Origin of the sequence: Okeania sp. SIO2B3 (genome assembly GCF_010672525.1) — a bacterium.
Lineage (GTDB): Bacteria > Cyanobacteriota > Cyanobacteriia > Cyanobacteriales > Microcoleaceae > Okeania.
In genome coordinates this window covers 1-40,918 of record NZ_JAAHGH010000009.1, presented here as the reverse complement: position 1 = coordinate 40,918, position 40,918 = coordinate 1, and the positions used below count along the sequence as shown (strand labels likewise).

Genomic DNA, 40,918 nt, shown 5'->3' with positions numbered 1-40,918 from the left:
ATCTCTGCTGTAGATGGTGCTACTTTCAATAACACTGGTACATTCGATATTCAAAACTCTGAGTCATTTTTTGGTGACTTTGATGGTTCTACCTCCTTCAATAATACTGGTACCCTAACTAAAACAGTAGGTACCGGCGAGACTGATTTTGAGGATAACGTCTTTAACAACACTGGTACTGTAGATGCTCAGATAGGTTCAATTACTATTGGTAATGGTGGTACTAGCACTGGTACATTCAATACTGCTGAAGGTTCCGTAGTAGAGTTTGACGGTGGCACTCATAACTTAAATCAAGGAGCAGCTTTTACAGGTAGTGGTACAACCAGAGTTTCAGGAGGCACATTCAGTGTAGGTGGTGCTACTACTGACACCATCAATGCAGTCAACTTCGAGCAGAGTGGTGGTACTGTTGATGGTCCTGGAAATCTGAATATAACAGGTACTGTTGACTGGAGTGGCGGTACTCAAGGCGGAGTTGGTCGTACAACTATTGGTGCCACAGGTACTCTGAATGTTAGTGGTGATTTTGGCAAAACTATCGACGAACGAACTATTGATAACAACGGTACTACTAACTGGTCGGGTACTGGAAATATTAATGCTAATAATGGAGCCATTTTTAACAATAATGGCACATTCAATATTTCCAATAACGCTACATACAATGGTGAGTTCATCTCTACTGCTGAACAATTCAACAATGCTGGTAGTGTTGTTAAAACCTCCACTGGTGCTACTCAATTTGATGATGTTGTTTTTACCAACTCTGGAACGATAGAGCTTCAAGAGGGAGAACTTTCCGTCGTTGGGGAGACCTTTGTTAGTGATGGTGGTACTATTACAGAGGTTAACGGTACTGTCGATCTAACTGAAACAGATGTTGTCGCTCCTAATACAGATCCAACACTTGATGTTAATGCGGGATTAACTATAGAGGATGGTGCAACTCTACCAATCTTAAATACTAACCTGCAAATTACTGATGTAGAACAAACCGCAGAGGAAATTACTTACACTGTTAATACTCTTCCCACTGTAGGTAATTTACTTTTAAGTGGTACTCCTCTAGCTGTTGGTGGGACTTTCACTCAAGCTAACATCAACGGTAGCCAGTTATTGTATCAAAATAACGATGGTGGTGGAGATGTTGGTGATAGTTTTGTCTTTACTGCAACTGACGGAGCAGGTGGTGTAATTGGGCAAACTACATTCAATATTACTGTAACTCCTGTACAAAACCAACCTCCAGTATTGTCAATTAATGGTGGAGTTAGCCTAGAGGATGGTGCTAATGTAGCCATTTCTAATGCTGTATTAACAGTCACAGATCCTGACAATACCGCAGCAGAAGTTACCTACACAGTCACTGCGTTACCAACAAACGGTCAGTTAATACTCGACGGTGCAGCAGTAGCAGTAAATGGTACATTCACTCAGGCAAATATTAATGCTGGTTTATTAACTTACCAAAACACTGCTGGTGGAGATGAAACCGCTGATAACTTCACTTTTACAGTCAGCGATGGAGCAGGTGGAGAAATTGCTGCCACACCATTCAATATTACAGTAAACCAGATAGTACCACCTCCAGTAAATATAGTTCCTGTATTAGCAACTAATGCCGGAGTCAGTCTAGACGATGGTGCTAACGCAGCCATTTCTAACGCTGTCTTAGCAGTCACAGATACTGATAACCCACCAAATGAAGTTACTTACAGCGTTACTGAGTTACCAACAAACGGTCAGTTAATACTTGACGGTGCAGCAGTAGCAGTAAATGGTACATTCACTCAGGCAAATATTAACGCTGGTTTATTAACTTACCAAAACACTGCTGGTGGAGATGAAACTAGCGATAACTTCACTTTTACAGTCAGCGACGGTGAAGGCGGAAATATTGAAGCTACTTCCTTTGACATTACAGTTAATCAACCAGCACCACCTCCACCACCACCTCCAGTAAATGAACCCCCAGTATTAGCAACTAATGCCGGAGTCAGTCTAGACGATGGTGCTAACGCAGCCATTTCTAACGCTGTCTTAGCAGTCACAGATACTGATAACCCACCAAATGAAGTTACTTACACCGTTACTGAGTTACCAACAAACGGTCAGTTAATACTTGACGGTGCAGCAGTAGCAGTAAATGGCACATTCACTCAAGCGGATATTAACGCCAGTTTATTAACTTACCAAAACACTGCTGGTGGAAATGAACAGAACGATAACTTTACCTTTACAGTCAGCGACGGTGAAGGTGGAAATATTGCTGCCACTTCCTTTGACATTACAGTTAATCAACCAGCACCACCTCCACCACCACCTCCTGGAGTAATAAATGGTACAGACGGTGATGATAACCTTGATGGAACTCCTGATGGCGATATTATTAACGGTTTAGAAGGCAATGATAATATCAGCGGTCTTGGAGGACGCGATATACTGCGGGGCAATGAGGGCAATGATCGAATCGAAGGCAACCGTGGTAACGATCGCCTCATTGGTGGTGATGATGATGATACCTTAATTGGTGGAATAGGTAACGATGACATCAGAGGACAGAATGGTGATGATAATTTAATAGGCGGTCGTGGTTCCGATATTATTATTGGTGGTAATGGTGCAGATATATTGGAGGGTCGTTTTGGTCGCGATCGTCTAAACGGAGGTCCTGGTTCTGATACTATGACTGGTGGCGCTAGTCGCGACTTGTTCATCTTCAACACCAATGCAGCATTTTCAACAGAAATAGGTGTCGATACTATCGTAGACTTTACTCCAGGGCAAGATTTAATTGTGCTTGACAGGAGAACATTTACTGCCCTGACTGCTATTGAAAATGGTATTACTGTCAGTGAGTTTGAAGTTGTGACTACTGATGCAGATGCTGCAACTAGCGATGCACTAATTACTTACAATTCTACTACTGGTGGATTATTCTATAATCAAAATGGCAGTGCAACTGGTTTTGGGAATGGTAGTCAATTCGCACTTCTAGAAAATACTCCTGCACTTGAAGTTGCCGACTTTAGAGTGCGTTAAATAATAGTGGGTTATATTATAGGGGGATGGGGAGATGGGGGGATCGAGAAATATTTGGTAATGGTTGAAGATGGAACATTTTTTTATACCGAATTATATCATGTCCGGATAATTAGTGATAAAAAACTTTCTCCTTCAACTCCAGTTCTTCTTCTTCCTTCCCTCTTTCCTCCTGACTCCTGACTTCCCCTCCCAGGAGGGGCGAGGGGTGGGTTGACTCCTGAGGACTCCGTAGTTATTTATTTATCACTGTTCAACCGGACATGATATAATTAGGGTTTGCTGAAAAAATTGGTTGGTGGGGGTAGGACACACCGGACGCACCAGACGCACCAGACGCGGAGAATGGGGGAACAGACAACGGTTCTGGTCATTTTATGTGAAGAAATTTTCTTGAATTTCAGCAAAAAATTTCAGTAAATTGATGCTAATAAGAGCCATAAACTTGGAGATAAATTGAATATAAAAAGCTCAATAGCCTTAGCTATCCTGACTTTTAGCTTTATGAGCGCAAACCCTAATTATCAATTATCAATTATCAATTATCAATTATTGAAACCTACAACCTACAATCTACCATCTACCACCTAAGAACTTTATTCTCACTAATTAAACGGACATGATATAACAGATATACTAGATTTTTGTCCAATACATATCAAAAAAACACATAGAATGTCCAATATTTACTTTGATTCTGAAAATAATTCCAAATCTTTTGAATTACCAGGTGCCAAACCCCATTATAACCCCGACCGTCCAGGCCAAGTAGAACATATTTTCCTCGATCTAGAACTTGACATTCCTCATCATAGTTTTCATGGCAATTGTATCATTAGTTTAAACCCTGTACGGAGTGGGATTGATAAATTAACTCTTGATGCAGTTGACTTAGAAATTCAATCTATAAAAATTAACGACGCTGAACAAACTTTTGACTACGATGGTAAAGAATTACAGATTTATTTGCAACCCGCTACTGAAGCAGGTCAACAAATAAAAGTAGCGATCGCCTACGCTGCAAACAACCCTCAACGAGGTATCTATTTCATTACTCCGGACAAACATTATCCAAATAAACCTACCCAAGTCTGGACCCAAGGTGAAGACGAAGACTCTCGCTACTGGTTTCCCTGTTTCGACTACCCCGGTCAACTATCAACATCAGAAATTCGCGTTAAAGTACCCCATAAATTTATTGCTATCTCCAATGGTGAACTTATTAACACCGAAGAAAGTGAAGAGCACAAAACTTATCATTGGATGCAAAAACAAGTTCATCCTACATATTTAATGACCTTAGCAGTGGGTAAATTTGCCGAAATTAAAGATGAATGGAATGGTATTCCCGTTACTTATTATGTAGAAAAAAAACGTCAAGATGATGCTCGACGAACTATGGGGAAAACTCCCCAAATGATTGAATTTTTTAGTCAAGAATTTGGCTATAAATATCCTTATCCTAAATATGCTCAAGTTTGCGTTAATGAATTTATTTTTGGAGGGATGGAAAATACTTCTACAACTTTACTAACAGATAGATGTTTACTAGATGAAAGAGCAGCCTTAGATAACCGTAATTCTGAAAGTTTAGTGGCTCACGAACTTGCCCATCAATGGTTCGGTGATTTAATTGTAATTAAACATTGGTCTCATGCCTGGATTAAAGAAGGAATGGCTTCTTACTCAGAAGTATTATGGACAGAGCATGAATATGGTCAAGATGATGCTGCTTATTATCTATTGAAAGAAGCTCGAAGTTATATTGCTGAGGATAAGTCTCGCTATCGTCGTCCGATTGTTACTAATATTTATCGGGAAGCAATAGAGCTTTATGACCGTCATCTTTATGAAAAAGGTGCTTGTGTTTATCACATGATTAAAACTGAATTAGGAGATGAATTATTTACAAAAGCTATTCATACTTTTGTGAAAAATAATGCTCATCAAACAGTGGAAACTATCGATTTATTAAGAGCAATTGAACAGGCAACAGGACGGAATTTACTATTCTTATTTGACCAATATGTTTTTCGGGGCGGTCATCCTGATTATCAGGTTAATTATGCTTGGGATGGTGATAGTAAATTAGCTAAAGTAACAGTAAAACAAACTCTAGTTAAAAACGATAAAAATGGGGATTCAAGTAAAGAATTATTTGACCTAAAAATTCCTATTGCTTTTGGTTATCTCAAAGAAGAAAAAACAGAATTGACAACTTTCACTGTACGAATACATGAGCAGGAACAAACCTTTTATTTTCCCCTTCCAGAAAAACCCAAATTTATCAGTTTTGATGTTGGTAATAACTATCTCAAAACAGTGAAACTGGTATATCCAATGGCGGAGCTAAAAGCACAATTAGAATTTGACCCAGACCCTATATCTCGTATCTATGCTGCCGAGGCGTTGGTGAAAAAAGGCGGTTTAGAAGTTGTGAAAGTATTATCAAAGGCGCTGATAGAGGAACCTTTTTGGGGTGTGCGCCTTGAAGTGGTGAAGCAACTAGCAAAAATTCAACTAGACCAGGTTTTTGATAGTTTGGTTACAGGTTTAAACGACGAAGATGCTCGCGTGCGTCGTGCTGTGGTGGAAGCACTAACACAAATAAAAACCAATAAAAGTTATCAGCAACTAAAATCTTTAGTGAAAAATGGCGATGCTAGTTATTATGTAGAAGCTGCTGCTGTGTCTGGAATTGGAGATATTGCTGCTGCCAATGCTAACTCCGATCAAAAGCCAACTGAGGAAAAGGTAATTAAATTGTTGAAGTGGGTATTAGCAGAAAAACAGGGTTGGAATGAGGTAGTGCGTTCTGGTGCTATATCGGCGTTGAGTAAGATGAAGACTTCTGAAACTGCTTTGAATCAGATTTTGAAATACACTGTTCTTGGTGTACCGCAGTCGTTACGTTTGAGTTCTATTCGTTCTCTAGGAACAATTTCTACTGCTCAGTCTCCTGTTAATTTGGAACGTATTTTGCAACGACTGACAGAGTTATCACGGGAAACATTTTTCTTGACTCAGATGTCTGTAGTAGCTGCATTGTCGCAAATGGAAACTGCTAAAGCAATTGCAATTTTGCAGAGTATAGCCGATCAAACTGCTGATGGTCGAGTACGTCGTCGAGCTGAGGAAGCGGTACAGAAAGTGCAGAAAAATATTGGTTCTGATCAGGCTTTGAAGCAATTACGTCAGGAATTTGATAAAATGAAAAAAGAAAATCAGGAATTGAAAAGTCGCTTGGAAAATTTGGAGGCTAAGGCTAAAGAATAAAGAAGGTTGTAGGTGGTAGGTCTTAAGTCTTAGGTCTTAGGTGGGCATTGTTCATTAATGGATAATTACCTCGGGTTTTAACCGTTACGGAATTGAATATAAGGAATATTGTCTTTTTTTTCCCCTTAAAAGGGTCGGCTTCAAAGCGCGAATAATTAATAATTATTAATTATTAATTATTCGGTAATTTGAGGTATGATATGATGTCGGGATCAGAGCGCGATGGAGATCCATGACCTTTACAGAATTATTAATTATTAATTATTAATTATTAAATAATTATGGTTTAAAACCTCCCCTTTTAAGGGGAAAAAAAAGAAATAATATCTCCTTATATTCAATCCTCTCGGTTAAAACCCGAGGTAATTATTAATTATCCATTATCAATTATCAATTAATGAAACTCCCCGAAAAACTTTCTCCTTCTATTCCTCTTTCTTCCTATTCCTCTTTCTTCTTCTTTATTCCCTCCTGACTCGGTCGTTCCCCTCCTGGGAGGGGTTAGGGGCAGGGCTAATTCTTTGTCGTAGCGAGAATATTCATCAGAAATACATTTAATTGTGCAAATATACAAATCTCCCCATCTCCCCTGGGCTAATTCTTTGTCGTAGCGAGAATATTTACAACCCTATATTTTTTTGAGTTCCTTAGAAATAAATTTTTCTTTATGCTCTCTGGAGTAGGTTACTGAAATTTTTCTACTTCTTTTCCCCTCAGAGTAAGACATGAAAAATCAACAGAAATATAAGTGGAGACTAGAAATAGGATAATGAGTAATTTTTCCTTATTATTTTTGGCGCTCTACTATTCCATTTATTTTAGATAGCGACCGAATTTATATTTTATTTAGTTGGAGTCCTTGAGATGGATAAAACTATCTGAACTTTGGCAAAATACTAATCATCTATTAGGGACGAGTTTAATAAATCAATTTTTCCTTATCCTCTCTAACAACATAATTCTGGGGTAAGTTACTGAAATTTTCCTACTTCTTTTCGCTGAGAGTAAGACATGAAAATCAACAGAAATATAAGTGGAGACTAGAAATAGTGATGATGAGTAATTTTTCCAAGTTATTTCTGGCGCTCTACTATTCCATTTACTAGAGAGAGTGACCGAATTTATATTTCATTTATTTTGGTAATAAACAGAGAAAGTCTCTCTCAGAATAAGTGCTTTCTGCCTTAGAAGCACAACCTCTGGACTCTATCTAAATTAAAACTTTGATAAGCTCAGGCGATCGCTTGACTTTCCTACTTCCTTTTAGTTCAGAGTCCTGATATACTCTTTTTTAGTTAAAATGGAGAAATTTTGTGGATTTATCGCTAATTCCAGCCCAACCAGAACCAGGACTAATAAATGTCCTGATAGAAATTCCCGCAGGAAGTAAAAATAAATACGAGTTTGATAAAGATTTACAAGCCTTTGCCCTTGACCGAGTACTTTATTCTTCCGTACAATATCCTTACGATTATGGTTTTGTCCCTAACACCCTAGCAGATGATGACGACCCCCTTGATGGAATGGTAATTATGGATGAACCAACATTTCCTGGATGCGTTATTGCAGCAAGACCCATCGGAATGTTAGAGATGATTGATGGAGGGGACAGAGATGAAAAAATTCTCTGTGTCCCGGACAAAGACCCGCGCTACACTGAGGTTAAATCTCTCCAAGATATAGCACCTCATCGATTAGAAGAAATAGCAGAATTTTTTAGAACCTACAAAAACTTACAGAAAAAGGTGACAGAAATACTTGGTTGGAAAGATGTTGACCATGTAATGCCATTAGTAGAAAAATTCGTTAAAGCAGCAAGCAATTAATATTAATTCTAGTATTTTCGGAATTACAAAAAATTTAGCGGTAGGTTTTCTAGAGATTTTATTCAAATGAAAACCTACCTCTATTTTTTAAAAAGAGTTGTTAACTTTTTAAAAATTCTGAATTTATGGCAAAGGAAGAAGGAAGAAGGAAGAAGTAAGAAGTAAGAAGTAAGAAGTAGGAAAGAAAGAAGGCTTTATTTATCAAAGAAGGCTTTAGTTATTTAGGAGAGAAGGCTTAAATTTCCTATAGACATTAATGCTCTTATTTACCGAATAATTAACTAATTAATAATTAAATAATTCTGGTTTAAAGCCTCCCCTTTTAAGGGAAAAAAAAAGAAATAATATTTCCTTATATTCAATCAAGAACGGTTTTAACCAGAGGTAATTATCAATTATCCATTATCAATTATCCATTAATGAAACGCTCCGCAAGGATACGATATGAGTGAGTTTTTTCTAGGTCAATGCTCCGCAAACAGGATTTACCAATTATCCTAACTAATTAACATAGTGCTATAAAAATAGAAAAACCTTCTGTACTCAGCAGAAGTGCGTTCTGCTACAAGGTATTAAAATCAGAAATTTGAGTTTACTAAAAATTAGTTAGTTCTATTTCAATTTTTCTAAATTTTGTAGAGTAGTCAAATCAATTTATTTGTTGGTTTGCAAAAAGAATGCCCAGCATACTCAATCTCTGTTGCATACTTATGTGCCACCATATCAACTAATTCAGAATCATAATATTTCCAATAATCTTCTCGATTTGATTTATTACGGACAGGGAGCTGAAAGTTTTCTAATTCTAATATTTGGAATACTTTTCTGAAGTCGTTCTCAAGAGATTCAAAATACATAACAAAATGAACTTCGGGTTTGCTTGACAGTAAACCACGAGTATTTAGATAGTAAAACATTGTTGGGACTTTTCGCAATAAATCAATAAACTCATCTCTATTCCACTTTTGAGTTTGACGATGTGGCGAAAAAAAGTAAGAAATCATTCTTTCCCAAGGGTTTCTAAGAACGGCAAATTTATAAAGAGAATGAAAAACATCAGGTGACAAAACTTGATAGTAGTCAAGTAAAGATGAGTGTTTATGTATGTTAGGAAAATTTTTATTTCTTACTTCAAATCTTTCTACACCATCTTGCAAAGAGTTAAGGCATACAATTTCCTCTTCAGAGTAATGCTTTAGAACATTCTAAATTGAATTACCTGCTGTTTTAGGAACGTGAATAAACAAAAACTTTTTTTGTATAGAAAGCATCTTTAAAACTGACTGGGTAAATATTTTTTCCTTGTTTCCTATCCATAAAAGAGGGAATAGGCAATAGGGAGAAGTAATTCGGATTTGCTGAAAAATTCTTTTAGTAGGGGGTAGAAAACAGGAGACAGGAGACAACCCACCCCTAACCCCTCCCTGGAGTGGAAGACAGGAGTTAGAGGAATTATAGAGGATGTAGTCGGAAAAATTGTCCCAAGATTATTGTGCCATAATTGTCCGAAAATACTAGCTTTTTTAGCTTTTTGAGCTGAAAAGCTGGTACTTTTTTAGAAAAAAAAATGCTTTAACCAATACCAGTCAATACTTTGATATTTAATCAGCAAGCTCTAATTCATAACTTATGGATCGGAATAAATTTTATTTTTAATTTTTGGAAATGCCTATAATAATCAACCTTTTTCCTCCTTCCTTTTTCCTTCAAATTTAAAATTTCATCAACCTTCTTCCTCCTTCCTTTTTCCTTTTTTCTTCTTCCTCCTTCCTTCTTCCTTCAAATTTAAAATTTCAGTAAATAAAGCTTCATAACTATTCAAAGCATTTTTAGACCCAAAATTTTCCTCTGCATATTTTCTCCCTTGCTGACCCAGTTGCTCAAGTTTCTCTGGATTTTCATATAATTCTAAAATTGCTTCTGCCAAAGCTTGAGAATCTTCTGGAGTAACTACTATTCCACCACCACTTTCAGAAACAACTCTTATTGCCGTACCTGTATCTGGGACAGAAGCTACTATTGGACGACCACTAGCAAGAATAACAGGAATTTTTGAAGGTAAATTAAAAGCAGTAACAGTCTTTTTCTGTATTACTAACCCAATATCAGCAGCAGATAACATTTCTGGTAATTTTTCTCGTGGTACTAAAGGGAGCAAAAGTACATTATCTGCTTGATATTTATCACAACACTCTTTTAATTGTTGACGTGCTTTTTCTTCCCCCAAAATTACGAAACAAATTTCCGATTTTTCCTTGAGACTAACAGCAGCTTTAACTACCGTTTCTAACCCTTGAGTTAGAGCAATATTCCCAGAATAAACAACGACAAATTTATCTTGAAGATTATGTTCCTCTCTAAATTGATTATTTTTATTCAGAGGTCTAATAAAATTCAGGTCTACCCAATTAGGAATACAAACAAGTCGGTCTGGAGAAACCCCTTGTTCAACTAAATTAGTGACAAAATCTTCAGCAATAACGCTAATTTTAGCAGCTTTTAGATAAGCTAATTTTTCTACAGCTTGAGCTATGCGTACTATCCAACTATCTTTTTTAACTAACCCAACTCTTACAGCAGCTTCAGAAACAATATCCTGAATATTTAAGACCACAGAAGAATTAGAAAATAATCCGTAAAAACTAACAGGTAAAGAAATTAATATAGGAGGAGTAGTGGCAAAAATCACATCGGGTTTCCAACCATTAAAAGCTTGCCAAAGACTAGAAACAATAAAACTACCATCTAACAATAATCGATCTAAAACCCCTGGTTTAGAACCTTTAATATAGATATAACTACGTTGGACTGTTACACCATTTAGTTCCTCAGTTAAAAAAAACTTTCCTTTATATTCATCATAAATTTTACGTTCAGGATAATTTGGCATACCAGTCACTACACGAACTTGATGACCACGCTTCACAAAACCTTCTGCCAATTCCGTCATTAAGGGAGCAATACCAATTGGTTCTGGGTAATAATTATAGGAATAAATAAGAATACGCATAGTTTAAGTAATTAGGGTTTGCTGAAAAAGTATTTTGGCAGGGTGAGGAGTCAACCCACCCGCGGGACCCGACCGTGGAGGGGAAGTCATACCATTTCTCTGTAACAATGCGCTTAATAATTCTTACCCAAACCTGAATTTTACTAATAGCTGTTATCTTTTATTAAGCGCAACTTCATGGAGAAATGGTATCAGGGGGACTAAGTGAGAAAAAACGAGGAATGATAGAGTAGGCAGGAGGGAGAATTGTAAGAGTGATTTTTCTGCTCCTGCCTAGAATACTGAGTTTTTGAGCTTTTTGGACTGAAAAGCCTGGCACTTTTTTCGACCTAAAAAGGCGAAAACCTTTATATGTCAGTGCTTTTAGATTTAATCAGCAAGCCATAATTCAGTTATATTTCGAGCATAACTAATAGATGTCTCCAGGGAGTAGGTTATAGGGACGTTACATACAACGTCCGTAGGGAGTAGGCAGAAATAATTAATGAATAAGAATACGATAATTAATTGGATTTTTTACTATTGGAGTTATCTAATAGAAGGTAAAAGCCTTATAAATTGCTATTTTAGAATTAGCTATAATAAAAAGGGATTGACCATATATGTTTCAATCAAAAGACTTGATTTTTAGTTGATTTATTTTCTCGTCTTTAGGTATTTCACAAAACTTCTTTAATAATCAGATGTTAAGCTTCTGTTGTCTATCTATGCAAAATATCTAATGTAATTAAATAGTTCGATTTTCTTAGTTTATTGATAATAAATATACTTGAAGCTAGTTAAGCTTAATAATTTAAGTTAGAATAATCAGATTTATCCAGAAAAAACTAAACACTAGAAATATATTCAGAATATGTAAGGCTAATACAGATAAAATAGTTAAAGGAAAGGTTAGGACAGATCGAGAGCTTAAAACTCAGGCAACGTAATATTTTTCCTTCTTTCTTCTTCCCTCTTCCTTCTTCCCTCTTCCTTCTTCCTTCTTCTATAAAACTTAAATCTATAATCATTTAAACATATAGAGATTTAAAGCTAATATCTTAGTGGAAAAAAGTTATAGCTCCAGAAAGATAAGGAGAAAGTATAGTATTTTCAATACCCTAATAAGCTCCACCACTTTTCTTAAATAAAATTCCCACAGTCTTAATAATTAACTTTATATCGTACATTAGACTCCAATTTTGTTGATACTTTAAGTCCAACCTAATAATATCTTCAAAATTTTTCACTTGAGAACGGCCATTAACTTGCCATTCTCCTGTCATACCAGGTTTAACATCTAAACGTTGCCATTGAGGTACTTCATAACGTTCCACTTCATCAGGAGTTGGGGGTCTAGTTCCAACTAAACTCATATCTCCCTTCAGTACATTCCAAAACTGAGGTAACTCATCCAAACTCTTTCGCCTCAAAAAGCTACCAACTTTAGTAATTCGTGGATCATTTTCATTTTTAAAGATTGCACCTTGAGCTTGATTTTTGATTTTACTCTTAAGTTGTTCTGCATTTACACACATAGAGCGAAATTTCCACATTCGGAAATTTTTTCCCATCCAACCACATCGTATTTGACCAAAAAATATCGGACCAGGACTATCAAGCTTAATAAAAATAGCGATGGGAATAAACAAAATACCTGTAATAAATAATCCTACTAAAGCACCGACAATATCAATCAGACGTTTTACCCAAGATTTGACAGAAGGATGAGTAACAGGAAGTTGATTTTCTTCTGGTTTACTATTGCTTTTGCTTTTAACTTCTGAATGTGGAGATTGTTCGATGATTAAAATTTTGTCTAGTCCAGTTAAACAAAATACTCCCATAACTAGAGAATTAACATCAGATAGTATAAATTCTATATTTTTTTCTCTTGCTATTTTTAAATTTGTGACTAGAGAACCAATTCCACAACTATCTATAAAATTAGTCTTACTAAAATCAATAATAATTTTGGTTATAGTATTTTCTGATTGGAAAAGTTTTTGGCAAGTTGATTTAAATAATTCTGCCTCTGAGACAGTAAAACGAAGAGGCAAATGAACCACGGGAGTTTTATCCCTAAAAGTGACTTGAATATCTGTTTCTGAGGTTTGGCTGACCATGAAATCTTGATTCCTATTTTTGATGATTATAGTTTTGTTTCTACAAAAGTGATTTCTGATATTTTTTTAGCATAATCAGCTTCAGAATTATGCTCAAACAATCGTATAGAAATTACCTTAATGGTTAGACCACCCTCTAGATTAATGATTAGCAATAGTTTAGATACTAATGTATGAACTTAAGTATACTAATCTCTGCCAACTACGTTCAAGAATAGAACATATTCAGATAGTATCAGCAGAAACCAAACTGCTTTTTCTGTTAATCTAGTTATATCGCCATAATAACACCAAAATAACTAGGGTTTGCTTATGGAAAGTCTTTTTGCTCTTTGTAGCAGACAGGAGACAGGAGACAGGAGACAGGAGAAATGGCTCGGGAGCGAGGAGGTAGGGGTAAGAATTGTCTCTCAATTTTTCTGGCATAATCGTCCCAAAATACTAGCATGCATGAGCTTTTTCCATTCCAAAGCTGGTACTTTTTTCAACTCTAAAACGCTAAAACCAATATCTGTCAATACTTTTATAATTAATCAGCAAGCCCTAACTAGAATCAATTTGAGTGGGTTGTTACTTATGAGTGATTCTAGTTTTGATGAATTTATTACTAACCCACTCAAGATTTCCTGTCTAATTATAGATATTTTCAGAGCGTGAAGTTTCACGACTTCCTTTAACTCTTGCCTTAGCTTTAGTAGCACTGCGCTTGAGAGCTTGAAGTCGTGCTTCATACTTGGCCCTTTGTCGTTTTTTGGGGGTTTGTTCGATTAAAGTTTTCAGAGCGCTGCCCAGACTTTTATAAGCATTAGGAAGTGAGTAACCGAAACGAGTTGCTAAGGCGATCGCCTTATCGTCTGCTTCTATTGCTTCTTTGAGATTACGTTCTCCATTATTCTTCTGATAGAGTCTATACCCAGATACACCACACAAGGCTAAAGCTAGAACTAAAAGTAGACCATCCTGTACCCATAGCTCACCCACAGCACCCCCTAAACCAATAGCAAGGGCAGCCATTTCCCAACCATCCCTGGGAATTGTATCGTTTTGAATTCTGGCCACTTCATGCCAAAATAATAGGTTACGTTGGTCTAATGCTAATTGCTCCCAAAGTGTGAGGTCAATGGATATTTCTATTTGGTCTTTGCCTATTTCTTCGCTGCGAATGAGTGGAGGATTAACTTCAATGGACTTTTCTACCATGACCCAACTTTGTAATTCTGGTGGTAGTAAGCCTTTTAGGCGCCTAATTTCACTCATTTCGGCTCTGGCAGTGGCAGTAGCATAAGATGTCATAGTTTGTTTGAGTCCTATAGATTTTTCAACACTTGACACTCTCACCGTTAAATCGGAGATTATAACGGGAGATTCTTGTATCACAGATTCTTAACTAGATAACAACTCAACCTGTTTGATTTGTACCCCCGTCAGACCATCTCCACAAGCTTTTTCTTTAACCGTGTGCCCCACGGCTATTAATCCTCTTTTTCTAATCACTTTTGCAGCAGCTACATCACGATCTATTTGATAGTTACAGTTGCTGCAATTATGTTTTCTATCAGACAATTTCTTCTTCTGAATATGACCACATAAAAGACATTCTTGAGATGTATAATTCTTGTCAACTTTGGCATAATACTTACCTCGTTTCCAGCAAACATAAGGCAATATTTCGTTGATAAACTGACCAACTCCAGAATCCAAAGATTGTTTTCTAACAATACCTCTAGACCAAGACTTAAAATTCAGATGTTCAACAAAAATATTGTCTGTAAAATCGCAAAGTTGATGAGCTAGTTTAAAATGCCAATCTCGTCTTGTATTAGCTATTTTTTCATGTAATCTAGCTATTTTATTCTGGAGTTTTAACCAGTTATTTGAACCTCTTGTTTTCTTCTTAAGTCTTCTTTGCAGCAAGCTCGCGCGTTCCCTCTCTTGGTCAGCATTCCCTTGCGCCTGGAGGCGACGCGGGGTCTGACCGCTTGCGCCTGGAGGCGACGCGGGGTCGCTCGCCAATTGTAGGGGCGAATGGCCATTCGCCCCTACCGCAGTGAACTCAATAAAAACTTAGGAGATTTGATTAATTTGCCAGTGGAAGTAGCTACAAAACTTTCTATACCTGCATCTATACCTAATGACCTTTCACCTATTAGATTTTCTGGGACAGACTCTGATGAAAAAAAGGTAATCATCAAATAATAACCAGTAGCTTTTCTAACTATTCTAGCTTGTTTAGCTTGAAAAACATCTGGATACGGCCTACTTTGTCTAATTTTTATCCAACCTAGTTGAGGTAGTTTAATCCTATTATTACCTAAACAATTTTTCAGCATGGCAGGAAAAACAAAGCTTCTCATCTTTTTCTTAAATCTAGGGAAGCCTTTACCCAGAGATTTCATTTCCGAAAATGCCCTCTCTAAAGTTTTTAAAGTTTGTTGTAGAACTTGAGCATTAACTGACTTTAATTTAAGGTTAGTCTTCTTCGCTATTGTTAGGTTTTTTGCTTGATGATTGTAATTAGGATAAGGTGCATCAGCAGGGATAATATATTCAGTTAGGATTGAGCAACTATTGATTGGTGACTTCCTTGAACTCAACCAATCTTTACACTCTCTTAAAGCGTAGTTATATACACTTTTACAAACATCAAGAATCTGGTTTATTTCTGCCTCTTGATGCTGAGTTGGTTTAAGCTTGTATTGGTAAGTTAAAGTAATCAACTTTGTTATTCAACTTCTAACTAAATACTATTTGATCTTAACACAAAATCTGTTGGGAGAACGTGCAATTAATTTACATTTTTGTAATTCATCTCACCGCTAAATTAAAAATTATAACGGGAGTCCTCTTTCAAGATTCTCTGATAGTTTACCTTAACTACTCCCCTGGCTCTCTGCCGAGGGTATTCTAAGTAGATACTACGCAACAGGATAAATCCGTGTTGCTCCGTCTGTTCTTAGCTGAAATACACTCTCTGGGGACAATTTCCGCGGTGCCCCTACACAGTTGGCTTAAGTTTAACCCTAGCTTTCTGCTTACTTTTGTGATTATATTTGCAGGGACCTGACAATCTGTATTAATTAACCAATTATTACTACTTCTATACAAACCACGCTTTATTCTTTTTCCTAATGGTTTCCAATCATCGGGTTTTTCACCATAAATAGGCAGATCGTCACCATCTAAAATGGATAATTTTTCTGAGTACCTCCTCTACAACTCCCTCCAACTATTGAGTTTTAGCTACTCCCTACCTTAGCAAAAAGACTTTTTCAGCAAGTCCTAACTACTATTTCTTTTTCATTAACAAATTCCCAATAAAAGCATCTATTTCTTGGTAAGATTCTCAGTTCTTTAATGGCAGAAAATGCTCTTATACTAGGCATTGGAATTAAAAAGCTATCTATTCCAAACCAGCTTTTACAGGTATTACCTAGTGGTTATCTAATTTGATTACCTTTAAGTTTTAATGCATGATTTGGGTAACTAAATGTAGCCATTCCACCTTTTTTCTGTAGTTAGGAATCTTTGGTTTGTCTGAGACTTTTCCTTACTCTGTAGGCAATAATAAGACCATAATAAGACCTAAATGATTCAGCTACGGTTCTCAATATTTGTTGTGCTGCAAGTGAGATATAAAACTTTATAGTGATTGTTCTTTTTGTAGAGCAATTCCTGCGTCATACTTGCCAATGCCTTTTTGAGACTTAAAATATACTTGCCTGGCATAATATATTCTCATGTTAGTAGGCTTGTGAGATTCTTCACACAAGAATTTTAAGATAGCAATTAATTCAGAATTTTTATTTACTAAAACTTGCTGACAAGAGTACATTGGAAACAGGCGGACCAAAAAGTTATTGTCGATCATAGTAACAGAGGAAAACTTTAGTTATTTAGTCCAAACAACTCCCTTGTTTTCATGGCCAGGTTCAAACACGAGGGAGCTTCAACGTCGCTTTTCGGTCAAATAAAATACGTAAGGATTAAAATCCGACGAGTTACCTTTCATCCATCGCTTAAAAGACGATGGCTTTCATGCTCCGGTGTTATTGAGGTAATAATTATATTTTGGATAGAGCAAGCTTTGATACTATTTGTGGCGTTTTGTCAATGTCTATAATTACTTAGGTATTTTGACTTATGCAAAATTTGTTTTTTTGAGCTTATTTTAGTTCACTGCAAATCGCAATATCTAGGATATTTTTAACGTAAATACTGGGTTATAGCTTGATTGAAAGGAGGTGATTTTTGTTTTAGATATAAAATTGGCATCATATCTTAATGTACAGAGTATGATACAAATCGCTGAAACAACGCAAGCTCGTGAAATATTTTGTAATAATTGAGAAAAAAAGGGATTTTTTTGATTTGCACAAACAATCTTAAAGCCTATTTAGATTAGTAAAAATTATCTTTATCCTCTTGGCCTCAAGTTTTGATTTAAAGGTAGTTTGCGATCGCTTAAACTTAAAACTAAATTCAAAAAAGGTATTAGATATTAATCTATGATTCCGGTGGCCTGTAGTCCAACATTTTATATCTCGTAGAAATTAGACTTCGCAGCAGTTGTCAGGGAATAGGGAATGATGAGAGGTAAGCATTTCCTGCGGAATGCTGCGCAAACAGCTATTAGCCATCAGCTAGCCTCCTCCGGAGGAACTGCGGACTTCAGCAATAAGACCTTGTGCTTAAGGACGAGGTTTAAATGAATATAGACTTTGGAGCTGACTTAATGCCAGATTTTTCTAGCTTAATTAAATATTGCTTTTATCACTCACTAAAAGCAATAGCTGATAGCTGACGGCTGAATGCTTATGATGAGAGATATTTGAGCGATCGCTTTGTTCAAAATCTACTAATAAATGTCAATTTGATTAAGTTATAGAATTGTTCGGTTTGAGAAAGGATATATTTTGTCAAACGATTCAAATATTTCCTTATATACTCGACCAGATTCTTGTTCAATACTGGCAGTAGAATTGAATGATTTTAGATAAAAAGTAGCTTTTCAACTTTCAACTTTTTACTCAGGCAAAACTATCTAATTTTTGGCTCTGAGAAAATCTGTGGATGAAATGAGAGCTACCTTATACTTCCTTCCTCGGAAAAAATTAGTAGAGTTGGAAAACTTTTACCGAGTATTTTTGTGAGTAGGTGGTAAATATTGGCAAATTATCAGAATTTTTGAGTTGAGAATATCTGTGGATTAAATGGGAGTAGGCTTTGAGCTTCCTTCCTGGGGAAAAAATTAGTAAAGTTGGAAAACTTTTACCGAGTATTTTTGTGAGTAGGTGGTAAATGTTGGCAAAACTATCTAATTTTTGTCTCTGAGAAAATTGATGGATGAAATGAGAATTTCCCCCTTCTAACTCCCCTCAATCAAAATTGCTAGAGTTGAAAAATTATCTCCTCAGTTGCGAGTCTCAGAAAATTAGTAAATTCACCAAACGAGCAACAACTATTTTTCTGAATAAGTGGTAAATTTTGCCCAAATTATCAAAATTTTTTCTGTGACAAAATTTGTGAATGAAATGAGAATTGTCTCCTACTCCCCCTCATGGAAAAAAAATTAGTAGAGCAAGCTAACCCCACCCTACTATTCTTATAACGAAAGTCTACAATTTAGGAATTTTTTCTACCCAAAAATTTGTCAATTAAACCTTAGCTTCTTCCTTAACTAACTTATCCCAACCTAAATCCTTCAAAGCATGATTTCTACGCAACGGACGAGTTACTAACTCCAAAATATCACGAGCATTTGTAAACCCATGAATTTGAGCAAAAGTAAACTCAACCGACCACTTAGTATTAATCCCTCTAGCTTCCAAAGGATTAGCATGAGCCATACCAGTAATTACCAAATCTGGCTTCAATTCATAAATCCTTTGAATCTGATTATAATTATCAGGTTTCTCAATAATCTTAGGCAAAGGCGCACCCATTTCGTTACAAGTTTTTTCTAACATTTCCAACTCAGCTTTTTGATATCTTTTATCCATATAAGGAATACCAATTTCTGAACAAGTCATGCCACAACAAATCAAAAAACGAGCCAAAGAAATCTCCAGCAAATTATCACCCATAAAGAAAACAGACTTACCACGAATTAACTGGATATAGTCTTCCAAATTCTCCCAAATTTGCTTTTCTCTTTCTGCTAACCCTTTGGGTTCAATACCAAAAACAGAACAAATCTTCTCAATCCAAGCCCTACTTCCATCCGGTCCGATGGGGAATGGCGCACCAATTAATTTACACTTCCGACGACGCATTAAAGTAGTAGCAGTCCGACTCAAGAAAGGATTTAAACCTGCCACATAATATCCCTCTTCAACTACTGGTAATTCTGTGTAACGTTTCGCAGGCAACCAACCAGAAACTTTAATCCCTTGCTTCTTCAATTCTAAAGTTAATTGAGTTACAACTGGGTCTGGTAAAGAGCCAAATAAAACTAAAGGTGGATGCTCAACATACTCAGATTCTTCCGCAGCAACCTCCTCTTTTTTCCTACCAAAACTTAATAGTTTTTGTATCCCACTTCTTTCTTCTTTTTCTGCTTCTAAAACTTGTTTCGGACAACGAGCTGCCATTGCTGCCAATACCGTATCTTCCCCTTGAGTAAAAGCATAATCCAAACCATTAGCACGAGCAACCACAATCGGAATGCCAATTTCTGACTCTAATTTAGGAGCCAAACCTTCCAAATCCATTTTAATAATTTCAGTGGTACAAGTACCAATCCAAACTATCACACTGGGGTTCCTATCACGCTTAATTTGTAAACATAAACGTTTCAATTCATCATAGTCATTTAACTTAGCTGAAATATCACCTTCTTCCAACTCAGCCATGGCATAACGAGGTTCAGCAAAAATCATTACTCCCATGGCATTTTGTAAGAAATAACCACAAGTCTTAGTACCAATTACTAAGAAGAAACTATCTTCAATTTTTTGATAAAGCCAAGACACACAACTAATCGGACAAAAAGTATGATAATTACCAGTTTCACATTCAAAAGTTAAAGCTTCAGGTGCAACAGTATTAGTCATCAAAAAATACTCCTATTTATCAATAATTTATTTTGGGAAAAATCAATGCTCATGCTAGTAAAAAATTAACTTTTATAGCAATACAAAAAAGTGTGAGGATAGTTATAAAAGTCTATAAGCTTACAGGTAGTAGTTTTGAGTTAAGCAAATAACTGATTGCTAATCGCTATGTATTGAACTAGCATTGATAAATTACATTTTTTTGAACTGTGTTTTTTTGACTAAAAGAAATCATGCTTGATACTAATACCATTTCAACTAGCACAGGCATAGAAAATCAATAGTTAATGTAACTTTTATATCTGCTAAAAATCAAAACATAGCAAATAAAACAAACCAGTCAATATCAATTTTCCTATTGTTTAACCCAACAACCCTTCAAGATCGTCATCATTAGAAGACTTTTTATCTCCTGCTAAAGAATCTAGATCGGCCTCATCCAAATCTAGGTCATCTCCATCCAGATCGAGGTCCAAATCTCCTAAATCATCAGAAGACAAATCATCAAATTGATTATCATCTCCCAAGTCGCTAAGATCCATATCACCTAGCTCATCCAGTCCAGACTCATCCAACTTCGCCGATGTATCTTCAAATGGATCGGGAATATCTTCTGCTACAAAGTCGGAGCTATCTTCTCCAAGATCGAGATCGTCAGAACTATCTCCATCTAGGTCGCTGAGGTCAAGGCTACCCAAGTCATCTTCTGCTTCTGCTGCTGACTCCATTCCCAAATCCAAATCATCATCCACTTCCGAGTCAGAATCCAGTCCCATATCCAAATCATCCGCTTCTGACTCCATTCCCAAGTCCAAATCATCATCCACTTCCGAGTCAGAATCCAGTCCCATATCCAAATCATCCGCTTCTGACTCCATTCCCAAGTCCAAATCATCATCCACTTCCGAGTCAGAATCCAGTCCCATATCCAACTCATCCGCTTCTGACTCCATTCCCAAGTCCAAATCATCATCCACTTCCGAGTCAGAATCCAGTCCCATATCCAACTCATCCGCTTCTGACTCCATTTCCAAGTCCAAATCATCATCCACTTCCGAGTCAGAATCCATTCCCATATCCAACTCATCCGCTTCTGACTCCAGGTCTAACTCACTCTGCTCATCATCAAGCAAATTATCAGAGTCCATACCCAATCCAGAAGCTAGTGCAGCAGCTCCACCGACAGCGACAGCTCCACCTACTACTGCAGCAGTACCCCAATTATTAGAATCTTCATTCTGGTCTGGCATAATTGGGGAATAAGATCCTGGTGACTCCTGAGCATCATCACCTGTGGAACTCAAAGATGATATTGATGTTGATTTATCTATAGAAGAATCTGGTTCTTTACCTATGGCAATGTCTGGGTCAAAATTTAACCCTAAAACTTCTATTAAACTATCTGCATCTGCCTTGAGTTTGGAGAAAGGCAACATTAATGCCTCTAACTCTGGTTCCAGGGCATTAAGAATTCCCAAGATAAGGTATGACAGAGGTCTCCTTCCTCCATCAGGAGTCTGGACCGTATTTTCATCTGTCATGTGCAGTACCAACCATGGGCGATTTTTTTGGTAGTAGTGCAGCCATTTTTGTTTGAGGGACGTTGATAATTGTTCAAAGAAAACCATGACTTCTATAATTCCTTATCCTGAGAAGAGCTAAATCTATTAAACCATCATCAGGTCAAGCTTCTCATCCTCTGACATAACTTCAGGCTTACTAGGATTTAAGTAGAAATCAGAGAGTAAGGAGAACAAATCGCGATCGAGAGATTCGTTAGGCACTACTCCCTCTGGCAATGCCAAAATTTGGTCGGCAATATTCAGGTAATAATTACAAACGTATTGGAGTGAAGGATCGTTTTCGGCCATCTCGAACAATGTTTTGCCTTTGACACGAGAAACCCGAATATCTTCAATTAGTGGTAGGACTTCTAGCACTGGCATTGGTACGGCTTCTATATATTTATTGATTAGGTCGCGCTTGGATGTACGATTACCTATTAGGCCAGCCAAACGTAGAGGATGGGTGCGAGCTTTTTCACGGACAGAGGCGGCAATGCGATTAGCTGCAAAGAGGGCATCGAAGCCATTATCTGTGACAATCATGCAGTAGTCTGAATAGTTTAGTGGAGCTGCAAAACCACCACAAACTACGTCACCGAGTACGTCAAATAGAATGACGTCGTATTCGTCAAAGGCATTTAATTCTTTGAGTAGTTTGACTGTTTCGCCGACAACGTAGCCACCACAACCTGCTCCAGCTGGAGGTCCACCTGCTTCTACACAGTCTACGCCACCGTAACCTTTATAAATTACGTCTTCTGGCCAGATATCTTCGTAATGGTAGTCCTTTTCTTGCAGGGTGTCAATAATTGTGGGGATGAGAAATCCTGTGAGGGTAAATGTACTGTCGTGTTTTGGGTCGCAACCAATTTGTAGAACTTTTTTACCACGTTTGGCTAAGGCTACTGAGATGTTGCAGCTTGTTGTAGATTTGCCGATGCCACCTTTTCCATATACTGAGAGTTTCACTTTTTTTCTCCTAGATAATTTTTTAATTTAGATGAGGCTTAAGAATTTTTAATAAGCTCAATTTTTGTCTATTTTTCAGCTTGTGTTTGATTAATGTTGCGTCGCAAAACGCCATCCTTCGACCGCTTTTTATCCCCTTAACAGGGGAGGCTATTGACCTTACTTTTTGGTCAACCTATTTTTTTGGGCTTCTCAAAAGAATTATTGTCTAACTTCACTACAAAAAAAAGGGGGGCAAGATTTATCAGATGCTGTAAACAGAATCATTTAGATTGAATATTTTTTAAATTTGATTTTTTATTGACATTAATTACTTTTAAGGGAAATTTATTACTCTATAATTTATTTGTGTAATTTTTTTTATACAAAGAGTAACAATATTAAAAAAAATAGGCATTGAATCATAAGAAGACAAATTTTATAGCTCAAATATAAGGCTTTAGCAGACTTTGAGATGATAAGGTTTCTCTGGTTTGCTCCAATAATTAGGCGATCGCCCAATAGTAAATTCAATTATTTAGGAACAAAATTGCCCAAGGTTAATTTTTATAACAAAAAATTTGATTAGTCCAAATATATTTCTGTAGGAAATTAGGTAGAAAGCAAAGGTCAGAAGATGAATACTAAAGAGGATTTACCAACTTTTGAGGGGTTTCAGTCAGTCCTCAGTCCTCAGTCCTCAGAATTAATGGCTTCAATTGACTAGGTTATTTATTAGGAGTCAGGAGTCAGTAGCATTTCAATGATTAATTAATTAACACTAGCCTGATCACCTTTTTGATAATTAGCACCCGAGGAGCACATTAATTATTATTATGTTTACTTCTCCCAGTAGGGACGCCCTTATGCAACGTCCCTACAAACTCCCCCCAGGACCAATTCATTGTCGTCAGAGAATATTTATATGGATATGAAATACAAAAAATTATGTATAGCGATGAGCGCTCAGGTATTTACAATGTCCAGCTTAAAATGCAGTAAGCGAAAAGGTGTACAAAAAATAATGTGTAAATATGCCAGCGCACATTGCTATAAATATGAAGAATCTCCCCCTAACCACACATTCCCCTCCAGGGAGTAGGGATGGGTCCCCATATCCCAATCTCCCCACACTCCCCACACTCCCCTAAAGTGGCCGGAAAATTACACTGAAATAAAATCCAGAGTCTTGAGCATTATTGCCGCGATCGTCCAGGTCTACCAAAGGGATACCATAGTCCAAACGCAAATCAACCTGTGGCAGTGGTTGCCAAATCAAACCTATGCCTGCCCCTGCTAAAAATCTTTGGTCTGGTAAAGAATCATTATTAGGATTACTACCATCATTCCAAACAGCTCCAATATCTATAAAAGGAGTAAATTGTATCGATGGTAAACCAGACTCATCCCTATAGACCGTAATCCGGTCTTCAATAGAAAACCGAAAACCATTATCCCCGGAACGTATATTCTGGCGATAGCCCCGTAACGACAAACCACCGCCAATAATAAATTGTTGATATGGCAATAGAGCAATTGAGGATAGTTGCAAATCTCCCTGGACAATCAATAAATGATTAGCAGTTAATCTTTGTACCCTTTGCACTTGGCCTAACCAACTGAAGAAACGTCCATCGGGTTGAGGGTCTTCCCTCTCTGTAGCATCAAATAAATTAGTGCCAATATTAAATTGCGATCGCAAAGCCCAAGCTCCTTGAGGGTCTCGGCGAATGTAGTCTTGTCCCAACCTAATCACAGTTGTACTGTTAATACCATCTTCTTCTGGAGTTTGAGGGTCATCAAAAAGTTGATCGTCCAAAAAAGTCTCTGTACGCTGATAGCTGAACCCCACAGAAAAAGCTAACTCTTCTCTAGGAGTTCGTACAAAAGGCTGACGGTAACTAAACTCATATACATCGGTTGTGCCACTAATCTCTATACCTTCAAAATCTTGACCAATTCTATTACTGTTGGGTGCTGCTCTAAACTGTAAAGTGCCATTCATAGAGTTGATGGGCAAATTGTAGATAAAGTCAAAAACATCTGATTCATCACTAAAAAGCCTGGTGGTATTATAAGATGCCACAAAAAAATCACCCCGCCCTGTCAAGTTGCGATGTAGTAAAGTCGAACCTACTCTTTCAGAGCCGACTGTGGGAGGTGAGTAGTTATCAGTATTTATACTAAATTCAAAAGGGTTTGCTTCTGTGACACGAACAATTAGAATACTCTCTCCTGGATTTTCGCTGGCTCGCAAACTAGCTTCAATATTTTCAAATAAGGGATTACCCCGAAGTAATCGTAGTTGATTTTCTAGTTGAGCAGTGTCCAATGGCTGGGCTGCTCCAAGTCGTATCCGATTTTCAATATAAGATTTATGTAATCTTTTTGTACCTTCTATTTGGACTTCTCCCAAAATTCCTTCTATAACTTGAATTCTCACTACGCCCTCGGTGATAGTTTGGGGTGGTAAAATCGCCCTTGAGGTGATATAGCCACGTTCTAGATAAATTTCGGTAATTTTATCTGCTATTTGCCGAAGTTCTAATAGGGTAACTAAACGTCCTTCTAACGGCCCAGTGAGGGAATTTATTTCTTCTGGGGTTAAGATTGTACTTCCTAATACTAAAATTCTCTGCACGGGAATTTTTTGAGTAGGCTCATCTGGCAGAGGTTGGGGTGGTGGTGATTTTTTTAGTTCTTCTTCTTTTGGCTCTTCTGGTTGAGTTGGTTGGGGAAGGGGTTGGAGAAAGCGATCGCGATTTGGATCTGGTCGGGGGTTATCGGGTAAATTTTGTCGTATTTCTTGATTTGTTGGAGTATTTTGGGCATAAATTGGTTGTTTTGAAGTTAAGGTATTAATAATTTGAGGGTGAGTGAGTTTTTGCTGAGTATGGGATAGGTTTTGAATTTGATGTTGTATTTGTGTAATGTTTTTTTGTTGAGGAGAAGTTTTTGAGTAGGCTATTAATTTTAGTCCTTTATTTTTTAGTAATTGAGAGCTTAAAGTTTTTCGTTTAAGGTTTTTATTTTGATATTTATAAATTAGTTTTGGGGTGAATTTTGATGTTAATTTAGAGTTTTTGGATGATAAATAATGCCATTTTTTGGCTTTCACTGAAGTTTTATCCCATAATTTATCCACATCTACCGTTTTGGATACAGCTTGATTAGCTAATAAGCAAATAATTATAAATGTAGTAGTAGGAATTAATGCGATCAATTTAAACATTGCAATAGTTATACTCTAGTTTAATTTTATTTCCCAAAAAAAGTGAATTATGGCTCCTATAGTGGCTTGATAACAGCCAAAAACCAAATTATTTATTTAGATATAAAATGTGTCTAATCAAGTAACAGTATTAAATTTTTCTACATTTATTTAATCGGGTATTTATTCGGCAAAATATAAGTTTTTTCTGAAGCATTAGTATAAACGATTTAATTTTATCAATAATTATATAGTAAGCTAATACTCATTTAGATTTTATGTTCTATGTTAAGGGTTTCCTTTGACACAGAAGTTATATAGTTTCAATACTTAAGTCGCTTAGTAAATGAATACTCAAAACCTACTGCGAAAATATTTATTCTGAATTTGAAGAAGGAATCAGGAGACAGCAATTCTGGAGACAGCAATCTTTATTTGTGGGGATAGTCTTCGATACGCCACTTCGTGTCTACAAAATCCCAAGCAATTGTGGACACCGCGGGTGACGGTGGGGATTTATACCTGTTCATTAATGGATAATGGATAATGGATAATGGATAATTACCTCGGGTTTTAACCGTTACGGAATTGAATATCAGGAAATATTATTTCTTCTCTTGGTCTCATGGATATGGTGCAGGTTTCGGAGCCATCCCACCCTACGGGAAGCCCCGAAGATCGACCGTTTTTTCCCCTTGTAGAGCGACAGCTCGTGGCGCAGCCAAGGGTCGGATCATCAAGCTGAATTATTTAATTAATAATTATTTGGTAAGGCTTCCAGCTAGGAGTCAGCTACTCTCATCTATCGCGCCCAAAAAAAATATACTGACTCCTGACTCCTGAGGAATGACTCCTGACTTGCAGCCGAAGGCTATTAACATGAATTTTGAATCACCTAACCTAAAAATATGCAAAAACAATCTTCTGGGCCAAGGACTATTAGACCAATTGGAGTTGCCTCACTACATAGTATTGCTTTTTCTAGAGAGATTCTCTACGCCATTGACAAAAATCGTGGTTTTCTGCTAAGAATTGACCCAAAAACAGATAATACAATAGTTATCAATCCCTTTCAAACTAATGAATTTATTGATGTTACAGGTATCGCGCTTTGGAAAGATACTCTTTGGTTGACAAGGGAAAATAAAGTTTATTTCTGTTCTAATGCAATTGGTAATTCATCGGAGGGACGCCTGAAATGGCAACATTTTTTCACTTTACCTTATGCTGCTGATGGAATTGCTGTTTGGGAATCAACTGTTTATGTCACTTGTCAAAAACTAGGTAGGATTTTTGTATTAGATAAAAATACTAGACAAAAAATTACTGGGTTTTATGCTCCAGGAATAGGTTTTGAAAATATTACGGTACAGAATGAAGAGTTGTGGCTTTGTGACCGCGAGGAGCAAACTGTTTATTGTTTAGAAAGGGCAACTGGTCAAGTTAAATTTAGTGTACTGACTCCTTTTGAAAATCCTACAGGATTAGCATTTTATCTGGATATAAATACGGGGGAAAAACAGCTTTATGTCGCTTATGCTGGTGATGAACTTTATATTAGGGATGACCCAAACTCAGAAAGACAGTATGAGCTGAGTAAGCGCGATCGCTCTTTTATACATCCTCTTTATTTTTATTACAATGAGCAGGAAAAATATGCTGTTTCTAATAGTTTTTTAATAGAGATGTCTTATGTTGAAGAATTAGAACCATTAGATGAAATATTTTTAGAAGATTTAGAATGGCGTATTGCTTTACCATCAGAAACTCATCGCCAAAAAGTTAGGGAAATTTCTCCTATAGGAATACCTTTTACTGAAGAGATTCAAAATGGTGAAAAAGTTGCTGTTTTTAGGTTTAAACCATTACGTCAAAGTGAAAGGCGTATATTTGGTTGGAAGGCGTTATTAGAAGTTAGGGCAATTAAGTACCAAATTCAACCTTTTAATGTAGAAAATCTTCCGGAATTGCCAGAAGGTTTTTACGAAAAATATCTGGTAGATAATGATAATTTGGCTATGGATAAAGAGATAGTTATCCAGGCAGCAAAAGATGCTGTTTTACAAGAAAAAAATATATTGCGTCAACTGCTGAATATTCGGAATTATGTCTACGATCAACTTTCTTATGGAGTAACAGCTAAGATTGATACTCCAGATATTGTGTTAGAAAGAGGTGTTGGATCTTGTGGAGAATATGTAGGGTTATTGTTAGCTTTGGCACGATTAAATGGTATTGCTTGTCGTACAGTAGGTCGCTATAAATGTCCGGCTTTTGCTGATAGAAAAGGTGTGCCTTTAGAGCCAGAATTTAATCATGTTTGGTTAGAATTTTATCTACCTGGTTTTGGTTGGGTGCCTATGGAATCAAACCCTGATGATTTACAAGAAGGAGGACCTTATCCATTAAGGTTTTTTATGGGTTTGGCTTGGTATCATGTGGAAATTGGTAAAGGAATTAAGTTTGAAACTCTGAAAAATAAGGGAATACCTGTTAATAAGGAAAAAGTTTCTATTGGTAATTTGGCAATTAATCATGTCAGGTTTACCATTTTAGAAGAGCTACTGAATAATGAATAATGAATAATGAATAATTAATAATGAGAGACTTTAAACCTTAATTATTCGGTACATCAGAATAATTAATTACGAACTGATACTAAATCCGGTTTACAAAGAACCTTTATTCTGAAGGTAAGGCAGAAGGGTTAGAGAGGAATTTTAAAAACGTGGTTTTGATAACCGAATTTGGTATGACTAATAGACATCTCCAAAAATTAAAAATAAAATCAATTATTCCTCCCTGCTCCCTGTTCCCTAAAACCAACCAATTTTGAACCTCACGCTTCTTGGAAATTGCTACATAAGAATCAATAAGAAAGAAGAGAAAGAACAATTATTTATTACACTCTGTATCTCGAAATAATTATTTTGGAGAATGTCTTGATGTAAATATAGTTTAGTTACTCTAAAGCATTTTTTTTGATAAAATCTAAAAGAAAAAATCTAAAATTTTAGGAGGAGTTGTGGAATTAACAGTTGTAAATATTATGGCAATAGTAGCATCAGGACTAATGTTAATTGTTACTTTAGGTGTGGTATATTTAACGGCGGCTGAGTGGCGCGATCGTAGACGTCAACAAAGGGATAAAACCACTCGTTGAAGACATTTTTTTTTCTAATGTCATTTTTAATCATGGCGATAATTTCATTATCGCCTTTTTTTGTGACATTTGATCTGCTATAGCGCTACGCGCAAGGCAATACAGCGGTTTTCATTTAGGTAGACCACAGTAGGGACGTTCCATGGAACGTCCCTACAAAGTTTTGCTTGTGAAGATGTGGTTCATCAATTTGAAAAGCACTGTAAGCAACAGCGGTGCGACTCCGCGACGACGACAGTCGCAAGCGGTCGGAACCCGGCGTTAGCGGAGCGGCTCTGTCAAGAACTGGTCTGCTCGCCATGGGAATGCCGACCAAGAGAGGGAAGGCGCACTCCTGTGAGGCAATAGGCAACAGGGGAATACATTGGGGATTGAGCTTCTATTCATGTCAAACACCTTAATGGGTAACGCTATAGTTGTAAGTAATATGATGTCCGGTAGCATCGGTCTTGTATAGAGAAGGTAAGGAAGACCGAAGTTGGAAGAAGGAAGAAGCTTTAAGAAAAGGAAAAATTTTACTTATATGGCGGTAGATATTTCCCCAACTTTTACACGGGACTATACCAACGGACATGATATAAGTAGGCACGAATAAATCTCACTATGTAACAAAATGATTGACATCTCCAGGGGTTGAAACACCCTGGATTCTGTGGTTAGTCCACCGCCAATGGGACGGGGCGTTTTAAGTGCGGAATTTACTTCCGCACGCAGCTCCTCATAAATCCACATTTGCTTCAAGCCTATCAATAGACTCCTATACCCCTCGGCATAGAACGAAATCTAGCTGTGAGTTTACTTTTTTTTTGAATAGTTTTCACGAGTGGTTTTACTCAAGTTGGAGCAATCTTCTCGCTGCTCTAGCTGCCTGCTTGCTTTTCGGTGCCGAATGCGGAGCTAACAGCCGTCGCAGGAAGCGTCGTCCCCGTCTCCTGTCCACCGGAATCTCACCGCAAAGCGCGGTCATGTCATAGCGACAAACCTTGTTCCTTATTCCGCTAGTATAGCAGATTTTTACTACGCTTTATTACCCGCGTGTCGTTATTCCACCAGCTATTAAAACGGGCGCTGCGTACTTCCTCCCGTCATTTTTTAGGTTTTTTTCGTACTGTGAATCAGTATAATTTTATTTATCAGCAATTATTATAACATGATATAATAAATATTATTGATGATGATTTATATATTTTTGTTAAAATTTATCGATTTAATTGAGCAATAAAATGATATATCTTTATTGCTTTTTTTTATTACTTCATCCAACGTAAATCTTTCCTTCTTCCTTACCGAATAATTAAGGTTTAAAGCCTCTCCTTTCAAGGAGAAACAAGCTGTCGATATTCGGAGCTTCCCGTAGGGTGGGATGGGGAGAAAACCTCGCCATATCCAATCGACCAAGAGAAGAAAAAATTTTCATGATTAGTCAATCCTATCCGTTTTCAAGGAGAGGTAATTATTAATTATTAATTATTAATTATTAATTATTGAACTACGTCATTTGTAATATTCTATTTTCAAAATGGTATAATACTACCTCACCATAGTTATCTGAAAAATCATGCTATGGAAGCTCTCTCCTAGTCCCCATTTTTTAGAGCCTAATATATCGTAAAAATTTTATTATTTCATATCAGGGCAAAATACTTTATTTGAAAGGTGACAGGGATAAATAACTTCAATATAGCCTTTTCAAATGCTTGATCAATCTAGATGGTCTTTTTTTAATCAAAAAAATTTTGTATTATTGACTCCTTGTTTACTTTTACCTGTTCTCTTTTATTATTGAGTGTTGACAATCCAGATAAGAATGCTATATATCACCTTGATAAAATTGGTATATAATTATCTTATAGTTAGAAAATATATACTCAATAAAAAATGCTGAAAATATCAAGTCGTAATTTGCAACTCAAATAATAAACATAGAAAAAATCTAATTATGAATAACGGTCAAATTACAATTCTCATAGTAGATAATCATCCCCATATTTTATCTTTTCTATCTGAGATAATCGGCTTAAAAGGGTATAAAATTGAACAGGCTAATTCTGGCAAATTAGCATTAAAATATGTAATGGAGAATAAGACCGATTTAATTTTAATGGATGTAAAAATGCCAGAAATGGATGGCTATCAAGTCTGTAAACAACTCAAAGCAAATCCTAATACTCAGAATATACCAGTAATTTTTCTGAGTGATTTATCTGATACTACCGAAAGAATAAAAGGATTTGAAGCCGGAGGAATAGATTATATTACCAAGCCCGTTCAGCGTGAAGAAGTATTAGCAAGAATAGAAGCTCAACTGACAATCAAAAAACTATATATCAAATTAGAAGAAAAAAATAAACAACTAGAAAAGGAAATAGAAATCAAGCGAAAAACCGAATATAATTTATCAGCAATTATTACTAATATATCAGAAGGTCTGATGATTATCAACAGAGAAGGCAAAATAGTTTTTGTTAATCCAGCTACAGAATTGTTATGGGAAAAATCAGCTCCAGAGTTGATCGGTGAAGAAATAGGTTTGCCTCTTGTACATGGTAATGAAACAGAAATATATATTCGACAAAAATCGGGAAAAGTTTTATTTATAGAAACACATATAAAAGAAATTATTTGGGAAGATAATAAAGCTTATCTTTTAACTCTTAAAGATGTCACAGAAAATCGTCGCGAACAAGAACGTTTAAAACTATTAGAAAGAGCAATATTTACAGCTCCTCAAGGAATTGTAATTAGCGATTTAAGTGTAGACGAATATCCAGTAATATATGCTAATTCAGGCTTTGAAAAAACTACAGGTTACTCAATTTCTGAAGTTATTGGTAGAAATTGTCGTTTTTTACAAGGTACTGATATAAATCAACCAGAAATTCAAGAAATGAGACGGGCGATCGCCGCTGGGGAAAAATGTTCGGTAGTCTTGCAAAATACTCGCAAAGATGGTAGCAAATTTTGGAATGAAGTAACAATTTCTCCAGTACATGATGATTTTGGAACTTTAACTCATTATGTAGGAGTGCAAGTAGATGTTACCAAGCGCGTAGTTGCACAACAGGCACTACAGGAAAGTGAAGTTCGTTTTCGTTCGATGGCAGATAGTATCGCCGTAATGATCCGTGTGGCAGACACTAACGGTAACAGTACATTTTTTAATCAAACATGGTTAGAATTTACCGGATACAATTTATCTGATGCTATAACAAATGAATGGTTAAAATTGGTTCATCCAGATTATAGAGAACACTGTAGGTTAATGTATACATACAGCCATAAAACTTTTGCTGCCTTTCAGATGGAATATCGTTTCCGTCGGTTTGATGGCAAGTATCGATGGGTAGTAGATACAGCCAAACCAAGATTTACTCCTAATGGCACTTTTGCAGGCTACATTAGTGCTGCGATTGACATTACAGAGCGTAAAGAGGCAGAAATAGAACTATCCACAGCAAAATGCTCTCTAGAAAGACAAATACAAAGAGCATTAGTCCTCAGAGAAATTACCCATCAAATTCGCTCTTGCCTAGAACCAGAACAAGTATACCAAACTGCAGCAAATCAAATAGCAAGAGTTTTGCATACAGACCGCTGCTTGATTCATACTTATTCAGAATTTCCCGTACCACGAATTCCCATAGTGGCTCAATATCAGAGCTACGGTCTAGAGTTACCCTCTAATTTAGAAATTCCCATATTAGGTAATTCTCATGCTGAGTTAATGTTGTCGCAAGACTTAGCAATTGCTACTGATAATGTCTATGTTGAACCTCTGCTACAGGAAGTTTCACCTCTCTGTAAGCAACTCAAGCTCAGGTCAATGATGGCAATTAGAACTTCTTATCAAGGAAAAACTAATGGGGCGATCGACGTACACCAATGTAATTATGTTCGTCATTGGAAAGCAGAAGAAATAGAATTGTTAGAAGCAGTGGCAGCTCAAGTAGGTATTGCCATCGCTCAAGTAAATCTTTTAGCACAAGAAAAACAACAACGACAAGAATTATCCGAACAGAATGAATTATTAGAGCAAGAAATTCAGATTCGCAGACAGGTAGAAGATTCACTCAAAAAAAGTGAAGAACGTTGGCAGTTAGTGTTAAAAGGCAATAATGAAGGGATTTACGACTGGAATATTACAACCAATGAAGCCTTTATGTCACCTCGACTAAAAGCAATATGGGGCTATGAAGACCATGAAATTCAACCCCATTCTCATGAATGGTATAGCCGCATACATCCAGATGACCTTGAAATGGTGATGGAACTGATGCAAAGTCACCTCAAGCAAGAAACTCTTAACTTTGTTGTTGAGCATCGTATACTTTGCAAAGATGGGAATTATAAGTGGGTTTTAGCCAGAGGACAAGCTCTTTGGGAGCAAAAAGGGATGCCAATTAGGATGGTAGGATCTCTGCAGGATATTAATGACCGCAAACAGATAGAAGAAGCATTAAGAGAAAGTGAACTTCGTTATCGGGAACTGGTAGAGTCACAGGACAGTGTACTGGTTTGTAGATGGCAACCAAATGGTGCGCTCACATTCGTTAACCAATACTATTGTCAATTTTTTGGCAAGTCTTCAACTGAATTATTGGGCAGTAACTTTTTACAATTAATGTCAGATGGAATAGCTCAAGAACAAGTACAGGAAAATATTCAATCAATTCAGAAAAAATTATCTCCAACAACTTCAGAATATCAAGTTATTTCTGCTTCTGGGGAACGGCGCTGGGTTAGTTGGACAAATCAACCAATAATGAATCTAGACCGACATTTAATTGAAATTCAATCTTTTGGTATTGATATAACAGAGAAAAGGGAACGGGAAGAAGCTTTACGTTTGATTGTTGAAGGTACTGCTTCTTATATAGGAGATGACTTTTTCGATGCTTGTGTTCGGAGTCTAGCTCAAGTACTACAACTTGATTATGCTTGCATTAATGAATTCAAGGAAGCAGAACAAAAACTCTATGTCAGAGCATTTTGGAGTGGCAATGAAGTGATCAAAGATATCAGTTACTTTATAGCAGGCAGTCCTTGTGAAAAAGTATTAGAGGGAAAAATTTGTTATTATCCACATTCTTTAAAACAACTTTTTCCCCAAGATGGCTGGTTAATTAAGTTAAATGTAGAAAGTTATTGGGGTATTCCTCTATATAATTCCCAAGGCAAAATTCTTGGTTTATTAACGGTTATGGATGCTGCACCAATAGATATTAATTCTTCCGATCAGTTGATTTTGAAAATTTTTGCTGCACGGGTGGGGGCAGAATTAGAACGTTTACAAGGAGAAATTGAACTCAAAAATGCTAAAGAAACTGCGGAAGCTGCTAACCATGCTAAGAGTAATTTTCTTGCTTCTATGACTCACGAATTGCGTACTCCTTTAAATGCAATTTTGGGTTTCAGCCAATTGTTGGTGCGGGATAACTCTTTAAATGAGGAACAGATTGAGCAGTTAAAAATTATTAATCGCAGTGGAGACCATTTACTGAATTTAATTAATGATATTTTATCCATGTCAAAAATTGAAGCAGGCAGAGTTACTTTAACAGAAAGTTGCTTTGATTTAGATGAACTGCTCCAATCTCTAAAAGATATGATGATGCTAAAAGCCAGTAAAAAAGGCTTACAACTAATCTTTGAAGTGGCAGATAATTTACCTATAATCATCAAAACTGATGAAGGAAAATTGCGTCAGGTTCTGATTAATATTTTAGGTAATGCAGTCAAGTTTACATCTGAAGGAACAGTTATATTGTCAGTATTTAATCATCACCAATTCGGGAAGCTTGAATTTACTATTACAGATACTGGTCCAGGAATTGAAGCATCAGAAATACATAGTTTATTTGAGCCTTTTGTGCAAACAAAAACTGGTCAAAAATCAATAGAAGGAACTGGCTTGGGTTTACCTATTAGTCGGGAATTTGTTAATTTAATGGGAGGAGATATATCTGTTAGTAGTCAAGTAGGAAAAGGTACAACTTTTACTTTTGATATTGTTGTCGAAGTTATAGAAACAGCAAAAACAACAGTATTATCTAATCAACCTAAAATTATCGGTTTAGAACCTGATCAACCTACTTATCGAATTTTAGTAGTGGAAGATGTGCCAGAAAACAGTCAGTTACTAATTCAGTTACTTCAGCCTTTAGGATTTCAAATTAAGAATGCCGAGAATGGCAAACAAGCGATATCTATTTGGCAAACTTGGCAACCTCATTTAATTCTTATGGATATTATAATGCCTGTTATGAATGGCTATGAAGCAACTAAATTTATTAAGCAAACATCTTTTGGTCAAGCAACTACAATTATTGCTTTAACTGCTAATGCTTTTGATGAAGATCGTGATGCTATTTTGGCAGCAGGTTGTGATGATTTTATTGCTAAACCTTTTTCAGAAGATGTATTGTTGGAAAAGTTGGCGAATTATTTGGGAGTACGTTATCTGTATCAAGAAATAACATCAAATTCTACTGCTATAGAACCTCAAATAAAACTTACAAAAGAATCTTTAAGTATTATGCCTCCTGAATGGTTGGAGCAATTACATTTTGCTGCATTATCTGTTAACGATCAAATGGTCAGTGAGCTAATTCAGCAAATTCCTGAAACAGAAATTGACTTAATTAATTATTTGATAAATTTAGTAGAAAATTTTCGCTTAGATATTATCCTTGAATTAATAGAAAGTGAGGAATAAATGGACCAAAAAAAATCTCAAAATTTACCAGCAAATATTTTAGTAGTTGATGATGCCCCGGAAAATTTGCGGTTATTAGCAAGTATGCTTGAGCATCATGGGTATTATGTGAGAAAAGCTATTAATGGTAGAATTGCAATTAATGGAGCACAGATTTCTAAGCCAGATTTGATATTACTTGATATTAATTTACCGGATATAGACGGCTATGAAGTATGCCAAAAATTAAAAACTTTTGAAAAAACCAAAGAAATACCAGTTATTTTCATTAGTTCTTATAATCAAGAAGTAGATAAAATCAGAGCATTTGAAGTAGGAGGTAGAGATTATATTACTAAGCCATTTCAAATCAGAGAAGTATTAGCACGAGTTGAAAATCAACTATCTACTTATAGACTACAAATGGAATTGAAAGAGCGGAACTCTAAGCTTGAGCAAGAAATTATTGAGCGTCAACGTACTGAGGAACAAATTCGTTTTTTGTTATTAACTAATCAGGCAATTAGTGCTACTTCAGATATTCATTCAGCACTTGAAGTGACTCTCAATTATATTTGTTCAAATATTAGATGGGACTTTGGTGAAGCTTGGCTTCTTAGTTCTGATAGTTCTAAAATTGTACATAGTCAAGCTTTTTATACTAATGAAGAAAATTTGTATGAATTCCGAGATTATAGTAAAAAATTAACTTTTACTTTTCATAAAAGCTTACCTGGTAGAGTTTGGCAATCTCAATATTCAGAATGGATAGAAGATATTTTTCAGACATCACCTGATTTTTTTCAACGTTATGATATAGCTGTCAAAGTAGGATTAAAATCTTGTTTTGCTGTACCAATTTTGTGGAGTAATCAGGTATTAGGAATTTTGGTGTTCTTCAAGAAAGAAGTTATCTCAAAAAATCAACAATTAATTGATTTAGTTAAAGCAGTAGCCAATCATTTAGGAGTAATGATTCAAAGCAGAAAAGCAGAATATACTCTGAAATTAGCGAATCAAAGATTGCATCTACTTGCTACCTTAGATGGTTTGACTCAAGTAGCTAATCGTCGTCATTTTGATGAATATTTAGACCAAGAATGGCAGAGAATGAAACGAGATGGTTTACCTTTTTCTCTGATTATTTGTGATGTCGATTATTTCAAATTATACAATGATAATTATGGACATCAAGCAGGAGATGATTGCCTAAAAAAAATTGCTAAAACTATTCAGGAAATGGTCGATCGCCCTGGAGATTTAGTGGCTCGTTATGGAGGAGAAGAATTTGCAATAATTCTTCCTAATACTGATGCTGAAGGCGCTTTTAGAATTGCTGAAACTATCCGTTTAGAAGTGCAAAATCTTCAAATTATTCATGCTAAATCTGAAATCAATGAATATGTGACAATTAGTCTTGGTATTTCAAGTATGATTCCTCAAGAAAATCAGTCACCCGCAGAGTTAATATCTCTGGCAGACCAAGCACTTTATCAGGCAAAAAATCAACAACGAAACTGTACTATTAGTAGATAAAGCTATATATTCAATCTATAAATAAAAAATGTAAATTTAAGTAATGAAAATAAAATTCATGCCAAATATCGCGCATTTTTGCTACATTTTTTTGATAGTAGGAAGTAGGTCAATAACGAATAAGATATATTTACTTCATAAAAATCTTGCTGAAGTTGATTTATTACTTAATAACTGAAGTGCTCAATAAGCATAGCATTATTTTTTGTATTTCAAATTAAATAATTTTTAGGTAAGCATTTCCTACGGAATGCTGCGCAAACAGCCGTCAGCCATCAGCTATTGCTTTTAGTTTACGATCAAAGCTTTATTAATTGTCTTACTACAAAAGTTGGTTATCTTGACCTTAAAGTCTATATTAATTTAAACACTTTTCTTAAAGAGAAAGTTTTTTTGCTGTTTGCGCAGCATTCCGCAGGAAATGCTTATATTTTTAGAGATGGAGAGATGGGGAGAATATATATAAGCTTGTTTTTTGATACTGTCGATCACGATAATTTTATCGGTCGGCAATTATCCGAATACGATCTTACAGATGATAAAATTTCAATAGGGCTGCTATACTAAGTTTTAATTAAATTATTACTTATATTACTTATAGAAAGTATGTCCCTAGAGTTAACTACTATTTCATCAAGCTATATACTTATAGTTGATGATCTGCCTATTAATTTACGACTTTTGTCAATCTTACTACAGCGTAATGGCTATCAAGTTAAGACAGAATTAAGTGGCAAAACTGCTCTAGAGACAATTAGAGCTAATCCTCCTGATTTAATATTACTAGATATAATGATGCCAGAAATGGATGGGTATGAAGTTTGTCAACAACTAAAAGCTTTAGATGAATTTTGTGATATTCCAGTAATTTTTATTAGTGCTTTAGATGACTCTTTAAATAAAGTTAAAGCTTTTGAAGCAGGAGCAGTTGATTATATTACTAAACCTTTTAAAAGTGAGGAGGTTTTAGCGCGAGTGAAAAATCAATTAATGATTAGTTCCTTACAAGCACAACTACATGAAAAAATCAAGAATTGACAGAACAGAATTTACAATTGCAAGCAGAAATAGCAGAAAAAGAAAGAGCTGAAACAAAAATTAGGTTTTTATTAGACACAACTCAATCTATTAATAATGCCGAGGATTTTAATTCTGCATTAGCCATTATTCTTCAATCTTGTTGCCAACTAATTAATTGGGATTTTGGTGAAGCATGGATTCCTAATAAAGTTACTAATGTACTTGAATATAGTCAAGTTTGGTATGCTAGAGAACCGCATCTAGACCGATTTGGAATTCATAGTTCAAAGCTGATTTTTAGCTATAATAATGGTTTGCCTGGAGAGATTTGGGCATCCAAAAAACCACAGTGGAAAGAAGATTTTGCAACCGAGTCAAAAGTAGCTGCAGAAGTTGGATTAAAAGCAGCTTTTGGAGTACCAATTATTGTAGAAAATCTGGTATTAGCAGTCTTGATTTTCTTTAAAAAAAAAGTTATTTATTTCCAACTTTATCCAATCGAATTAATTCAGGCAGTAGCTACCCAATTAGCTTCTTTAGTCCAACGTAAGCAAGCAGAAGAAGCTCTCCGAATTGCAGAACAACGATATCATGGTATGGTAGAAAATGCTGTTGATGGTATTTTTCAATCCACTCCTCATGGACGTTTTATTAGTGCAAATATGGCACTAGCAAGAATTTATGGTTATCATTCACCAGAAGAATTACTCAAAAATATTAAAGATATTTCTCGACAGCTTTATTACGATCCTAACCGTAGGCAAAAATTTGTAGCAGCAATGAAAGCAGATAATGCTGTATATAATTTTGAGTCCTTAGCATATCGCAAAGATGGTCAGACAATTTGGATTTCTGAAAATGCTCGTGCTGTACATGACTCTCAGGGCAAATTGTTGTATTACGAGGGTACTGTTTCTAATGTTACTGAGCGGAAAATGGCGCAGGAAGCTTTGAAGTTTCAGCGAAAACAAATGGAACAGTTGTTGCTCAATATTTTGCCAGCTCAAATTGCTCAACGTCTACAACAAGAACAAAGAGCGATCGCTGATAGTTTTGATGATGTGAGTGTGTTATTTGCTGACTTAGTAGGGTTTACTGAGTTTTGCTCAAATGTTTCTCCCATAGAACTTGTAAATTTTCTGAATTTGATTTTTTCTGAGTTTGACCAACTGACTCAAAAACATCATTTAGAGAAAATCAAAACTATTGGGGATGCTTATATGGTGGTTGGAGGTTTGCTAGTGCAGCAAGACAAGCATTTGGAGGCGATCGCTAATATGGCACTAGATATGCAGGTTAGTTTTGATCGTCTATGCAAGCGACTAGGAACAGCTTTGACTCTGCGAATTGGTATCCATGTTGGGCCGGTGGTTGCTGGAGTTATTGGTCAAACTAAATTTATCTATGATTTGTGGGGCGATACTGTAAATATTGCGTCTCGGATGGAGTCTAGTGGTATTGCTGGTGAAGTTCAAGTTACCAGTATTGTATATCAGCGACTCCAGAAAAAATTTGTATTTGAAGAACGTGGTCAGGTTTCAATCAAAGGAAAAGGAGATATGACTACTTATTTTCTTAAGGGCAAGACATCTCCAGAAAAGAGAGATTAGGGAGTAGGGAGTAGTGGGAAAGAACTGATAAATAAGAGTGCAATAGTGGATTTTATTTTTTATTATCACCAGATGTCTAATAGTAGATATTTGATTTTGACGACATCAGTTAATGATATACAGCAGATTTGGTGGTATAGCGCTGTGCGCAGGCAACAGCTCCGGAAAGCAACAGCTCCGGAAGGGGGAATAAATTGCTGATCATATAAGACTTTTAGCTATTTGGCCCCTCCTGCAATTTGTAAATATACCAGCGCTCATTGCTATATATGAACAGGAATTACGCAAATTAACTTTTAAAGCTCCGAATCGCGCCCCTACTGGACTGTTTCATCTAAAATGTTGCAATAGAAAATGGGGTGACGAAAAAAGCTAATGCACTATTTTAGGTGAAACAATCAACTACTGTGGTTTACTGAAATGAAAACCACAGTAGTTGATTGTAGTGCGGGCATCTTGCCCGCTTCGGGGTGTACCTCATTAGACTTGCCACTTTATAACTAGGGTTTGCTGGAAAAGTCTTTTGGTAAGGGGAGGACTCAGGAGTCAGGAGTCATCATATCATGTCCGTTGGGGCGCGTTTGTGTAAACCCAAGGGTGAATGTCTGGAAATTTAAGTTTTTTTCTTGCTCTTAAGCATTCCTACTTCTTCCCTCTTCCCTCTTCCCTCTTCCCTCTTCCCTCTTCCCTCTTCCCTCTTCCCTCTTCTCTCTTCCCTCTTCCCTCTTCCTTACCGAAAAATTGGGTTTAAAGCCTCGCCCTTGTAGGGCGACTTTTTATTTTTATGTTAAGTCAATTGAATATATGCTATAGTGTTATTAGTTGCCGGGGGGCACGCCTCCTCCGGAGGAGCTACG

General features: G+C 36.3%; 21 protein-coding genes. 9 read left to right on the top strand and 12 right to left on the bottom strand.

Annotation, left to right across the window (positions count from 1 at the left end):
* The 3 genes from F6K15_RS11550 to F6K15_RS11540 all read left to right on the top strand — a co-directional run.
* Positions 1-3,045, top strand: a 3,045-nt coding sequence (locus F6K15_RS11550) for a cadherin-like domain-containing protein (RefSeq protein ID WP_293060899.1), incomplete at its 5' end; no start/stop codon positions are given.
* A gap of 675 nt (positions 3,046-3,720) precedes the next feature.
* A complete protein-coding gene (locus F6K15_RS11545; protein WP_293060897.1) occupies positions 3,721-6,321 on the top strand; it encodes a M1 family metallopeptidase in 2,601 nt (866 codons plus the stop codon).
* 1,313 nt (positions 6,322-7,634) lie between these two features.
* Positions 7,635-8,147, top strand: coding sequence for an inorganic diphosphatase (locus F6K15_RS11540; RefSeq protein WP_293060895.1), 513 nt, complete (start codon positions 7,635-7,637; stop codon positions 8,145-8,147).
* Positions 8,148-8,791: 644 nt separating this feature from the next.
* Here the strand turns inward: F6K15_RS11540 and F6K15_RS11535 are convergent.
* The 12 genes from F6K15_RS11535 to F6K15_RS11480 form a co-directional block, all read right to left on the bottom strand.
* Positions 8,792-9,304 (bottom strand): sulfotransferase family 2 domain-containing protein, encoded by a 513-nt coding sequence (locus F6K15_RS11535; RefSeq protein WP_293060893.1) that lies wholly within the window; start codon positions 9,302-9,304, stop codon positions 8,792-8,794.
* A gap of 566 nt (positions 9,305-9,870) precedes the next feature.
* The gene (locus tag F6K15_RS11530) at positions 9,871-11,157 is read right to left on the bottom strand and encodes a glycosyltransferase family 4 protein (protein WP_293060891.1); all 1,287 of its coding nucleotides are present in this window, start codon (positions 11,155-11,157) and stop codon (positions 9,871-9,873) included.
* A gap of 827 nt (positions 11,158-11,984) precedes the next feature.
* Positions 11,985-12,167, bottom strand: coding sequence for a hypothetical protein (locus F6K15_RS11525; RefSeq protein ID WP_293060889.1), 183 nt, complete (start codon positions 12,165-12,167; stop codon positions 11,985-11,987).
* A 90-nt stretch (positions 12,168-12,257) separates the two neighbouring features.
* Positions 12,258-13,262, bottom strand: coding sequence for an exopolysaccharide biosynthesis polyprenyl glycosylphosphotransferase (locus F6K15_RS11520; RefSeq protein WP_293060887.1), 1,005 nt, complete (start codon positions 13,260-13,262; stop codon positions 12,258-12,260).
* Positions 13,263-13,892: 630 nt separating this feature from the next.
* Positions 13,893-14,555 (bottom strand): DUF3318 domain-containing protein, encoded by a 663-nt coding sequence (locus F6K15_RS11515; protein ID WP_202223408.1) that lies wholly within the window; start codon positions 14,553-14,555, stop codon positions 13,893-13,895.
* Between the two features lie 90 nt (positions 14,556-14,645).
* Complete coding sequence (locus F6K15_RS11510; RefSeq protein ID WP_375341059.1) at positions 14,646-15,176, bottom strand: RNA-guided endonuclease InsQ/TnpB family protein; 531 nt, start codon at positions 15,174-15,176, stop codon at positions 14,646-14,648.
* Between the two features lie 125 nt (positions 15,177-15,301).
* A complete protein-coding gene (locus tag F6K15_RS11505; RefSeq protein ID WP_293060881.1) occupies positions 15,302-15,979 on the bottom strand; it encodes a transposase in 678 nt (225 codons plus the stop codon).
* A 923-nt stretch (positions 15,980-16,902) separates the two neighbouring features.
* On the bottom strand, positions 16,903-17,094 hold the full coding sequence (locus F6K15_RS11500) for a hypothetical protein (protein ID WP_293060879.1): 192 nt from the start codon (positions 17,092-17,094) through the stop codon (positions 16,903-16,905).
* A gap of 1,822 nt (positions 17,095-18,916) precedes the next feature.
* Positions 18,917-20,314 (bottom strand): ferredoxin:protochlorophyllide reductase (ATP-dependent) subunit N, encoded by a 1,398-nt coding sequence (locus F6K15_RS11495; RefSeq protein WP_293060877.1) that lies wholly within the window; start codon positions 20,312-20,314, stop codon positions 18,917-18,919.
* A gap of 362 nt (positions 20,315-20,676) precedes the next feature.
* Positions 20,677-21,942: a DUF5331 domain-containing protein gene (locus tag F6K15_RS11490; protein ID WP_293060875.1), complete on the bottom strand. Its 1,266-nt coding sequence runs from the start codon at positions 21,940-21,942 to the stop codon at positions 20,677-20,679.
* 39 nt (positions 21,943-21,981) lie between these two features.
* Complete coding sequence (gene bchL / locus F6K15_RS11485) at positions 21,982-22,848, bottom strand: ferredoxin:protochlorophyllide reductase (ATP-dependent) iron-sulfur ATP-binding protein (protein ID WP_202223414.1); 867 nt, start codon at positions 22,846-22,848, stop codon at positions 21,982-21,984.
* A gap of 1,126 nt (positions 22,849-23,974) precedes the next feature.
* Positions 23,975-26,059: a ShlB/FhaC/HecB family hemolysin secretion/activation protein gene (locus F6K15_RS11480; RefSeq protein ID WP_293060871.1), complete on the bottom strand. Its 2,085-nt coding sequence runs from the start codon at positions 26,057-26,059 to the stop codon at positions 23,975-23,977.
* An 887-nt stretch (positions 26,060-26,946) separates the two neighbouring features.
* Between F6K15_RS11480 and F6K15_RS11475 the strand changes: the two genes are divergently transcribed.
* From F6K15_RS11475 to F6K15_RS11450, 6 genes are all read left to right on the top strand, one after another.
* On the top strand, positions 26,947-28,617 hold the full coding sequence (locus F6K15_RS11475; protein WP_293060869.1) for a transglutaminase family protein: 1,671 nt from the start codon (positions 26,947-26,949) through the stop codon (positions 28,615-28,617).
* Between the two features lie 446 nt (positions 28,618-29,063).
* Complete coding sequence (locus F6K15_RS11470) at positions 29,064-29,201, top strand: hypothetical protein (RefSeq protein ID WP_293060867.1); 138 nt, start codon at positions 29,064-29,066, stop codon at positions 29,199-29,201.
* A 1,939-nt stretch (positions 29,202-31,140) separates the two neighbouring features.
* Complete coding sequence (locus tag F6K15_RS11465; RefSeq protein WP_293060865.1) at positions 31,141-35,916, top strand: PAS domain S-box protein; 4,776 nt, start codon at positions 31,141-31,143, stop codon at positions 35,914-35,916.
* Positions 35,917-37,431 (top strand): diguanylate cyclase domain-containing protein, encoded by a 1,515-nt coding sequence (locus F6K15_RS11460; protein WP_293060863.1) that lies wholly within the window; start codon positions 35,917-35,919, stop codon positions 37,429-37,431. It begins immediately after the preceding gene.
* Between the two features lie 606 nt (positions 37,432-38,037).
* Positions 38,038-38,469, top strand: a complete 432-nt coding sequence (locus F6K15_RS11455; RefSeq protein ID WP_293060861.1) for a response regulator — start codon at positions 38,038-38,040, stop codon at positions 38,467-38,469.
* The gene (locus tag F6K15_RS11450; protein ID WP_293060859.1) at positions 38,466-40,061 is read left to right on the top strand and encodes an adenylate/guanylate cyclase domain-containing protein; all 1,596 of its coding nucleotides are present in this window, start codon (positions 38,466-38,468) and stop codon (positions 40,059-40,061) included. The genes F6K15_RS11455 and F6K15_RS11450 overlap by 4 nt, the downstream gene beginning before the upstream one ends.
* Positions 40,062-40,918: the final 857 nt, after the last annotated feature.

What these genes read in the sequence shown, in the direction of transcription:
- F6K15_RS11475 (WP_293060869.1), top strand. Translation starts at nt 26,947, where the DNA reads ATGCAAAAACAATCTTCTGGGCCAAGGACTATTAGACCAATTGGAGTT.
- F6K15_RS11455 (WP_293060861.1), top strand. Translation starts at nt 38,038, where the DNA reads ATGTCCCTAGAGTTAACTACTATTTCATCAAGCTATATACTTATAGTT.
- F6K15_RS11500 (WP_293060879.1), bottom strand. Translation starts at nt 17,094, where the DNA reads ATGTACTCTTGTCAGCAAGTTTTAGTAAATAAAAATTCTGAATTAATT.
- F6K15_RS11490 (WP_293060875.1), bottom strand. Translation starts at nt 21,942, where the DNA reads ATGGTTTTCTTTGAACAATTATCAACGTCCCTCAAACAAAAATGGCTG.
- F6K15_RS11480 (WP_293060871.1), bottom strand. Translation starts at nt 26,059, where the DNA reads ATGTTTAAATTGATCGCATTAATTCCTACTACTACATTTATAATTATT.
- F6K15_RS11525 (WP_293060889.1), bottom strand. Translation starts at nt 12,167, where the DNA reads ATGATTATAGATTTAAGTTTTATAGAAGAAGGAAGAAGGAAGAGGGAA.
- F6K15_RS11460 (WP_293060863.1), top strand. Translation starts at nt 35,917, where the DNA reads ATGGACCAAAAAAAATCTCAAAATTTACCAGCAAATATTTTAGTAGTT.
- F6K15_RS11520 (WP_293060887.1), bottom strand. Translation starts at nt 13,262, where the DNA reads ATGGTCAGCCAAACCTCAGAAACAGATATTCAAGTCACTTTTAGGGAT.
- F6K15_RS11515 (WP_202223408.1), bottom strand. Translation starts at nt 14,555, where the DNA reads ATGACATCTTATGCTACTGCCACTGCCAGAGCCGAAATGAGTGAAATT.
- F6K15_RS11530 (WP_293060891.1), bottom strand. Translation starts at nt 11,157, where the DNA reads ATGCGTATTCTTATTTATTCCTATAATTATTACCCAGAACCAATTGGT.
- F6K15_RS11495 (WP_293060877.1), bottom strand. Translation starts at nt 20,314, where the DNA reads ATGACTAATACTGTTGCACCTGAAGCTTTAACTTTTGAATGTGAAACT.
- F6K15_RS11465 (WP_293060865.1), top strand. Translation starts at nt 31,141, where the DNA reads ATGAATAACGGTCAAATTACAATTCTCATAGTAGATAATCATCCCCAT.
- F6K15_RS11545 (WP_293060897.1), top strand. Translation starts at nt 3,721, where the DNA reads ATGTCCAATATTTACTTTGATTCTGAAAATAATTCCAAATCTTTTGAA.